The 43,210-nt window shown below is 45.0% G+C and carries 44 protein-coding genes; 43 read left to right on the forward strand and 1 reads right to left on the reverse strand.

The annotated features are described in order from the left end of the window. The first annotated feature begins 16 nt into the window (after positions 1-16). The 10 genes from fliW to ACE1TF_RS17560 all read left to right on the forward strand — a co-directional run bounded on the left by fliW (position 17) and on the right by ACE1TF_RS17560 (position 6,264). The gene (gene fliW / locus ACE1TF_RS17515) at positions 17-460 is read left to right on the forward strand and encodes a flagellar assembly protein FliW (protein ID WP_042397981.1); all 444 of its coding nucleotides are present in this window, start codon (positions 17-19) and stop codon (positions 458-460) included. A 4-nt stretch (positions 461-464) separates the two neighbouring features. Next, a complete protein-coding gene (csrA, locus tag ACE1TF_RS17520; protein ID WP_042397984.1) occupies positions 465-689 on the forward strand; it encodes a carbon storage regulator CsrA in 225 nt (74 codons plus the stop codon). Between the two features lie 333 nt (positions 690-1,022). Further along, positions 1,023-1,760, forward strand: coding sequence for a helix-turn-helix transcriptional regulator (locus ACE1TF_RS17525; RefSeq protein WP_375018710.1), 738 nt, complete (start codon positions 1,023-1,025; stop codon positions 1,758-1,760). A 110-nt stretch (positions 1,761-1,870) separates the two neighbouring features. Continuing rightward, positions 1,871-2,242 (forward strand): hypothetical protein, encoded by a 372-nt coding sequence (locus ACE1TF_RS17530; RefSeq protein WP_042397987.1) that lies wholly within the window; start codon positions 1,871-1,873, stop codon positions 2,240-2,242. Positions 2,243-2,256: 14 nt separating this feature from the next. Continuing rightward, on the forward strand, positions 2,257-2,451 hold the full coding sequence (locus tag ACE1TF_RS17535; RefSeq protein WP_375018712.1) for a putative motility protein: 195 nt from the start codon (positions 2,257-2,259) through the stop codon (positions 2,449-2,451). A 145-nt stretch (positions 2,452-2,596) separates the two neighbouring features. Continuing rightward, positions 2,597-2,929, forward strand: coding sequence for a flagellar protein FlaG (locus ACE1TF_RS17540; protein WP_375018714.1), 333 nt, complete (start codon positions 2,597-2,599; stop codon positions 2,927-2,929). A gap of 128 nt (positions 2,930-3,057) precedes the next feature. Further along, positions 3,058-4,836: a flagellar filament capping protein FliD gene (gene fliD, locus ACE1TF_RS17545; RefSeq protein WP_375018716.1), complete on the forward strand. Its 1,779-nt coding sequence runs from the start codon at positions 3,058-3,060 to the stop codon at positions 4,834-4,836. Between the two features lie 12 nt (positions 4,837-4,848). Further along, positions 4,849-5,259 carry a flagellar export chaperone FliS gene (gene fliS, locus ACE1TF_RS17550; protein ID WP_375018718.1) on the forward strand — a complete coding sequence of 137 codons (411 nt, stop codon included), beginning with the start codon at positions 4,849-4,851 and terminating at the stop codon, positions 5,257-5,259. Beyond that, positions 5,256-5,615, forward strand: a complete 360-nt coding sequence (fliT, locus tag ACE1TF_RS17555) for a flagellar protein FliT (RefSeq protein WP_375018720.1) — start codon at positions 5,256-5,258, stop codon at positions 5,613-5,615. Before fliS ends, fliT begins: the two co-directional genes overlap by 4 nt. 265 nt (positions 5,616-5,880) lie before the next feature. After that, entirely contained in the window at positions 5,881-6,264 is a 384-nt protein-coding gene (locus ACE1TF_RS17560; protein WP_042398002.1) for a DUF8042 domain-containing protein, read from the forward strand. A 9-nt stretch (positions 6,265-6,273) separates the two neighbouring features. Here the strand turns inward: ACE1TF_RS17560 and ACE1TF_RS17565 are convergent, their stop codons facing one another. Then, positions 6,274-7,170, reverse strand: coding sequence for a DUF6612 family protein (locus ACE1TF_RS17565; protein ID WP_152548930.1), 897 nt, complete (start codon positions 7,168-7,170; stop codon positions 6,274-6,276). Between the two features lie 332 nt (positions 7,171-7,502). Between ACE1TF_RS17565 and hpf the strand changes: the two genes are divergently transcribed. From hpf to nagE, 33 genes are all read left to right on the forward strand, one after another. Then, positions 7,503-8,069, forward strand: coding sequence for a ribosome hibernation-promoting factor, HPF/YfiA family (gene hpf / locus ACE1TF_RS17570; protein ID WP_042398118.1), 567 nt, complete (start codon positions 7,503-7,505; stop codon positions 8,067-8,069). Positions 8,070-8,334: 265 nt separating this feature from the next. Then, the gene (gene secA, locus ACE1TF_RS17575; RefSeq protein WP_375018723.1) at positions 8,335-10,848 is read left to right on the forward strand and encodes a preprotein translocase subunit SecA; all 2,514 of its coding nucleotides are present in this window, start codon (positions 8,335-8,337) and stop codon (positions 10,846-10,848) included. Between the two features lie 18 nt (positions 10,849-10,866). Continuing rightward, positions 10,867-11,974, forward strand: a protein-coding gene (prfB, locus tag ACE1TF_RS17580) for a peptide chain release factor 2 (protein WP_375018725.1) whose coding sequence is annotated in 2 segments (ribosomal slippage) — positions 10,867-10,938 and positions 10,940-11,974 — 1,107 coding nt in all. Because the reading frame shifts where the segments join, the coding sequence is not laid out codon by codon here. 75 nt (positions 11,975-12,049) lie between these two features. Then, positions 12,050-12,928 carry a YitT family protein gene (locus ACE1TF_RS17585; protein ID WP_375018727.1) on the forward strand — a complete coding sequence of 293 codons (879 nt, stop codon included), beginning with the start codon at positions 12,050-12,052 and terminating at the stop codon, positions 12,926-12,928. An 89-nt stretch (positions 12,929-13,017) separates the two neighbouring features. Then, positions 13,018-13,341: a c-type cytochrome gene (locus tag ACE1TF_RS17590; protein ID WP_375018729.1), complete on the forward strand. Its 324-nt coding sequence runs from the start codon at positions 13,018-13,020 to the stop codon at positions 13,339-13,341. A gap of 59 nt (positions 13,342-13,400) precedes the next feature. Further along, entirely contained in the window at positions 13,401-13,751 is a 351-nt protein-coding gene (locus ACE1TF_RS17595; protein ID WP_375018731.1) for a c-type cytochrome, read from the forward strand. Positions 13,752-15,144: 1,393 nt separating this feature from the next. Next, a complete protein-coding gene (ftsE, locus tag ACE1TF_RS17600) occupies positions 15,145-15,831 on the forward strand; it encodes a cell division ATP-binding protein FtsE (RefSeq protein ID WP_375018733.1) in 687 nt (228 codons plus the stop codon). After that, the gene (ftsX, locus tag ACE1TF_RS17605; protein WP_375018735.1) at positions 15,821-16,708 is read left to right on the forward strand and encodes a permease-like cell division protein FtsX; all 888 of its coding nucleotides are present in this window, start codon (positions 15,821-15,823) and stop codon (positions 16,706-16,708) included. Before ftsE ends, ftsX begins: the two co-directional genes overlap by 11 nt. Before the next feature lie 30 nt (positions 16,709-16,738). Beyond that, a complete protein-coding gene (locus ACE1TF_RS17610; protein WP_375018737.1) occupies positions 16,739-18,100 on the forward strand; it encodes a murein hydrolase activator EnvC family protein in 1,362 nt (453 codons plus the stop codon). Positions 18,101-18,852: 752 nt separating this feature from the next. Then, entirely contained in the window at positions 18,853-20,304 is a 1,452-nt protein-coding gene (locus ACE1TF_RS17615; RefSeq protein ID WP_375018739.1) for a S41 family peptidase, read from the forward strand. 118 nt (positions 20,305-20,422) lie between these two features. Then, positions 20,423-21,607, forward strand: a complete 1,185-nt coding sequence (locus ACE1TF_RS17620) for a PDZ domain-containing protein (RefSeq protein WP_375018741.1) — start codon at positions 20,423-20,425, stop codon at positions 21,605-21,607. Between the two features lie 182 nt (positions 21,608-21,789). Continuing rightward, positions 21,790-23,763 carry an excinuclease ABC subunit UvrB gene (gene uvrB, locus ACE1TF_RS17625; RefSeq protein ID WP_042398018.1) on the forward strand — a complete coding sequence of 658 codons (1,974 nt, stop codon included), beginning with the start codon at positions 21,790-21,792 and terminating at the stop codon, positions 23,761-23,763. Between the two features lie 31 nt (positions 23,764-23,794). Then, positions 23,795-26,656 carry an excinuclease ABC subunit UvrA gene (gene uvrA, locus ACE1TF_RS17630; protein ID WP_375018744.1) on the forward strand — a complete coding sequence of 954 codons (2,862 nt, stop codon included), beginning with the start codon at positions 23,795-23,797 and terminating at the stop codon, positions 26,654-26,656. 78 nt (positions 26,657-26,734) lie between these two features. Further along, positions 26,735-27,883, forward strand: coding sequence for a DUF4097 family beta strand repeat-containing protein (locus ACE1TF_RS17635; protein ID WP_042398021.1), 1,149 nt, complete (start codon positions 26,735-26,737; stop codon positions 27,881-27,883). A gap of 12 nt (positions 27,884-27,895) precedes the next feature. After that, a complete protein-coding gene (locus tag ACE1TF_RS17640) occupies positions 27,896-28,093 on the forward strand; it encodes a PspC domain-containing protein (protein ID WP_375018746.1) in 198 nt (65 codons plus the stop codon). Continuing rightward, positions 28,090-28,443: a phage holin family protein gene (locus ACE1TF_RS17645; protein WP_238544523.1), complete on the forward strand. Its 354-nt coding sequence runs from the start codon at positions 28,090-28,092 to the stop codon at positions 28,441-28,443. Before ACE1TF_RS17640 ends, ACE1TF_RS17645 begins: the two co-directional genes overlap by 4 nt. Positions 28,444-28,561: 118 nt before the next feature. Then, positions 28,562-29,494 carry an HPr(Ser) kinase/phosphatase gene (hprK, locus tag ACE1TF_RS17650; RefSeq protein WP_042425020.1) on the forward strand — a complete coding sequence of 311 codons (933 nt, stop codon included), beginning with the start codon at positions 28,562-28,564 and terminating at the stop codon, positions 29,492-29,494. 21 nt (positions 29,495-29,515) lie between these two features. Then, the gene (gene lgt / locus ACE1TF_RS17655) at positions 29,516-30,370 is read left to right on the forward strand and encodes a prolipoprotein diacylglyceryl transferase (protein ID WP_042398024.1); all 855 of its coding nucleotides are present in this window, start codon (positions 29,516-29,518) and stop codon (positions 30,368-30,370) included. A gap of 17 nt (positions 30,371-30,387) precedes the next feature. Then, positions 30,388-31,356: a nucleoside recognition domain-containing protein gene (locus ACE1TF_RS17660; RefSeq protein ID WP_375018749.1), complete on the forward strand. Its 969-nt coding sequence runs from the start codon at positions 30,388-30,390 to the stop codon at positions 31,354-31,356. Then, positions 31,328-31,972 carry a pyrophosphatase PpaX gene (ppaX, locus tag ACE1TF_RS17665; RefSeq protein ID WP_375018751.1) on the forward strand — a complete coding sequence of 215 codons (645 nt, stop codon included), beginning with the start codon at positions 31,328-31,330 and terminating at the stop codon, positions 31,970-31,972. Before ACE1TF_RS17660 ends, ppaX begins: the two co-directional genes overlap by 29 nt. Position 31,973: 1 nt before the next feature. Continuing rightward, on the forward strand, positions 31,974-32,459 hold the full coding sequence (locus ACE1TF_RS17670) for an acyltransferase (protein ID WP_375018753.1): 486 nt from the start codon (positions 31,974-31,976) through the stop codon (positions 32,457-32,459). A gap of 22 nt (positions 32,460-32,481) precedes the next feature. Beyond that, positions 32,482-32,982, forward strand: coding sequence for a hypothetical protein (locus tag ACE1TF_RS17675; protein ID WP_375018755.1), 501 nt, complete (start codon positions 32,482-32,484; stop codon positions 32,980-32,982). Positions 32,983-33,133: 151 nt separating this feature from the next. Then, on the forward strand, positions 33,134-34,312 hold the full coding sequence (locus tag ACE1TF_RS17680) for an ATP phosphoribosyltransferase regulatory subunit (protein ID WP_375018757.1): 1,179 nt from the start codon (positions 33,134-33,136) through the stop codon (positions 34,310-34,312). A 23-nt stretch (positions 34,313-34,335) separates the two neighbouring features. Next, positions 34,336-34,950, forward strand: coding sequence for an ATP phosphoribosyltransferase (hisG, locus tag ACE1TF_RS17685; protein WP_375018779.1), 615 nt, complete (start codon positions 34,336-34,338; stop codon positions 34,948-34,950). Continuing rightward, positions 34,947-36,242, forward strand: a complete 1,296-nt coding sequence (gene hisD / locus ACE1TF_RS17690) for a histidinol dehydrogenase (RefSeq protein WP_375018759.1) — start codon at positions 34,947-34,949, stop codon at positions 36,240-36,242. The genes hisG and hisD overlap by 4 nt, the downstream gene beginning before the upstream one ends. Beyond that, the gene (gene hisB / locus ACE1TF_RS17695; protein ID WP_375018761.1) at positions 36,235-36,825 is read left to right on the forward strand and encodes an imidazoleglycerol-phosphate dehydratase HisB; all 591 of its coding nucleotides are present in this window, start codon (positions 36,235-36,237) and stop codon (positions 36,823-36,825) included. Before hisD ends, hisB begins: the two co-directional genes overlap by 8 nt. Then, a complete protein-coding gene (gene hisH / locus ACE1TF_RS17700; RefSeq protein WP_375018763.1) occupies positions 36,826-37,470 on the forward strand; it encodes an imidazole glycerol phosphate synthase subunit HisH in 645 nt (214 codons plus the stop codon). Further along, a complete protein-coding gene (hisA, locus tag ACE1TF_RS17705; protein ID WP_375018765.1) occupies positions 37,467-38,216 on the forward strand; it encodes a 1-(5-phosphoribosyl)-5-[(5-phosphoribosylamino)methylideneamino]imidazole-4-carboxamide isomerase in 750 nt (249 codons plus the stop codon). Before hisH ends, hisA begins: the two co-directional genes overlap by 4 nt. Next, a complete protein-coding gene (gene hisF, locus ACE1TF_RS17710; protein ID WP_375018767.1) occupies positions 38,198-38,956 on the forward strand; it encodes an imidazole glycerol phosphate synthase subunit HisF in 759 nt (252 codons plus the stop codon). The genes hisA and hisF overlap by 19 nt, the downstream gene beginning before the upstream one ends. Beyond that, positions 38,953-39,573, forward strand: a complete 621-nt coding sequence (gene hisIE, locus ACE1TF_RS17715) for a bifunctional phosphoribosyl-AMP cyclohydrolase/phosphoribosyl-ATP diphosphatase HisIE (protein WP_375018769.1) — start codon at positions 38,953-38,955, stop codon at positions 39,571-39,573. The genes hisF and hisIE overlap by 4 nt, the downstream gene beginning before the upstream one ends. Positions 39,574-39,744: 171 nt before the next feature. Then, a complete protein-coding gene (locus ACE1TF_RS17720; protein WP_375018771.1) occupies positions 39,745-40,230 on the forward strand; it encodes a PTS sugar transporter subunit IIA in 486 nt (161 codons plus the stop codon). A 35-nt stretch (positions 40,231-40,265) separates the two neighbouring features. Continuing rightward, positions 40,266-41,090 carry a PRD domain-containing protein gene (locus tag ACE1TF_RS17725; protein WP_375018773.1) on the forward strand — a complete coding sequence of 275 codons (825 nt, stop codon included), beginning with the start codon at positions 40,266-40,268 and terminating at the stop codon, positions 41,088-41,090. A gap of 52 nt (positions 41,091-41,142) precedes the next feature. Continuing rightward, complete coding sequence (nagE, locus tag ACE1TF_RS17730; RefSeq protein ID WP_375018775.1) at positions 41,143-42,594, forward strand: N-acetylglucosamine-specific PTS transporter subunit IIBC; 1,452 nt, start codon at positions 41,143-41,145, stop codon at positions 42,592-42,594. The last annotated feature ends 616 nt before the right edge of the window (positions 42,595-43,210 follow it).

Genomic DNA, 43,210 nt, shown 5'->3' on the forward strand with positions numbered 1-43,210 from the left:
TGAAGGTGATGTTGCGTTGAAAGTAAGTACAAAATATTTTGGAGAAGTGGAAAGCGATCTTACAGAAGTTATACAATTTCCATATGGATTGCCTGGATTTGAACGAGAGAAGCAGTTTATCCTCCTGCCATTTGGGGCAGACACCGACTCTCCTTTTCACGTGTTGCAGTCAATCACCCGAGCGGAAGTCGCGTTTATCGTTGCGGATGTGTTTCAATTTTTCCCGGAATACGAAGTGGAAATTTCAGAAAGCGACGTGCTCGCACTAGAATTGGAAAATGAATACCGGACAGCGCTTTGGGGATTGATCACCATTAAAGAGCCTTTTGCTGATTCAACAATGAATTTGGTTGCTCCTGTTGTCATAAATGTGGAAAAAAAGCTAGCAAAGCAGTCATTTAAAGATCATACTACGTATACACGCAAGGAACGTCTTTTCCGACAGGTGAAGGAGGGGTAACCATATGCTCGTTTTAACGCGTAAAGCCGATGAAGCCATCAAAATCGGAGATCAAATCGAAATTAAGATTATTGGCATCGAGAATGATCAAGTAAAAATTGGCATTGAAGCTCCTAAGCATATTGATATTCACAGAAAAGAAATTTATATAGAAATTCAAGAAGAAAATAAAGAAGCTGCAATGATTTCTGAGGAACTTTTTTCCCAGATTCGTAATCTGAAAAACTAGCATAAATAATAGATATATAGATTAAATAATGAAATATAAGTCCAAACACATATATTTGTGAAATTTTCTGTGTGAAACCTGTGTGTGGAATATGATATTTTGTCTTAAAAATAATTCTAAAACACTAGTTCTATTCTCCGTCCCAGCCCGTTCCCTAATTTTGTCATGATTATTGCACCTTGCCCAGGTTGATGAACATTGTTAATCTTTCAACGAGAAGGTGTTAACTATCTGTTTGTTCTCTTGGTTTTATCACGAATTATGGTTCTTAAGTCTTAATTATAAAATAAGCAAACGTTTGATTAAGGATCGATGATGAAGGAGGGATCATTCATGCAAATCTCTGCCCGACCCCGCCATGGGAAGAAGGCGGAACCCTCTCGTCCTTTTCTTTGGCTACAACTAGGTGGAAAAAGGAATGATGAATACTTACTCACAGCATTAAAAGCAATTGGATTTGATGCTGAATATTTCGAACATACACCAGTTCGAGCCGATGAACTCCGAACACGAGTTACTTTGCTCGCAAAGGAAGAGAGTTTTCGCATATTAGAAGGTAGTGAGTTGCGAAAATTAATGAGAGACTACCGGATCCTTGCGGCAATTCCCGCTGATACCCCGGACCTATTGAGAAAAGCCGTTCATTCGGATATTTCAACACTCATTTGTATTAATCAAACCTCTAGACAAATAGCGCAACATTTTGCCGTTGCCAATGATTATTCGTCATACGTTGATCCGCTCCTGCAGATGGAACTCGTCGAAGTTCTACGTCTAAATCGTGGATCACTGCGAGATGAGAAACCGTTTAAAATTACGAAAAACGACGAAGACAATGACGCGCTGAAGCTTGACCACGCGAAGGCGTCAATGAGACTGACGGCTTCAGAGTGCAGAGTATTAGACTCGATTTTAAAAGGCAAAAGTAACCGAAAGATTGCTGAAGATGACTTTTTGAGCGTTTCAACAGTAAATAATCATGTAAGTCAATTAACGAAAAAGATCAATGCAAACGATCGTACCCATGCCATTAAGCGCGTGATCCAGCTCGGTTGGCTTCGGTCAGGCTGACTCCGTCCGCTAAACAAATCTAGAAAAGCTCCGATACTATAAGTAACACGACGAGCGGAGTCAGGAGCTAGCTCGCTCGTTGCAGACTTTCGAACACGCGGAGATGGTCAATGGTGTATGAACGGGAATTAGTGAAACAGCTAGAAATTGTAAGCGGTCGAATTGTTTTTACAATGGAACATAGTTTATACTTAATTGAGAACCAGTCTAGGAAAGCAACAATTATTAGTGAACTCAAGCACGTTCTAGATTTTTATAAAGAGCTTGATTCTTACATTCCAAGGACTGGAGACAACAGTGAAATTGGGAACGTTAAAGCGAGATTAACCCGCGCGCGACGTGGAATTGAAGAAGCGATTAGTATTGTTGAACTTGGTTATTACAGTCGTGCGCAAGACGTGCTGGCCAATCATCTGCTCCCTGCCAGCAAAAGGTTTCTTGAACATTTGCCGATGGCATTTTCTTTAGAACCGAATGCATAAAGGAGGACAATGGTTTGGATATTGCCGGACTATCAATGCTACAATCTCAACATATCGCTGGTGTAGAGTTGAACACTGCACTACTAAAGAAAGTAAAAGAAACGGCTGATGAGCATGGGCAGAGAATGAATCAAATGCTAGAAGGAATTCATCAAGCCGAAAGAATTGCTGAACCATATAAAGGAACGGCAATTAATATTCGTGCGTAATGTGGGAGTAGCTCGTTAGCTACTCTTTTTTAATTTCTAAAATTTGTCATTTGAACGTATCCTTAGCCTTATCTTCAGTAGAGGAGCTGTACTTTTCGGTGATTCAGCCGATATTAGAAAAAACTGAATAAGGGCAGGGATGAATATGGAAACGAATGACATTACTGTGCGCCCTTCAACGATCGCACAAGCTTCGCTGCCGCGAGCGCAAAAGAACGAAGGAGTTGAACTGCAAAACAAGGCAAAAACGATGGAATTGGCGCAAGTAAAAATTCATGTGGATGAAGCGAATGAAAGGCTGCAGTCGGTGCATACAAATTTACGATTTAAGATTCATGAAGATTTATCAAGGGTGTATGTACAAGTCGTTGATCGCTTCTCTGATGAAGTCGTAAGAGAAGTTCCTCCAGAGAAGTTGCTAGATATGAGTGCAGCTTTACTTAGGCAAGTCGGTTTGATTGTTGATGAAAGAAGTTAGAGCGGCTATTGTAGCCGCTTTTTTCGTTGAAGCAGACCGACCTTCGACCTATCTTTTTGATGACCGGTAAATGATTGATTATATTGGTCGATAAAAGGAATAACAAGGAAACTGAGCGGGGTGAAGGAATGAGAATTTCAGGGTTTGCGTCAGGAATGGATATCGATCAGATGGTGCGGGATCTTATGCGGGCGGAGCGGGCACCGATGGACAAGTTCATGCAACAACAAACTTTTAAGAACTGGCAAGTTGAAGCATATCGAGAATTGAACACGAAGATTCGGTCCTTCGAACAATCTGTGTTTGATCGTTTGCTAACACCGAGTAAATTTCTCGGACGCACGGGCACGTCAACGAATGACAGTCTCGTGAGCGTCACTTCATCGTCAGGTACGGGGAATGCCCAGTATACGATTAATTCTGTATCCCAACTTGCAACGGCTGCATCTGCGTTTAGTACAGAGCGGGTCGGGGGAGAGGATTTTGATGTGCGTTCGCCGCTGAATGAGCAAGGAGTTAGTTGGAGCACGGGTAAAGTCGTCACGGATACGGCAGTGCACGAAGGAGATGGGCAGTTTTCATTCGGCAGTGAGCATGACAACATCAAAGCCGATTCCGAAACGATCGTTCGTGTAAATGGGCGCACTTATGAAGTAGTGAATGATGAGCCAAAGGCAGGGCAAGTCCGAATTGAAGGAAATACGCTTCAGTTCAAGGACGGGGCTGTAGGCGAGAATGACCGGGTGGAAGTCGAGTTTATTACTGAAGCTGACGAGAAGTACAAGAAGGCGAGCATCTCGACGTTTAATGAGCGCGGAGAAGAAGTGATGCATAGCATCTTCATAAAGCCGGGAGACTCGCTCCAGACGGTGATGAACAAGTTTAACAATAGCGGTGTAGGCGTGAACATGTTCTATGATGACCATATGGGGCAAGTCGTCGTCTCACGAACTGAGACGGGCGTTTTCAATCAAGACGGTCCTGAAATTCGATTTGATTCACATCTTGGTTCAGAGAATTCGGGGGCTAACACTTTCTTTGGAGGATTTCTTAATTTCGAAGAAACGAACGATCAAGGAGCAAAAAATGCCAAGTTTGAAATTAACGGTTTATCAACAGAGCGCAGATCGAACACGTTTTCGGTTGGAAATCTGACGATGACGCTTGGAGGAATATTTGATTCGCCAGTAACGGTCTCTTCTTCTGTAGATACCGATAAAATTGTAGATAACATTACGGCATTTGTTGATGAATACAACGCCCTAATCGATGAAATCCATGGAAACGTAAACGAACGACAAAACCGCGATTTTCCACCGCTTACGGATGAACAACGTCGTGAGATGAGCGAATATGAAGTGGAAATGTGGGAAGAGAAAGCACGCAGTGGCTTAATGAGTCGGGATCGGCAATTGAGTGCATTTTTAAGCGACATGAGAATGACGATGTATCAAACCGTTGAAAACGGACAGTCGGACATCCGTCACTTGAGTGACCTTGGTATTACGACATCGAATGACTATCTTGAAAACGGGAAGCTTGAAATTGATCAAGCAAAACTGAGAGCAGCGGTTCAGGATGATCCTGAAGGGGCTTACAATTTCTTTGCACAAACGGGTGAAAACCCGGGATTAGCTAGGCAATTGCGGAGCGATATAAACGGTGCGAGCGATTTGGTTTCAAGAAAAGCAGGAGGGTCGAGCGGGCGTCACCAAAATCATCAATTCTCATTAGGAAGAGAATTAAATAATCTTGATACGAGAATTAGCAATTTTGAACGTCGCCTTGAACAGAAAGAACAACGGTATTGGCGGCAGTTTACAGCGATGGAACAAGCCATTGCTCGTGCAAACTCTCAAGGGGATATGTTGTACAACTTTATGTTCGGGAACGGAAATATGATGTAGGAGGTCAAGGCAATGACATTTACCGGTGCAAATGCTCAACATGCGTATCAACAGAATCAATTTCAAACAGCATCTCCTGGGGAGCTGACACTCATGCTCTTTAATGGTTGTTTGAAATTTATTAAACTAGCGGAGAAGGCAATGGATGAAAATGATCACGAAAATAAAAATGTCAACATTTCTAAAGCCCAAAACATTATTCGTGAACTGATGGTTACGCTTAGAGTGAGTGACGAAACGACCGAACAGATGATGAAAATGTATGACTTCATTTATGATCAGCTTGTACAAGCAAATGTTCAAAGTGATCGTGAAGCGTTAAAAACAGCCAATACGTTCGTAGCGGAATTTCGTGATACGTGGAAACAAGTCGTGCAGCTCGATCGCAAAGAGCGGCATGCCAGTGGAGCGAGACTACAATGACAATGATTACGATTCTCCATGAGTTAACGGAGAAGCTGTACAACCATATTCAAAAGCCTTTGCCGCCGGATGATGATGAGCGCGAACGGTACTTAGCAATGATCGATGTATATTTGGAAAAACGGGAGAAAAGAATGAACGCTGCTGATCATCCTGGCGAGGCGGTGACGCGCGATCCAAAAGCGTTAGAGATTGTCCGTATGAACGAAGTGATTCAAGAACGGATGACCGAAATCAAAAACCTTATTGGTCAAGACCTCCATCAAACCCGAACAAAGAAATCAATTCAAACCCGTTATGAACGTGCTGACCAAGGAGCGGTTGGAGAAGGGTATTACTTTGATCGTAAAAATTAACACTTGTGAGTGTAAGACCTTTCGATCAACGCCCTTTCCGCTCGCTTAGGAAAGGGTTTTTTTCATTTACTTGGATAAATTCGTCGCAATGGTGCAACAAATACTTTCGTTAATTTTGTTGAATGTAGCACTTCTTGACATGCCTTAATAGAAGGTGGTGCCCTGACTTTAATAAAAAGTATATTATGGTTTCCTTTTTCACTCTGGCTATGCCACCCCTCTCGTTTGCCAATGTTTTTTGATATAGTGTGAGTGAGGTGATTTCATGAATGCAGGTTTAAATCAACAAATTCAATTCTTGAACAATTATAGAGAGTACGTTGACACGGTCGTGGATGGGTTGCAGTTGGCTGTGCAATTTTTTCGTGAGGAACAGTATCCGTCAGGAGAACGACTGTTACAAGACTTTATGGTCGGTTTTGAACGGTTTGGTGAGGACAATATGACAATGTATGCGCTGTTTGGAGCGGATGAGCGACTCGCGGGAGAATGGCGCACATTTCAGGAAGAATGCGAAAATGTTCGACAGATGTTAGCTACGGATAATAAGAAAAAGTGGTCAGAAGTGATTACTCAACAGACGATCCCCGTTTTTCAACGTTGGAAGTTAACGGTTGACCAACTAATTCAAGAAAAGCAAGGCAAGTAAAGGGAGCGCTTATTCGACTTCGTCGGTAGCGCTCCCTTCCAGTTCTTGAAAAGCTTCAATGTCAATTTGGACTTGTTCCGCATTTTCAACGACATCGTCAGGGATGTCAATCGATTCTATGTCGTTGTAGTCACTATAAGTGAGTTGCAACGACTGTTGTGCACTAATTTGTGCGCTCTGTCCACTGCTGATCATCATATCAATGGTCGTCGTAAAACCGCGCATATGCATTGTATCCTTATCAATAATAATCTCAAACGTATACGATTCGACGTTGAGCAAACGGTCGAGGTCTTCCATCATTAAACGGAACCCTCCTTGCAAGGCAGGAAACAACTCTTCTTCTGCCTCTTCTAACCCTTCTAAGTCGCCATCTGCTGTAATTGTATAGCGACCGTCTTCTTCTACGAGCGTGATCGAAGTTGGGTCAAGCTGTTGCTCAAATAAGTGGAATTGATTTTCTTGATTAAATTGTTGGAGTGCATACAATGAATCGGCAGTTTCTTCTGGTAACTGAATCCACGTATTTAATGAACTCTCATGAACAAAAAATCCAATATCCTCATGAAAATAGGTTTCAATGACCGATTGCTCATGGGACGAATCATTATCTTCTTCGAGTGTTGCGGTTTCGTGGTAAGCGAACGGATCTTGGGTGAGTTGTTGAGTCGTCTCGGTAATGACACGTGCTGTCGTTAAGTTTCTGCGGTTTGATTGTTCCGCTCTCATATTGACTTCGTAACTGTCCAGAGCTGCCATCGTCATCATGGATTGTTCAAGTAAGGCCAGAGCTTCCTCCTCGGCACTTTCTTCTTCCACTTCCACTTCTTCATCTTCAGGAGCAGGACGCTCATCGGGCGGTTCGGGTTCTGTGCTGTCTGAGCATGCGCTGAGCAGTATCAGCAAACATGCAAACGATAACCAGTGCGGTTTGATCGGGATCCCCCCCTAAATAAGCTTCATACACCTTATTTTACCATATCTCTAGTCGTTGCATGTATGGAATTGAAGTCCCGCAGATCTTGGATTGTTGACTAAAGATGTATACGAATAACGATTTGGAAGAAGATTGATAAAAGAAGACGTTTTTCGACACAGGGCAGTTCTTCTATTTGGCTTGCTCCCACATAGGATAAAACATTACAGCTGTCACACACCTGTAAATATTTTGTCGTTTCGGCAGGAATTTAATAAGGGTATAGAGAAACTGTATACATCCTGAAAGGAGGAGTCTGATGATGAATTACAATATCCGTGGAGAAAACATGGAAGTAACACCATCATTAAGAGACTATGTAGAAAAGAAAGTAGGGAAAGTAGAGAGGTATTTTGATTCACCTCCAGTTGCCGATGTGCACGTCAAAATGCAGGTGCAAAATACCAATGAAAACGATATAGAAGTGACCATCCCTATGTCTCAACTTCTTCTGCGAGCTGAAGAAACACATCCAGATATGTATGCCGCTATCGACCTTGTGGTTGAGAAACTTGAGCGACAAATACGCAAATACAAAACGAAAGTCAATCGCAAATTCAGGCAAAGTGGAACGAAAGACATTTTTAAAAATGAGATTGGTGTCACCGAGTTATCGAACGGCTATACTCCAGAAGACGATGAGGAAGGTTTTGACCTCGTTCGGACGAAAAGGTTTAATTTGAAACCGATGGATGCTGAAGAAGCCGTGTTACAAATGGATATGCTGGGTCACTCATTCTTTGTATTCTCAAATGCAGAGAATGGCGATACGAATGTCGTATACAGACGTAAAGACGGCAGGTACGGGCTTATTGAGCCTGAGGCTTGATCGTCGTAATAAGGCCGCTCCGATAAGGGGGCGGCTTTTCATTTTGGGTCAGAACACGTTACATACGAGGGATATTTCTTCTTTTGCATGTCATTATTAACGTTTCTGATAAGTTCTTCAAAACAGGTTGAGAACCCCGCATTGTAACAGATCAAACAAATTGTTAAAATAGTGAATGGAGACTATTTGAAGATAGGGAACGAAGGAAGTTCCTCATGAGTATAGAATACATCAACAACATGACGTTTGAGAGGAAGTTGATTACATGATCGGATTACTGAAGAAAGTAATTGGCGATACGGATGAGAAGAAGTTAAAAAAGCTAGAGAAACTTGTAAACGAAGTGAACAGCTTAAGTGATGAAATGTCAGGGTTGTCAGACCACGACTTGGCTGGGAAAACGGAGAATTTTAAATCACGTTACCAAGCAGGCGAATCGCTAGATGATCTCTTGCCAGAAGCATTTGCTGTTGTTCGTGAAGGCGCGGAGCGCGTGCTAGGTCTTCGCCCGTATGATGTTCAGGTCGTGGGTGGTATTGTGTTGCACCGCGGCGATACTGCGGAAATGAAAACGGGTGAAGGTAAGACGTTGGTGGCGACGATGCCCGTGTATTTGAATGCGATCAGCGGTGACGGCGTGCACGTTGTTACGGTGAACGATTACCTCGCTCGACGAGATAGTGAGCAAATGGGTGAATTGTACCGTTTTCTCGGTCTGACTGTTGGTCTTAATGAAAAGGGAATGACGAAAGACGAGAAGCGTGAAGCGTATGCAAATGACGTGATTTACGGGACGAATAATGAGTTTGGCTTTGATTATTTGCGCGACAATATGGTGCTTTACAAAGAGCAGATGGTACAGCGCTCGCTAAACTTTGCGGTTGTCGATGAGGTTGACTCGATTTTGATTGACGAGGCGAGAACACCACTCATTATTTCTGGTTCTGTTGAACAGTCCACTGATCTGTACGTAAAAGCAGATGGGTTTGTTCGGATGCTGCGTGAAGAAGAGGACTACAATTACGAGGAAAAGTCGAAGAATGTGCGTCTGACAGAGGAAGGTGTCAACAAAGCTGAGAATTATTTTGGTTTGGACAATTTGTTTGATGCGGGCAACGTGCAATTGACTCACCATATTAACCAGTCGATGAAAGCGCACCGAGCGATGTTTAGAGACGATGACTATGTGGTTGAAGACGGAGAAGTTGTCATCGTTGACTCCTTTACAGGACGTCTTATGAAAGGGCGTCGCTACGGAGATGGACTTCATCAGGCGATTGAAGCGAAAGAAAGCCTCGCCATCCAGAAGGAGAGCATGACGCTTGCTTCCATTACGTTCCAAAACTATTTCCGAATGTACAAGAAATTATCTGGGATGACGGGTACGGCGAAAACCGAAGAAGAAGAATTCCAAAACATCTACAATATGAACGTCATTTCTGTGCCGACAAATGTGCCGATTCAACGTACGGACAAGTCGGATTTGATCTACCGAAAAATGGACTTCAAATTCCAAGCTGTCGCTGACCGAATTGAAGAGATTCATGGCACTGGACAGCCGATTCTTGTGGGTACGGCTAATGTGGACACGTCTGAGCTCGTTTCCAAGATGTTAAAAAAGAAACGGATTGAACACAACGTTCTAAACGCGAAGAACCATGCGAACGAAGCGAAAATCATCGAAAAAGCCGGTCAAAAAAATGCGGTCACGATTGCGACGAACATGGCGGGTCGTGGAACAGACATTAAGTTAGGCGAAGGCGTACCTGAGCTTGGTGGATTGTTTGTTTTAGGTACGGAGAGAAATGAAAGCCGTCGGATCGATAACCAGCTGCGCGGACGTTCAGGTCGTCAAGGGGACCCGGGCATGTCACAGTTCTTCTTATCGATGGAAGACACGCTCATGCGCCGATTTGCAAAGGAACAGATGCAAAATACATTGCAAAAAATGGGCATGGAAGATGATGAGCCACTGGAAAGTAAAGTCGTAACGCGTATTGTTGAGTACTCGCAAAAGCGTGTTGAAGGTCATAACTTTGACGCCCGTAAGCAGATATTGCAGTACGATGATGTAATGCGTGAGCAACGTGACATCATTTACAAGCAGCGGATGGACGTGCTCGAGTCGGACAACCTTTCAGAAGTCGTTGAGGGCATGATGAAGAGTGTGTTGGACCGTACCGTCGCTCAATACACCCCAGAAGCAGAAGTGCCTGAAGACTGGGATATTGAAGGGCTGATCGCCGAATTGAACAACACCGTATTGTATCGCGGTGATGTGACAGTGAACGACTTGTACGGAAAAGAACCAGAAGAAATTATTGAGTTCTTAGACGGTAAAGTAAAGGCGAATTACAAGGCGAAAGAAGCGGAAATTGGCGAAGAGAAAATGCGTGAATTTGAGAAAGTAATCATGCTTCGCGCGGTTGACCGTAAATGGATGAATCACATTGACCAGATGGAGCAACTGCGTCAAGGCATTCACTTACGTGCGTATGCTCAAAATGATCCGCTTCGTGAATACCGTCAAGAAGGCTACACGATGTTTGAAATTATGGTTTCCGATATTGAAGAGGAAGTCACTCGCTACGTCATGAAAGCGCGAATTCGCAACAACATGGAACGAGAGCAAGTAGCGGAACAAAAAGAAGCGACTCATGGCGAGAAGAAGCAAGAAGAAAAAAAGAAACAACCAATTAAAAAAGGCACGGAAGTGGGCCGTAACGAACCATGCCCATGCGGAAGCGGGAAGAAATATAAGCATTGCCACGGTGCTTAAGATAAAGGATGATGAATGATGGACAGTGTAGAAATTCGGAATGAAATCTCAGCGATGCAAAAGCGCCTCGCGGACTTTAGGGGGTCTCTTTGACTTAGAGACCAAAGAGGCACGGATTGCTGAGCTGGAATTGAAGATGACGGAGCCTGGATTTTGGGATGATCAAAACGAGTCAAAAAAAGTCATTGATGAATCCAACGGATTAAAAGATATTACAGTGACGTTTAGCGAGCTTGCCGAAGAGCTCGAGAATCAAGAAGTGAGCTATGAATTGTTGCAAGAAGAAGAGGACGCCGATCTGCAGCAAGACTTGGAGAAAAGCTTAAAACAACTCGGTGAACGCATCAATCAATTCGAGCTGCAAATGTTGCTCAGTGAGCCCCATGACCGCAAAAATGCGATATTGGAGCTGCATCCTGGCGCAGGCGGGACAGAGTCACAAGACTGGGCGGAGATGCTATTGCGGATGTACACCCGTTGGGCGGAAAAACGGAAGTTTTCTGTAGAGACGATGGACTACTTGCCTGGTGATGAAGCGGGTGTTAAGAGCGTTACGTTGCTCATTAAAGGACTTAACGCTTATGGCTATCTGAAGGCGGAAAAAGGCGTTCATCGACTCGTGAGAATTTCGCCATTTGATTCATCGGGGAGAAGACATACATCATTTGTTTCGTGCGATGTGATGCCAGAGATGGATGATGACGTCGCCGTTGACATTAATACGGAAGACTTGAAGGTTGATACGTATCGTGCGAGTGGTGCCGGTGGGCAACACGTCAATACGACCGACTCGGCGGTTCGCATTACTCATTTGCCAACAAACACGGTCGTGCAATGTCAAAACGAACGGTCTCAGATTAAAAACCGCGATCAAGCAATGAAGATGCTAAAAGCGCGGCTTTATCAGTTGGAAATTGAAAAACAACAAAAAGAAATTGATGAGCTTCGTGGCGACCAAGGAGACATCGGTTGGGGAAACCAAATTCGTTCTTACGTATTCCACCCATATAACATGGTGAAAGACCACCGGACGAATTTTGAGGTTGGTAATACAGGTGGAGTGATGGATGGTGGCATTGATCCATTTATTGATGAATATTTACGATCCACTTTAGAGAATAAATAAGCAAAAGGAATGTAAGCTGCCTCGATTTTGGCAGCTTCATTTTTTGCGTGCAACAGATGAGGAGACGGTTTTTTCATGCTTTCTATTCAGAAAAGACGGGGCAGACAACCGGTGGAAGGGAAACTTAGAATTATTACCAATTTGTTTCTCGTGCTCGGCGGTTCTGCTTTAGTTGCGATATCATACAACTTATTTTTATTGCCGAACCAGATTGCATCTGGTGGAGTAAGTGGTTTTGCGACGATTATTTATGAAACGGTTGGCATTGCTCCCCACCTCACTTTATGGGCGCTGAACATACCCTTATTTATTTTGGGGATGCTACTTCTAGGTGGTTGGAATTACGGCGCAAAAACGATCGTCGGGACGTTATTTTTGCCATTTGTCGTATTTTTAACACAAGATTGGGCGCCGCTTACGAATGACCCGCTGTTAGCTTCGTTGTTTGGTGGGATTGGTGTTGGCGCCGGACTTGGTCTGGTGTTCCGTTCCGGAGCGTCAACAGGCGGAACGGACCTTGCTGCGCAAATCATTAATAAGTACACGGGGCTCTCCCTCGGTGCATGTGTATTTTTTATGGATGGATTAATCGTGACCATCTCTGCATTTGCTTTTAGTATTGAACTGGCATTATTCGCCCTCATCGGTTTATTTGTCACCGGGAAAACGATTGATATTGTTCAGACCGGTCTAGGGTACGACAAAATGGCCTTTATCATTACAGCGAATGAAGAGCGTGTAAAAGAAGCGATTTTGACAGATGTAGATCGAGGCGTTACGAAATTACAAGCATCTGGCGGCTTTACAGACGATGAGCGTCCCGTTTTAATGGTTGTCGTTAACCGAAATGAAGTTTCGAAATTAAAATATACTGTACAAAAGATTGACCATCATGCCTTTGTTGTCGTCACTAATGCAACAGAAGTTTTAGGTCAAGGTTTTAAAATGGACTAAATTAGGAACACTAATGCTCACGAGCATGACCTCATGCTCAGACTCTACTACGAGAATGAACATCGCTGATGAGGAAGGAGGGTATGAGGTTGAAAAAGTTCCTAATGACGTGTAGCGTTGCAATGCTTATTTTAGGCGGCTGTGGTGGTGGTGACGATGCCCCAGCTGATGACAATGGGAATGGCGAGCAAGCCGATGGTGTTAGTGTTGAAGAGGGTATGGCGCTTTACGAAGAAAACTGTATGTCTTGCCACGGTGGCGACCTAGAAGGTGCATCTGCGCCTGCATTGGAAGGATATAGTGAAGAAGAAGTATATGATGCGATTGAACAAGGACCTGGTTCAATGCCAGCAGGACTTGTCTCTGGTGAAGATGCAGAAGCCGTATCAAAGTATGTTGCACAAGAAGGGTAGTGGAGGAAGCTTCGAGCGTCTGCTCGAAGCTTTTTCAAATTGAAATGAGGTAAATCATAGTGAAACCATTCAAGCATGTACTTGCCGTTTCGCTCTTACTAGTCAGTGCTGGCTGTGGAGATGACCGCGAACCGGTCAGTGATGATGACGGAGGAACGACCGACCAAGAAGCGGAAGTTGGTGACGGTTACGACGGTGCAGAAGCATTTCATTTGTATGAGCAGAATTGCATGAGTTGCCACGGTGACATTGAAGGTGGAGAGGGCGGTTCCGCCGGTCCTGCCTTGCAAGGGTATGATGCAGAACAAGTGTTAGATGCCATTTTTGAAGGACCAGGAAGTATGCCTGCCAACTTACTTGAGGGGCAAGAAGCCGAATCGGTCGCGAATTATATCGCTGAGCATGGGTAATGAAACACTTCGAATCATCGTGGTGTTTTAGCCCCCTGCGGTGCAGGCTGTTGTATAGACTACCTATATGAGTTGAACTAAAGAATTTCTTCCAAAACCACGGTAAACACACCGTTAACGCCAAAAGCTCGACGTCACCGAAGATCGATGTTAATCGTTCACAGTAGACGTAGCAATGAATCGTTTCTGTTACCACCGTTCAGTGTCACAATTAAGTACCTCTAGCATACCAACATCGCCTATTCAGTACTGTTTATTGGAACGAAAGGCGGTGACGCCTGCGGGAGAATGGCTGAGGCGAGATCCCGCAGGTTGTAAGAGGTTCATTTCATTGAAAAAGAGAAATTCAAAAATGTATAACAATGTTTCGTTTGCAATAAATAGAAAATCCCACGTAGACCCTGTCTATGATGGAATTTAATTCAATGAGGAACCCTTTTTAGCAGGAATCCCCACATAGAAAGGCGATAACCCCACATAGACGGTTCTATGATGGGATAATGTATGATCGCAAAGCTCTATGTAGTTGAAATCCCCACATAGTTAGGACCCGGTGGTTCGCGTTAACGAGTAAATTAGAGAGTGAGACGCTATTTTTTCAGTGACCTCGTCGCAAGACTGAGTCTAGGCTGGTCCTCCGCTGCATAGAAGAAAACTCGGTTGCCATCTTTTGGCAACCGATGTTGTACTTATAGTCTGGACTGCATAATAGACACATCGAGCACAAGCGGAGCGAAGTGAGAGGTGATGTTGCACTTGTGCTTTGGAGTGCAAGCATTAGCCTGTAGTTGAAAGCAATAATCCACAGCACAAATCAGGAAAATCTAAAGTCCACACTATATTGATGCTCAAGTATGGAAATGAGCGTTCAAGACGTTTCTCGAAGCCCGAGTTGTTCGAGGTTTGCTAACCTGATTGCTCATCCTCATTCCAATCCGATCTTAGTGGAAATAGATTCGAAAGGGAAATGATCGTTTGGCGTAGTTTTGTTTCTAAGCGGTGTTCTTCTAATTCCAAATCAATAATTATGAAAGCAGATTGTCTGCAGTTAACGACACGCTCTATTGGTAATGAGAGTCGCAGCTCTACAACGAGGTCATCACAAGGATTCCTATTAGATAGGAAAATACTGAGCGATATACGTTTGTGCCTTCTGTTATATACAGAAGGCTTTTTTTGGATGCAAAATTGTCACAGTCAAATTGTTACATGTCGAATGGGCACAGAAGAACGCTTCTGCTGTTTGTTGGAATGTTTGTTATTGAGATGAAATCAAACTGTAACACAAAAAGTTGGGGGGAATTGATATAATGATTTTCGTAGATTATGACAAGAGGTTTCAAACGTCTACATATTTCGTCAAGAGTTTTTAATTTTGGGTGTGATCAGTAAGATGATAACAATGAAACGAGTGCGCAAACAGTATCCTAATGGGGTTCAGGCGCTAAATGGGATGGATATACACATCGATAAAGGTGAATTTGTTTATGTCGTCGGACCGAGTGGTGCCGGTAAAACAACCTTTATTAAGCTAATGATTCGGGAATTAAAACCGACTGAAGGAACCATCCATATTAACGGGAAGAACCTTGGAGATTTGTCAAACAAGCAAATTCCTTTCTTACGAAGAAAGATTGGCGTTGTTTTTCAAGACTTCAAGCTTTTTAATAAGCTATCGGTATATGAGAACATTGCTTTCGCTCTTGAAGTGATTGAAGAATCACCAGAGAAGATCAAGTCACAAGTGATGGACGTACTAGAAATTGTTGGTTTGAAGTCGAAGGCCCGGTTTAATCCAACGGAATTATCAGGTGGAGAGAAGCAACGGATTGCGATTGCACGAGCAATGGTTAACCAGCCTGCAATTCTTATTGCGGATGAGCCGACAGGAAACCTTGATCCCGAGACGGCGTGGAGCATTATGGGCACGCTTGAAGAGATTAATAGCCGAGGGACAACCATTGTTATGGCCACACACAACAGTCACATCGTTAACACGTTGAAAAAACGAGTCATCGCCATTGAAAGCGGCAAAGTCGTTCGGGATGAAGCGGGAGGAGCATACGGCTATGAAGCGTAGAACACTCACACGCCACGGACGAGAAGGTTTAAAGAACATTCGACGCAACGGCTGGATGAGCTTCGCTTCGATCAGTGCAGTTGCAATCATGCTATTTGTTGTTGGTGTGTTCGGTTTCCTCATTATTAATACGAACAGTCTTATCGATACGATCGAAAATGATGTGGAGATTCGTGCATTTTTTGAACAAGATGTTGAATCTAGTCAGCAAGAAAATTTGATGGAAGATATTGAGCAAAATGCCTCGGTTGAATCCGTCATCTATCGAGACCGGGATGAGGGCTTGGATTATTTTCTTGATAGCTTAGGCTCTGAAGGAGCGGTGTTTGAAAACTTGCGGGATGAGAACCCGTTAAACGATGCGCTAATTATACAGGCAACCGATCCGCAAATGACAGAACCGTTGGCCGAAGAGATTCGCTCGCAACCTGAAGTTGAGACGGTTGAATACGGAGAAACAATTCTCTCTGAACTGTTCACCGTTACGAACTACATTCGGGTCATTGGCGGGGCGCTCGTCATAGGGTTAATCTTTACATCTATATTCCTCATTTCGAACACAATTAAACTTACAATTATCTCACGTAAAGATGAGATTCAAATTATGAAACTTGTCGGAGCAACGAACAGTTTCGTTCGTTATCCGTTCTTCATAGAAGGTATGCTCATTGGAATCTTTGGAGCAATCATACCAATTGCGGGTCTCACCGCAGGATATTACTACTTGCATAGTTTTATGTATGATCAAATTCCATTCTTCACACTTGTTGATCCGAATCCGATGATTTGGCAAGTGTCAGCCATACTGCTTTTCATTAGTGTTATTGTTGGGGCCTTTGGTAGTCAGATGTCTGTGCGGAAGTTTTTACGAGTATAGAAAAACAGAACTTTGGGAGGAACGCTAAGCATGCAGGGGAAAAAGCTATTCATGTTCGGGGCATCGCTCTTAGTAGCTGTAGCGGGCTGGACGGGTTACACCAGCTCAGCTTCAGCATCAGAGCTTGAGCAAGAGTTAAGTGAACTTCAGAGTGATCGTCAAGAGGTAGAGAATCGTACAGAAGATAAAATGAGCGAGCTTGATGGCGTCGAAAACGATTTGAACGCCATTAGCGAAGAAATTCGTGAACTCGACGAAGAAATTAGCGAAACATCTTCTGAAATGAACCGTTTAGAAACGGAAATTACGGAAATTGAAGAGGAAATTGAAGCGTTAGAAGCAGAAATTGAAGAAATTGAAGCAAGAATTGCAGAGCGTGATGAACTCATTAAAGACCGGGCAGCGTCGATGTATAAAAACGGTGGCGGTACGGTTGAATATCTAGAAGTTCTGCTTGGCGCGCAAAGCTTCGGTGATTTTATTGAGCGTGTACATACTCTTTCCACAATCGCTGAGCAAGATCGCGACATTTTAGAAGAGCATCAAGCTGACCATGAATTGTTGGAAGAGAAGAAAGCCCAAGTTGAAGATAATCTATCAACCTTGGAAAACCACTTAGAACAATTAGAAGAGTTACGTGCAGAGCTTGAAGATATGATGGCGGTGAAAAACGACGTCATGTCAGGGCTTGAAGATGATGAAATGCAACTTTTAGATGAGATAGACGCACTTGCCAATGAGCAGCAGCTACTTGAAGATCAAGAAGATGCGAAAAGAGATCAAATCGCAAAAGCGGAAGCCGCGGCTGAAGCTGAGCGTCAAGCACAAGAAGAAGCACGCGTAGCAGCGGCGGCTGAAGCAGAGACTGCAGCAGAGACAGCGGCGGCGACAACGTCATCTCCTTCATCGACTTCAAACAGCTCAGGAGGCGGCGGCAGCTCTAGCGACTCAGGCTCCAGTGTAGGCGGAGGATCTTCCTCTGTGAGTGACACCGGTGGTACGCTAGCACGCCCAGCAACAGGGAACATTAACTCTCATTACGGGATGAGAAATGGTAGAATGCACCACGGTGTTGACATTCCACAAGCAGGTCGTTCTAACGTTCCAATCGTTGCTTCTGAATCAGGTACTGTGCAAGCCGCAAGATATATGGACGGGTATGGAAACACTGTAATTATCCGTCATAACATCGGCGGAAGAACAGTCGAGACGCTATATGCGCATCTTGATTCCATTCACGTTTCGGTCGGCCAATCCGTAAGCCGTACACAACAGATCGGCATTATGGGCAACACCGGACGTTCTACAGGACCTCACCTTCACTTTGAAGTGCATGAAGGCACATGGAACGGAGCAAAGAGTAATTCAGTCAACCCAGTGAATTACTTATAAATGTCATAGACGAAAAGCCATGAGCGGCCTGGTCGCTTGTGGCTTTTTTGCGAGTTTGTCTGCGGCTCATTGAAAGCGGGGAATTGCAAAGCGTATAACCGTGTTTCACTTTAGGTAAATAGAAAACCCCACGTAGATCACGTTTATGATGGGATTTTATTGAATGAGGAACCATTTTCTGCAGGAATTCCCACATAGACGTTTCTATGATTGGATTGTTAACAATTGCAATGCGTCATCCTTTTTGAAATCTCCACATCAGTCGGACCCATTAGATCTCGCTAAAGCATAATGAGGTAAGGGAGCCGATATTTATCATCACACGCTGTTGTCTGCCGGCTAGGGGTTTATAGAAAGGATCGAATCGTCAGAGAAAAGACAGCGTTGCTCACCTGAATGGCCATACAAATTTCGCCAACGGGCATTTGTTTCACCTTTTTATCTCTGGCAAAAACGACCTGTTTGCCAGGAAATTGCAACGGAGTTTTCTACGCCGAGTGTAACAATGGAAACGCACTGAACCCCGACGCTATTCTCAATCGGAACTTCTTTGTTTCAACTTATTTAAAAGGCTGTTATGGGGGTGGATTTTCATTCTATCGTTAAAAAACTTCCGCCTATATTCCTTTGTCTTGATACAGAAAATGTGTTTAAATGGTGGGAAGAGAGGTTCACATCATAAGCAATACAAGCGTTTCATATGCTCTTAAAAGGCAAGTCATGTCGTTTTAATAAATAGAGGTGGAGCAATGATGAGTGGAAGTGGCAAATGGATTGCGGCTCTCGTAGCTGCTGTTCTTGTCGCAGGTGCCGGAGGAATGTATGCAGGTGCAAGTTTGGACCAAGGTGGTTATGATGCACCGCTGAGTCAAGGTGACTCAAATTCTGATGGTGAAGGTAGCGGCTGGGATAAGGTGCACAGAGCTTTTGACGTTATTTCAGAAGGATACGTAGAAGAAGTAAATGAAGATGAGCTCTATGAAGGGGCCATTCGCGGCATGCTAGAAGAGTTGGAAGATCCATACTCGGTCTATATGGATCGTGACACCGCAGAGCAGTTTACACAGTCACTCGGCAATGAATTTGAAGGTATTGGCGCCGAAGTAAATATGGTAAATGGCAACGTGACAATTGTTTCTCCTATTCAAGGATCACCTGCAGAAGAGGCAGGTCTAATGCCTGATGATCGAATACTTGAGGTTGACGGCAATCCGACGGAAGGTCAGACCTTAAATGAAGCGCTCATGCAAATTCGTGGTGAAAAAGGCACGAATGTGGTGCTTACAATCGGTAGAGCATCAGCTTCTGAACCATTTGAAGTAGAGATTGAGCGAGATTCAATTCCGGTAGAAACGGTGCATGCGCACCATTATGAAAGAGATGGTCAAGATATTGGTGTTCTTGAAATCACATCGTTTTCTATTGATACAGCCGATGAGTTTAGAGAAGGCCTCGATGAGCTTGAGAATGGAGGCATTGATGGGTTAATTGTAGATGTGCGAGCGAACCCTGGTGGGTATTTGAACAGTGTTCAAGAAATTGGTAGCTTGCTGTTACCTAAAGGTGAAACGATTGTTCAAGTAGAGGAACCAGACGGTACGGTGACTGAGACGCCTTCCACGTTAGAAGAGAATAAGTCTTATCCGATTGTTGGACTTATTAACGGGGGTAGCGCTTCTGCATCGGAAATTCTCGCCGCTGCATTGAATGAGGCAGGAGGATACGAGCTTGTTGGTGAGACGACGTTTGGAAAAGGCACGGTGCAACAGTCGTATGATTTTGGTGATGGAAGTGAGATGAATTTGTCGATGTTCCGCTGGCTTACTTCGGCTGGAAATGACATTCATGAGGAAGGTGTGGAGCCGACCATTGAACAGACACAACCTGACTATTTCTATGCGACGGCATTGGCGATTGATGAACCGTTAGAGCCAAACGATAACAACGATCAAGTACGCAGTGCTCAAGAGATCTTACTCGGTCTTGGTTATGAGCCAGGAAGAACAGACGGGTATTTCGACGAACAAACAGAGAACGCAGTTATTGCATTTCAAGAGATGGCGGACGACCTCGATGTGAACGGTACGATCAACGAAGAGACCGCTCAAGCGCTTCATACAAGCATTGTTGAACAAATCAGAGAGCCAAGTAATGATCGGCAATTGAACCGAGCCATTGAAGTGATTTTAGAACAAGCATCTTAAATGAAGCAGGCCATGCATTCGTCTCTTTGGATACGCGAATGCATGGTTCTTTTTTAGGAAGCTATTTTCTGATGACTCAGTTATAATAAAGGAAAGATCTAGAAATGAGGGATGCGCGATGCCAACGTGGCTGAACGAGTTGCTTACAGGAATTGGTTTGTTTTTTGTGCACCCACTTACATATATCGCACTACTTTTTATGGCTTGGTTAGGGTACCGCCGCGTTAAAAGAGAACGTAAGATGTTTCATACAGGAATCGGGGCTTGGACGAATGAATTGTTTTACCCGCTTATTCCCGGTGTGTTAGCAGGGATCGTGCTTTCATCTGTCGTTTTGCTACTCGGTTTGGTGTTCGCACCTGCATACATTTTAATGGCTGCAATGCTGTATGCATTGCTTCTCATCGTATTCGGTGCGCGTTTCTTATCAGCTGCATATGCACTGTTAATTGCGTACTTATTGGATGTTGGTTTCGCCTTTTTCAATGTGGAACTGCCATTTGTGCAAGTAGGACAAGCTGAGGCGTTTCCTGTACTCGTTCTCGTTGGGCTGCTCCTCATAGTGGAAGCCATCCTTCTAATTCGGTTAAAGAAACCGACACACTTTTCGCCGCTTCGGACAAAGAGTAAGCGAGGAAAGTGGATTGGTGGACAAATGGTGGAACGAGCTTGGCTCATTCCCATTTTCATATTCATTCCTGGAAGTGGATTTTCTGACATCGGTTGGTGGCCAGTATTTTCGTTCGGAAATGAAGTTTCGCTCGTACTACTACCCATACTCATTGGACACCGAGCGCGTTCACAAACTGAACTACTGTACAAGCAAATACAACGTACGGCGATCCGTACGCTTTGGTTGGCTGTACTGGCAAGTGTCGGTGCAACTATTGTGTACTTTGATGTTTTCTCATCACTCGTAACGGTCTCAGTGTTGTTCGCCTTCGTAGTGTTCGTTCATATATTGCGGGCATCAAGGGAAGGTCGTCAAATTCCATACTTCACGCCACGGTCTGATGGAGTGATGATTCTTGCAGTAATTACTGATTCTCCTGCAGACAAGATGGGCTTAAAACCAGGGGAAATCATTACAAAAGTACACCAAGAACCGGTCAATAGCGAGTGGAGTTTCTACCAAAAGCTGCAAATTAACCCTGCGTATGGACGGGTCGAAGTTGTTGATGCTCAAGGTGAAAAGCGGATCGAACAAGCCGCTCTTTACGATAATCAGCATCACGAATTAGGCATTATCTTTTTGAAGCCCGAAAGCCGTGAAGAGTGGCATAGTTACGACTCACACGGATAATTAAAACAAAGTTGTTATAAGACATTCCCGATTGAGGCATTCTATGAATAATCATGCCAAAAACGGGAATGTCTTTTTATGGACATTGTAAAAGAAAAAGCGAAAATATGTTCGCTTTTTCTTTCGCTATGGTATACTTACACAAAGAAGATGATCGTTGTTGACAGAAGGAGGAACGTGTTTTGAGCCGAGATTTTGAGTTAGTATCGGAATACGAACCGCAAGGGGATCAACCGAATGCAATCAAAGAGATTGTGAAAGGGGTTCGTGATGGGAAACGTCACCAAGTGTTGCTTGGAGCGACGGGAACAGGCAAGACATTTACGATGTCGAACGTCATTCAAGAAGTAAAGAAACCGACGTTAATTATTGCACACAATAAGACACTTGCTGGTCAGCTATATAATGAGTTCAAAGCATTTTTCCCTAACAATGCTGTGGAATACTTTGTTAGTTACTACGATTATTATCAACCGGAGGCGTATGTGCCTCAGTCGGACACCTTTATAGAGAAAGATGCAAGCATTAATGATGAGATTGATAAGTTACGGCACTCGGCAACGAGCGCGCTTTTTGAACGTGATGATGTCATCATCATCGCAAGTGTAAGTTGCATCTATGGCTTAGGATCACCGGAAGAATACCGTGATCTTGTCGTTTCCTTACGCACGGATATGGAAAAAGGACGCGATGAGCTACTCAATGACTTGGTAGACATTCAATATACACGCAATGATATTAACTTTATTCGTGGTACGTTTCGCGTACGTGGAGATGTTGTAGAAATCTTTCCAGCATCTCGTGATGAGCAATGTTTTCGTGTAGAGTTTTTTGGTGACGAGATTGACCGGATCACTGAGGTAGATGCGTTAACCGGTGAAGTCATCGGGGATCGTAATCACGTCGCTATTTTCCCAGCCTCGCACTTTGTGACTCGTGAAGAAAAGATGAAGAAAGCGATTGTGAATATCGAGAAAGAATTAGAGGAACAGCTTGACGTGTTGCACGGTCGCAACAAATTGCTTGAAGCGCAGCGACTAGAACAGCGGACGCGTTATGATATTGAAATGATGCATGAAATGGGCTTTTGTTCAGGTATCGAGAACTATTCAAGACACCTTACGTTCCGGAACCCTGGCGAATCCCCGTACACGTTAATTGATTTCTTTCCAGAAGATTTTCTTTTAATTGTAGATGAATCGCACGTTACGTTACCGCAAGTACGGGGAATGTATAACGGAGACCAAGCGAGAAAGCAAGTGCTTGTTGATCACGGCTTCCGTCTGCCATCAGCAATGGACAACCGCCCATTAAAGTTCGATGAATTTGAGGGTAGGGTATCGCAAGCGGTATATGTCTCCGCAACACCTGGATCTTATGAAGAGGAACAGTCTCCGGAAATGGTTGAACAAATTATCCGGCCGACGGGGCTGCTTGATCCACTTGTTGATGTGCGTCCGATTGAAGGTCAAATTGATGACCTCATCGGTGAGATTAATGAACGTGCAGAAAAAGGTGAACGAGTACTCATTACGACGCTTACGAAGAAGATGTCGGAAGACTTAAGCACATATTTGACGGAAATTGGTATTAAAGTAAAATACCTTCATTCTGATATTAAGACGCTAGAAAGGCTGGAGATTATCCGGCAGTTACGCCTCGGTGAGTTTGATTGTCTCGTCGGCATTAACTTGTTGCGTGAAGGGTTGGATATTCCTGAGGTTTCCCTTGTTGCAATTTTAGACGCTGACAAGGAAGGGTTTCTACGAGCGGAGCGCTCGCTCATTCAGACGATGGGTCGTGCGGCACGAAACGCAGCAGGTCAAGTCATCATGTATGCGGACAAGATTACAGGCTCGATGCGGGTCGCTATTGATGAAACTGAGCGCCGGCGCGCCATCCAGAAGAAGCATAATGAAGAGCACGGCATCGAACCGAAGACGATTCAAAAAGCTGTACCACAGACGGTGCAAGCGACGGTCTCTTCTGACGAAACAGACAGCGCGGTCGTAAAGAAACCAAAACAGATGTCCAAAGAAGAACGAGAGAAAACGATCGAGAAGATCGAAACAGATATGAAAGAAGCTGCGCGCTTATTGGATTTCGAACGGGCAGCTGAGTTACGAGATGTGCTCATCGAACTAAAGGGTAGCTAATCGACTATGGATGGAAGGGAAGACCCGACTTATGGCATTAGAGAATATTCAAGTTAAAGGTGCAAGATCACACAATCTAAAGAATGTAGATCTGACCATTCCTCGCGATCAACTTATTGTATTTACAGGGTTGTCGGGCTCAGGTAAGTCATCCCTTGCGTTTGACACGATTTATGCTGAGGGGCAGCGCCGGTATGTGGAATCACTATCTTCGTATGCAAGGCAGTTTTTGGGACAGATGGATAAGCCAGATGTAGACAGTATTGAAGGCTTATCGCCTGCGATTTCCATCGACCAGAAGACGACGAGCCAAAACCCGCGATCAACCGTTGGCACCGTTACTGAAATATATGATTATTTACGATTGTTATTTGCCCGTATTGGTATGCCTTATTGCCCGCGACACCACATTCCCATTACGTCCCAAAGTGTTCAGCAAATGATTGACCAGCTGCTCACATATCCAGAACGAACGAAAATGCAAATTCTTGCGCCTGTCGTTTCTGGGAGAAAAGGTACGCACGTTAAAGTATTTGAGGACTTAAAGAAACAAGGGTTTGTCCGTGTTCGTGTTGACGATACGATTGTTGACTTGTCTGAAGAGATTACGCTGGAGAAGAATAAAAAGCATAATATTGAAGTGGTGGTAGACCGCATCGTGATTAAAGAGGGTATTGAGGCCCGACTTTCAGGTTCTTTAGAAACCGGTCTTGAACTATCAGGTGGACGCATTCTTATTGATGTTGTCGGCGAGGAAGAAGTATTGTTTAATCAACATCATTCTTGCCCTCATTGTGGATTCTCCATCGGTGAGCTAGAACCGCGTCTTTTCTCTTTTAACAATCCTTTTGGGGCATGCCCTACGTGTGATGGTATCGGTGCGAAACTGGAAACCGATGAAGAATTGGTTGTTCCTGACGCTGATCTTTCGTTGAATGAACATGCGATTTTGCCGTGGAAACCAACGAATTCTAACTATTATCCGCATCTCTTGCAAGCTGTGTGTTCTCACTTTGGTATTGATATGGATGTCCCATTCAAGCATCTTCCGAAAGAACACGTGAATATCTTGTTTTATGGCGGTGGCAAAGAGAAAGTGCTGTTTCGCCATGAGAATGAGTTTGGTGGCGTCCGGGAACGACTCATTCAATTTGAAGGGGTGCTAAACAATATCTCCCGTCGTTACCACGAGACGTCGTCAGACTATGTGCGTGAGCAGATGGAGCAATACATGATTAGCAAGGCATGTAAAACGTGTAATGGGCATCGCTTAAAAGACGAAAGTCTCGCTGTCTGGATTGATGGAAAGCATATCGGTCAAGTGACGGACTTGCCTATTTTACAAACGAAGTCGTGGATTGAGCAGCTCGACTTGTCTGAGAAAGATCGCCAAATTGCCCGGCTCATTTTGAATGAAATCTCTGAGCGTCTAGGGTTTTTAGGGAATGTCGGTCTCGGATACTTAACACTTAGCCGTACAGCTGGCACGTTGTCTGGTGGGGAAGCCCAACGTATTCGTCTTGCCACCCAAATTGGCTCGGCATTGATGGGTGTTCTATACATTTTGGATGAGCCGAGCATCGGCTTGCACCAACGAGATAACATGCGCCTCATCCGAACGTTGGAAAGGATGCGTGACCTTGGCAATACGCTAATTGTCGTTGAACATGATGAAGACACGATGCTTGCTGCCGACTATATCGTTGATATTGGTCCCGGTGCCGGGTTAAACGGTGGGTATATTACGTCCGAAGGAACACCAGATCAAGTAATGGAAGATCCAGAGTCATTAACTGGTCAATACTTGTCAGGGAAGCGGTATATCCCATTGCCAAAAGAAAGAAGAAATCGTACAGATCGAAAGATCTCAATAAAAGGGGCAAGCGCTAATAACTTAAAAAACGTGTCCGTTGATATTCCCCTCGGGGTGTTCAATGCGGTTACTGGAGTATCAGGATCTGGGAAGAGTACACTCATCAATGACATTCTCCGAAAAGCACTTTCCCAAAAGCTGCACCGTGCTCGTGAAAAGCCAGCAAAACACCGAGAGATTAAAGGGATTGAAGAGCTGGATTACGTCGTGAACATTGACCAGTCTCCGATCGGGCGAACGCCAAGATCGAATCCAGCAACGTACACAGGTGTATTTGATTATATTCGCGAAGTGTTTGCGATGACGAACGAAGCGAAAGTACGAGGGTATCAGAAGGGCCGGTTCAGTTTTAATGTGAAAGGCGGTCGTTGCGAGACATGCCGAGGAGACGGTATCATTAAGATTGAGATGCATTTTCTTCCTGATGTCTACGTGCCTTGTGAAGAATGTGACGGGAAACGATATAATCGCGAGACGCTCGACATTAAATACAAAAATAAGAACATTGCAGATGTGCTTGAGATGACGGTTGATGAAGCGATTGTCTTTTATGAGAACATCCCAAGAATCTACCGCAAAATTAAAACGTTACAAGATGTCGGATTAGGGTATATAAAATTAGGGCAATCTGCCACCACGCTGTCAGGTGGGGAGGCTCAGCGTGTGAAGCTTGCATCGCAACTTCACAGGCGGAGCAGTGGTCGTTCTTTATATATCTTGGATGAGCCAACAACGGGATTACACGTCGATGACATCAAGCGGCTGTTGCAAGTGTTGCAGCGCCTCGTTGACCATGGTGACACCGTACTTGTTATTGAACACAATCTAGATGTTATCAAAACCGTCGACTATATGATTGATCTCGGACCAGAAGGTGGAGATGGCGGTGGTGAAATTGTCGCTACTGGTACACCAGAGCAAATCGCTGCTAACAATCAGTCACACACAGGTGCGTTCTTAAAGCCGATTCTTGAACGAGAGAACAAACGCATGGACGAAGAAGCATCAGTAAATTCGTAGTTCATCTGAAACCGGTTTTTCCTATTAAACGTATATGTATCAATCGCAAATCATTAATCTGAAAGTGGGGGATATATTGTGGAAGAACGCAAAATGATTCTAAAGATGATTGATGAAGGCAAGATTAGTGCAGAAGATGGCGAGAAGCTCATGAAGGCGATTGGCAACCAAGAGAAAAAGCAATCGACGGTGAGCAGTTCGACGACACGTGAAACGTCAGAGTTAAGTACACAAGTGAATTGGGACGAAGGAAATAAGCGATTTGATGAACGAGAGAACGAGCGTCAAAACGGATCGGATGAAAGCAGTCGCTGGAGCGAAGGTGCCCGTTGGTTCTCAGATTTTGTTGAGTCAGCAGTGACGAAAATCAAAGAACTTGATCTTGATTTCAACTTCGGCAATGCAGTTGAAGTAAACCATATCTTTCAACATACGAATATGACCGAAGAGCTGTTTGAAGTGTCTTTAGAGAACGGCACGATTGATGTCGTTGTTTGGGATGAAGAAGACGTGAAAGTCGACTGCAAAGCGAAGGTGTATAAGGCGGATGGTGAAGAGGAAGCGCGCGATGCATTTCTAGAAAACACCGTGTTAGAATCCGTCGGTGGAGAACTACACTTGTACACGAAATCCAAACGTTTGAAAGTTAATACGACAATCTACGTCCCGAAGAAGAAGCTAGATAAGTTGAAGTTGTACACGTTTAACGGCAAGATTTCGTTGCGAGATGTGGACAGCACGTACGTGACGGTCAAATCGGTGAATGGGAGCTTGGAACTTGAAGATCTTAAAGCCGATGTTTTGGAAGCCGAAGCGATGAATGGAACGATTCATATTAAAGGCGGTCAAAGCGAAAGAATTGACTTGCGCACAGCGAACGGTACGATCGATATAGAAGGAAGTTTCGACGACATTGACGCTGAATCACTGAATGGCACGATTAATTGTCGTCTGCGTGATGTAAAGGAAGGCAGAGCGTCATTGAATGCAACAACAGGTTCAATTTATGTCGTTGTACCTGAGGAGATTGGCACGAAGGCGAAACTCAAAACAAACGTTGGCAATTATCATTGGAAGTTGCCGAATGTCGATGTACTTGAGGAGAAACGAGACTTTATTCAAAAGACGCTTTCGTTAGTCTCTAACCCAAGCTACGAACAGCAGCTTCGCATTGAAGCGAGTACGAAAACAGGCTCAGTATCATTGAAATCAGAAGGAAGAGAATAGGAGGTAGCGAATATGGGATCTTTGCGCCGTTCAGATACGGACCGTTGGTTCACAGGTGTTTGTGGTGGTTTGGCGAACGTTTTATCGATTGACGTGAAACTGATTCGGATCATTGCTGTCATTAGTCTCATATTCGCTTTTCCTTTCACTTCTCTCGTATATTTGGCAATGACGATACTCGTGCCTTCAGAAGGAGACAGACAAACGTGATCGGTTGTTTTTTCTATATTGCGGTGAATGCAGCAGTGCTTTTAATTACAGGTTTACTATTTGATGGGTTTGAACTAAGCGGTTGGGGAGCAGCGATCCTTGCTGCCGTTTTGCTCGGCTTGGCGAACACACTCGTAAAGCCAATCATTGTCGTCTTGACCTTACCTGTCACCATCGTAACGCTTGGTATCTTTATTTTCGTCATAAATGCTCTGCTCTTGTACGTGATTTCTTGGGTAATGGGCGATCTATTCATGATTGAGAATTTCGGTACCGCGATTCTAGCTGCTGTTGTTATGGCAGTGATTAACGCATTGCTTAACTTGCTGTCAAAACCGTTCACATCATAATTTAAGAGCGCCCGGAATCCATCACGGGCGCTCTTTGTCGTTCATTTGCGCTTTCAAACATGCTACAATAGTAAAGATCTGCGAACGGCTTGATCGTGGAATGCATGGAGGTGTAACGATGTCAAAAGTAACGGCGAAAGACTTGATCGATCGCTTCTCGTTAGAACTTCTCGGTGGAGAGGATGGAATTTACCGTCCGATTACAACGAGTGATATTTCTAGGCCGGGTATGGAAATGGCTGGTTTCTTTACATATTATCCTCGTCGGCGATTGCAATTGTTAGGTAGAACGGAGCTAACGTTTTTAGAACGACTCACTGCCGACCAGAAAGCTGAAAGAATGGACAAGCTGTGCACAGCCAACACACCTGGGGTCATTATTTCCAGAGGTCTCGAAGCGCCGGAAGAATTAAAAAAAGCATCTGAACGCTCAGGTGTACCGATTATGCGAGCAGATATGACAACGACTCGACTCATCAGTATGGTGACGAACTTCCTCGAAGCACAACTAGCGGACACAACGGCTGTTCATGGTGTGTTAGTCGACATATACGGAATCGGCGTTCTTATTACTGGTGCAAGTGGTGTTGGTAAAAGTGAGACGGCTCTTGATCTCGTGCGTAGAGGGCATCGACTCGTTGCCGATGATTCGGTAGAAATTAGTCAACAGCATGCGGATACACTCATGGGGAGAGCGCCTGACCTTATTCGCCATCTGTTGGAAATCCGTGGACTTGGCATCATTGACGTCATGACACTATTTGGCGCCGGCGCCGTCCGACCGTTTAAACGAATTACGTTAAATGTACACTTAGAAATTTGGGATGAGACAAAAGCTTATGATCGTCTTGGCATCGATGAAGATAAGTTACAAATTCTAGAAAGTGAAATACCTAAATATACAATTCCTGTTCGCCCTGGGCGAAACTTAGCGGTTATCGTTGAAGTAGCTGCCATGAACTTCCGGCTGAAACGGATGGGCATTAATGCAGCACAGGAATTCTCGAACAAGTTGATGGATGTTATTGAAGACTACGATAAAGATGAATAAAAATAATTAAGAGGTGAGCGTATGCTGTTTTATTCGGTTCAGCCACTAAATCCGGTAGCCATTGAAATATTTGGATGGCCCATTTATTGGTATGGGTTGATCATTATGCTCGGTGGACTTCTCGCATTTTTACTCGCGAATCATGAAGCGAAACGAAGAGGACTACATTCAGAGCTACTTTTAGACTTGTTAATTTGGGCAGTCCCTATTTCCATTGTGAGTGCCCGCTTGTACTACGTACTTTTTCGACTGGATTATTACTTGGAAAACCCTGGGCAAATTATTGCCATTTGGGAAGGCGGCCTTGCCATTCACGGTGCTCTCATCGGTGCCGTTATTACAGCCATCGTCTTTGCGAAGAAACGAGGAGTATCGTTTTGGAAACTTGCCGATATTACCGCGCCAAGTATCCTTTTAGGCCAAGCAATTGGACGTTGGGGTAACTTTATGAATCAAGAAGCACATGGTGGGGAAGTGTCACGCCAGTTTCTTGAGAACCTCATGTTGCCTGAGTTCATCATTAACCAGATGTACATCGATGGCACGTATTACCACCCGACGTTCTTATACGAATCACTTTGGAGTTTGATCGGTGTTGCCATACTCTTGTACTTACGCCGTGTGAACTTACGTCGTGGTGAGCTGTTCCTCACTTATGTGATCTGGTATTCCTTTGGGCGACTATTTATAGAAGGTTTGCGGACCGACAGTCTGATGATCTTTGATTTGTTGCGCACAGCCCAAGTGTTATCGATTGTGCTCATTATTGGTGCTGTTGCTGTCTTAATCTATCGAAGAAAAGCAGGTCTTTCGGATGTTCGCTACAAAGATGATGACGAGAAAACGAACAAGAAGAATAACCATAAAAAGAAATAAATGAATTGAGGAAGCGGATGAAAACGTTAAAACAAGGTCTGATGTCTGGACTGAAGACAACTTGGATGCTCGCAAAAATCATCTTTCCGATCACGTTTCTCATCACGGTTCTATCACATACACCGGTTTTGGACTGGATTGCCCGGCAAATCGCTCCAGTGATGGGGTGGCTTGGATTGCCTGGAGAGGCCGCCATCCCTCTCGTACTTGGGAACTTTCTTAATTTGTACGCAGGGATCGGTGCGATCCTTTCACTGGAGCTCACTGTAAAAGAAGTCTTCATTCTTGCTGTTATGTTGTCATTTAGTCATAACCTCATCGTTGAATCGGCAGTAGCAACGAAACTCGGAGTAAGAATTTCTGTCATTTTGCTCGTTCGTATTGGGTTGGCGTTGTTTGCTGCGGTCATGATCAACTGGCTTTGGCAAGGTGGGCAAGAAATTGCACAATATGGCATGTTGCAATCACCTGAAACGGTTGAGCCTACAAGTGTGGCAGGAATAGCGTTTGAGGGTTTAACAGCAGCTACGATGGGAATTTTACAGCTCGCTGTTTTCGTCTTTCCAATCATGCTTCTTATTCAAGTAATGCGAGACCTTAAGTTACTCGAGTGGTTCTCTCATAAGATGCTTCCTTTCACTCGCTTACTCGGAATCGCTCCGAATACATCGACAACGCTTGCTTCTGGATTGTTTTTCGGACTTGCCCTTGGAGCAGGGGTGATGATTGAGGAAGTGAAGAAAAACGGCGTAAAAAAGAAAGATGTTTATCTCGTCGTCATCTTTCTTGTCGCTTGTCACGCCATTGTAGAGGATACGCTCATATTCATACCACTCGGCATTCCAGTCCTTCCGTTACTAGCTATTCGTTTAGTAACCGCCATCCTTCTGACGATGGTCGTTGCCTATTTCTGGAATCGCTCAGAAAAGAAAAATGAACAAAAGGAGGCTGTTGTTCATGAGAACAGTCGATACGGTGCTTTTTGATTTGGATGGAACACTCGTAGACAGCAATGAATTAATTATTTCTTCGTTCGAACATACGTTAGGGCATTATTATCCAGGGGAGTACTCAAGAACTGAAATCCTTCCGTTTATCGGGCCTTCGCTCAATGATACGTTCCAACGCCTTGATGTCGAACGTGCAGAAGAAATGATTGCGATGTACATTGAACATAACCACCGACATCATGACGAACTATTAAAAGAATACGAAGGGGTTCGCGAAGCCATATCAAGGCTGTTTGAGGCGGGGTTTAAGTTAGGCGTTGTGACGACAAAAAGGAAAACAACGACGGAGCGAGGTTTGGAGATTACCGGTTTGAAGCCGTATTTTTCGACGATTGTAACTTTTGATGATGTTGAGCATGTAAAACCGCATCCAGAACCATTAAAGAAAGCGATGCAAGCGCTCGGCAGTCAGCCTGCACAAACGCTTATGGTTGGCGACAATACGCATGATATTGATGGAGGGAAGCGAGCGGGAACAGCGACAGCTGCTGTAAGCTGGGCGGTCCGCGGGTTAGATGAAGTGAAGGCACTGCACCCTGACTATGTACTGAATGATATGCGGGATCTATTGAACATTTTAGGAGTCGAATAACATGGGAAGAAACACACAACGTTACCCAGTGGAAAAAGACAACTCACTTTGGCATATGTATAAAACGGTGTCTTTTTGGAAAGTAGTCAAAAACTTCATCGTCATTGAAGTGAGTCGGGTAACGCCATTTTTACGTGTGAAAAATTGGATGTACCGTCGCCTTCTAAAGATGAACGTCGGTGAGCGTACATCGTTCGCGCTAAAAGTAACTCCTGATGTGATGTACCCGGAGCGAATTACGGTCGGGAGCAATACGATTATCGGTTTTTCGACGACAATTTTAGCGCACGAATATTTGATTGATGAATACCGGATAGGAGACGTCGTCATTGGCAGCAATGTGATGATTGGTGCAAACTCTCTCATCTTACCTGGCGTAACGATTGGGGATGGAGCGATTGTGTCGGCAGCGACACTCGTTCATAAAGATGTCGCACCCGGAGCATTTGTTGGTGGTAATCCGATGCAAGTCATTACTCCTAAATAACGAATAGAAAGGAGGTGTTCGTATGACGGCTGAAGAAAGCTTTATTCTCGGGATTCTCGCGTTTTTAGGTGTGTTTATTGTTGTAATATTTATAATGGCGATCGTCCTGTATTTATTCCTTGCTTTTGGTCTATTTAAAATGGGGCAACGGGAAGGCATCGATTACGCATGGCTCGCATTTATTCCTTACGCACAATACTACTTACTTGCAGTGTTAGTTAAAGATCGTCTAGGTTCAGGGATGCGCGAAGCGCTACCGTGGATATTAATTGGGCTCATGGCTGCAAACTTCATGTTTGGATTCATTAGTTCTTTCATTCCATTCGCATTCATTATTACGATTCCGTTAGGGTTAGCATTAACTGGTTTCACACTGTTTGCATTTTTCCACCTGTTTAAAAAATACAGCGATAGCTACGTCGTTATGTTCGTATTTACTATCTTAACGTTGGGCGCACTCGGCTCCATCTTTACGTTTGTTATTCGCAATAACGAAAAAAGATTAGACGGAGCGGCGGTCTAAAAAAAGCTTGCTGTTGTACATAAACAACAGCAAGCTTTTTGTATATGTTCATTGACGAAATTCACGAATAAGTGTAAACTCTACAATATCTTTAATGTGTTATCGCTCTAACAAACTAAAGTAAAAAATCCTGTAACTGGGGGATATCTCCATGTCGAATCCATTTATGTTTGAGAAACCGCTCGGAATGAATGATACGCTACCTCCACTTTTTAATCGGACGAAAGACATCGAGGAAGCGATTGATGCAGAAGTGCGCCTTTGGGGGTACAACATGCTACATACGCCTGCTCTTGAATACTATGAAACCGTTGGTGCTGCGTCTGCCATCCATGATGCAAAGTTGTTTAAGCTATTGGATAAAGAGGGCCGTACGTTAGTGCTGCGCCCAGATATGACCGCACCGATCGCGCGCGTGGCAAGTTCTGGTCTGCAAGAAATGCCATTTCCACTACGACTTTCCTACAATACGTACTTGTATCGGGCTCAAGTGAATGAAGGAGGGCGTCCTGCTGAGTTCCAACAGTACGGGGTCGAGCTCATTGGAGACCGGACGATGAATGCCGACGGAGAAGCGATGGCGCTCATGGCCTTCTCTTTAAAGCGAACCGGACTTGATGGTTTTCGTATTGCATTTGGTCATATCGGCTTTATGAATGCACTATTTAAAGAAATTGTCGGTCAAGGCCAAGGTGTAGCAGAATTAAAGCAATACTTATATGAAAAAAATTATGTAGGGTTCAAACAGCGTGTAGAGCAATTGTCTGTCTCCTCCTTAGAGAAAAATCGTTTGTTGCAATTGTTATCATTACGCGGTGGGTTAGAAGTATTGGATACGGCGAAAACGCTCGTCACGAGTCCAGAAGCGTTGCGTTCATTGGAAGAAATTAAAGACGTTTGGCATGTGTTAGAAAGCTACGGCGTCTCGGAGTATATGAATATTGACTTGAACCTCGTCATGCACATTGATTATTACACAGGTGTTGTGTTTGAAAGCTATGCGTTTGATCTCGGGTTTCCGCTTGGGAGTGGGGGTCGTTATGATGAATTGCTACCAAAATTCGGAAGAGAGGCAAGCGCAACCGGCTTTGGCTTGCGCCTGGACCGTCTCGTCGAAGCACTCGATCATGTTGAACCGCCAACTAGCGAAAAAACGACGCTTATTTTGTTTAGCAAAGAAAGACAACAAGAAGCTTTCCAGCAAGCACAATCATTGCGTAAAACCGGTCAGAGCGTCGTTCTACAAAACGTGGCTGGGGTCATGGACCTCGATCAGTTTACGTCGCAATATACCGATACGCTGCAGTTGATTGGAGGCCGTTCCTCGTGAATAAAGACTGGATTACAATTGCAATGCCGAAAGGAAGAATTTTTGAAGAAGCTGCCGATCTATTAAGAAAAGCAGGTTATTCATTGCCCGATGAATTGTCAGCTGGCCGCAAGCTCATCGTTGAAGCAAAAGAAGCAGGCATGAAGTTTTTTCTCGCAAAACCGATGGATGTACCGACCTATGTAGAACACGGCGTCGCCGACATTGGCGTTGCCGGAAAAGATGTGTTGCTCGAAGAGCAAAGAGACGTTTATGAAGTTCTAGATTTGAAAATTAGCAGTTGCTATCTCGCGGTTGCAGGTTTACCGGGAACGAAGCGGGGGGAAGTGGCCCCGAAAGTAGCGACAAAGTATCCGAACGTTGCAACACAATATTTTAAAGAGCAAGGAGAACAAGTCGAAGTGATTCGGTTGAACGGATCGATCGAACTGGCTCCGCTCGTCGGACTCGCTGAACGAATTGTTGATATTGTATCAACGGGAAGAACACTGAAAGAAAACGGGCTGTTAGAATTAGAAACAATGGAGGCAGTCACTTCGCGCCTCATTGTAAACCCTGTCAGCTACCGCATGAAAGATCAGCAGATTGATGACATTATCCATCGGTTGCAACAGATCATCGAGGAGGGGCAGCAATGAAGATTGAATACGTAGACACGAGTCGTCCGTTAACATTAAAACGATACGGTGAAGACGGGAACCAAGCGTTGGTAACGGAGTCTGTGAGAACGATTATTCAGGACGTACGCCAGCGAGGAGACGAGGCGGTGTTCGCGTATACGAAAACGTTTGATGGTGCTGATTTGACTGATCTTTTTGTATCAGCGGACGAAGTTCGGTCTGCTTATGAACGTGTTGACTGTGATGTGGTCACGGCCATTCAAAAAGCAGCAAAAAACATTCGTGAATACCATGGACACCAACAACAAAAGTCATGGATGATGACGCGAGAAGACGGTACGATGCTCGGCCAAAAAGTGACACCTCTCGACTCCGCAGGAATTTATGTTCCAGGTGGAACGGCGGCGTACCCGTCAACAATCCTCATGGATACGATCCCAGCACTCGTCGCCGGGGTAGAGCGAATTGTGATGGCGTCACCTCCAGACGAAAACGGCCAGCTCCACCCCGCTGTTCTCGTCGCAGCAGCTGAACTCGGCATTCAAACGATTGTCAAAGCCGGTGGGGCGCAAGCCATTGCAGTTTTAGCATACGGGACTGAAAGCCTCGAACCGGTGGATAAGATTGTTGGGCCTGGGAATCAATTCGTCGCTGCCGCTAAGCGAGAAGTATACGGTCACGTCGATATTGACATGATTGCTGGGCCGAGTGAGATTGTCGTGCTTGCTGATGAATCGGCACGCGCCGATTATATTGCCGCTGACTTGTTATCTCAAGCCGAGCATGATGTTCAGGCAAGTGCTATTCTTGTGACGAATTCCGAATCGCTCGCTACACAAGTGAGAGAGCAAGTAGAAAGACAACTTCAAGGTTTGCCTCGCGAAACGATTGCAAGACAAGCGATTGCCGATTATGGTGCCATTTACGTGACCGACTCAATAAAACAAGCAGTAGACGTCGTGAACACGCTTGCGCCTGAACATTTGGAGGTGCTCACTGAGCAACCGTTCGAATGGTTAGGAAGTATCAAACATGCAGGCGCCATTTTCCTCGGTGAATACAGTGCAGAAGCGGTCGGGGATTATTTTGCCGGGACGAACCATGTGTTGCCAACGAACGGCACAGCGCGGTTTTCGAGTCCGCTATCGGTCGATGATTTTATGAAAAAATCAAGTGTGATTCACTATAGCAAAAAGGCGCTCGTAGATAACAGTCAGCACATTACTGCACTGGCGCGAGTTGAAGGGTTTGAAGCCCATGCCCGAGCGGTAGAGATTCGAAAACGTAAGGAGCGGGATGACGATGAGTGAACGAAAAGCCGAAGTCACACGGAAAACCGGTGAGACAAACATTGCCCTTCACCTTCAGCTTGATGGGCAAGGGGGAGGGAACATTCAGACACCCGTCCCCTTTCTTAGCCATATGCTCGATCTTTTTCAAAAGCATGGTCATGTGAACCTTACGGTCGAAGCGACTGGAGATACGGAAGTGGACGATCATCATACGACCGAAGACATCGGCATCTGTTTAGGAATCGCTCTTAAAGACGCCCTTGGAGATAAACAAGGCATTCGCCGTTATGGCAGTGCGTTCGTCCCGATGGATGACGCCCTTGCCCACGTTGTCGTTGACTTAAGCAACCGGCCTCACTTGGAGCTTCGAGGAGAAATTGGTGCGGCAAAGGTTGGAACGTTTGATACCGAACTTGTGCGAGAGTTTCTATGGAAGTTGGCGATCGAAGCGCGCATGAATGTGCATGTGAATGTTCATTACGGTTGGAACACACACCACATTATTGAAGCAATCTTTAAAGCACTCGCGCGTGCGCTTGCAGAAGCGACAAGCTATGACGAGCGGGTAAAAGGCATTCCGTCAACGAAAGGGATGTTGTAAATGATCGGAATTGTCGACTACGGGATGGGCAATTTGCACAGTGTGTCCAAAGCGCTTGAGCGGCTCAACGTGCCGTACGTAGTAAGTGGAGACCGTGAAGAACTCGCCGATTGTGCAGGTCTTATTTTGCCTGGTGTCGGAGCGTTTGCAGATGCGATGAAAATATTGGATGAGCGACGCTTAACCCCGTGGTTAAAGACGTGGGTTGCCGATGAAAAACCACTGCTCGGCATTTGTCTAGGAATGCAGCTGCTCTTTGAGGAAAGTGAAGAGCACGGACGTACAGCTGGACTTAGCCTCTTGCCAGGTCAAGCGGTTCGATTTCGTGGCAAAACACGTGCAGGCAGGCGGTACAAAGTTCCGCACATGGGTTGGAACAAGCTCAACTACACTCAACCCGAGCATCCGCTCGTGCGAGACACAGAACCGGGACACGTGTATTTCGTCCACTCTTATGTCGTTGAAGCGACGACGAGTGAAGTCGTCATCGCCACTGCCGAGTACGATGGCGATGTGCCAGCGATCGTCGGTAGAAATCACGTATTTGGCACCCAATTCCACCCTGAGAAAAGCAGTGATCTCGGCATGCAACTGTTACGCAACTACGTGACGTATGTACAAGAAAGGCAGGCGAGCAACCAATGAGCTTTGACATCTATCCCGCCATCGACGTCCGCGGCGGCAACTGCGTACGCTTGAAACAAGGAAACTATGACGACGAAACCATCTATCATGACTCCCCGCTAACCGTCGCTCGAGAATTCGAGCAAGCAGGTGCAAAGTGGGTGCATATCGTCGATCTCGATGGTGCGCGTGAAAAGAAACCAGTAAATCATGAGAAGATTATTGAAGTGATCCGCCATACAAACCTTTCTGTACAAATTGGCGGCGGCATTCGAACGGCTTCGGATATCGAAGATTATTTACAAGCGGGCGCTGCCCGCGTGATTCTCGGATCGGTCGCCATCTCAAATCCAACGTTTGCGAAAGAGATGCTTTCCAAGTACCCCGGTCAAATTGTTATTGGTCTTGACGCCCGAAATGGGCATGTCGCCGTCAATGGTTGGCTGGAATCGTCAGAGGCGATGGTTGAAGATGTCGCACGCGAGATGCACGAGGCAGGAGCTCTCACCTTTATTTTTACAGATATACAAAAAGACGGCATGATGGAAGGGCCGAACATTGAAGCGAATGAGCAGCTTGCCCGGGCGAGTGGGGCGGGTGTGATTACTTCTGGAGGTGTGTCCACGCTCAGTGATGTAAGGAAGCTGTTGACGTTGCAAGGTGCAGGTGTTGTGGGTGCAATTATCGGAAAGGCGCTGTATACTGGGGCCATTGATCTTGAGGAAGCGTTGAAAGAGGTGGCCGAGTCGTGCTCACAAAGCGATTGATTCCGTGTTTGGATGTGAAGGATGGCCGCGTCGTGAAAGGGGTACAGTTTGTTGATTTGCGTGACGCGGGTGACCCGGTTGAGCTTGCTGCGTTCTACGATGAGCAAAGTGCGGATGAGCTCGTGTTTCTAGACATTTCAGCGTCTCACGAAGGTCGGAAAACGATGGTGGATGTCGTGCGTGAAGTTGCCGGCACACTCGCTATTCCGTTCACCGTCGGCGGCGGGATCAATAGCGTCGACGATATGCGGGTCATTTTACGCGCAGGTGCTGATAAAGTGTCGTTAAACACAGCAGCGGTTCTTCGACCGGCGTTGATTCGTGAAGGCGCTAATTTCTTTGGGTCGCAATGTATCGTCGTCGCGATCGATGCCAAGTGGGATGAAGGATTGTCCTCTTGGCGTGTGTATACGCACGGCGGAAGGAAGCCGACCGAATGGGAAGTGACTGATTGGGTGAAAGAAGCGGTCCGGCAAGGGGCTGGAGAAATTCTTTTAACGAGCATGGACCAAGACGGGGCGAAAACCGGCTTTGACATTGCGCTCACGCGAGCGGTGAACAGTGTCGTGACAGTTCCTGTCATTGCTTCCGGTGGCGCTGGGAAGCGAGAAGACTTTGCTGACGTTTTTTTACAGGCAGATGCTGACGCAGCGCTTGCCGCTTCGGTGTTTCATTATAAAGAGACGTCGGTTGCTGAAGTGAAAGAAACGTTGCGGGAAAAAGGGGTGAATGTGCGATGAACATTGCCGATCTTCGCTGGGGAGAAGATGGATTAATTCCAGCGATTGTGCAAGATGAATTGACGAAAGACGTGCTCACACTTGCCTATATGAGCGAGGAATCGTTGAAGAAGACACTGGACACGAAAGAGACGTGGTTTTGGAGTCGTAGCCGCCAAGAACTTTGGCATAAGGGGGCGACGTCAGGCAACGTGCAATCTGTCCGAGACGTGCGCTATGATTGTGACGCAGATAGTCTCGTCGTTCTCGTAAGTCCGTCAGGCCCTGCTTGTCATACGGGTTCATACAGTTGTTTTAACGACTCGTTGGTATTTGATGAACCGTCCACAATGAATGATTTTTCCATATTGAGAGAACTCCAGCAAACGATCAAAGAGCGTCAAGAAACACGACCAGAAGGGTCATACACAACGTATCTGTTCGATGAAGGCGTGGATAAGATTTTAAAGAAAGTCGGCGAAGAAGCGGCTGAGATCATTATCGCTGCCAAAAATCGGGATGCAAAAGAGCTCCGATGGGAAAGTGCCGACTTCTTATTCCATTGGCTCGTCTTATTAGAGGAACAAGGAGTAAAAGTAGAAGAAATCTTGGAAACGTTGAAAGAACGTCATAAATAAACGTTTGATTAATGCCAATTGACAACATAAAGAACGAATGATAAGATTTTGGCAATCAAATAAATACGGAACGCATGTGACTAATTCGATTAGGCATGGTGGAACATTTGCTCGGGCTTTTTCGGTCTGGCTAATTCCACCATGCCTTTTTTCGTAGGAGGAGAGTTGAAAATGTTCAAGAAGCTATTCAAAAAATCGAATGACTTCGCCGTTTTGTCGCCGATGAATGGTCGTATCGTACCGATCGAAGACGTTCCCGACCCTGTGTTTAGTGAAAAGATGATGGGCGATGGCGTCGCGATTTGGCCAAAGGACGGTCGGGTCGTCGCACCGGTCACAGGGGTTGTGTTACACGTGCCTGACTCCAAACATGCCATTGGCTTAAAAACAGAAGATGGCACAGAAGTACTCATTCATGTAGGTCTTGAAACGGTGGCACTAGCAGGAAAAGGATTTACTGTGCATGCGAGTGTCGGCGATCAGGTAGAGGTGGGAGAGCTATTACTAGAGTGTGACTTAGCGTACATTGAGGAACATGCAAGCAGTATGATTACCCCCGTCGTCATCACGGAAAAAGCAAATGAGAAGGATGAGTTTGTCATGAGTGAGCATGCAGAGGCTAAAGGTGGGGAAACGACAATTATGACGCGGGCGTAATGGCTAAACAAAGAAGTGAGGAGGTGATGCCGACAATGAAAATCATAAAAGTGTTGAATAACAACGCTGTTATTATTGTTGACGAAGACGAGCAGGAGCAGATCGCCATTGGCAACGGTGTTGGTTTTAATAAACGAAAACACGATCCCATCTCTGAAGAGAAGATCGAGAAACTCTTTGTGCTAAAAGAACATGAAAAATTACAAGAATTGCTCGTTCATATTCCACAAGAACATTTTCATATTTCCAAAGAAATTATTGCTCATGCAGAGAAGCAGTTGAAAACAACATTACACGATCAAATCTTGCTCGCATTGACGGATCACATCTCTTTTGCCATTGAACGTGAAGCCCAAGGCATTCACCTAAAAAATAAACTGTTAAATGAGATAAAAATCTTGTACAAAGCCGAGTATCAAATTGGTTTGTGGGCGATTGGGTTTATAAAAGATGAGATTAACGTCCAGATGCCAATTGATGAAGCGGCATTTATCGCGTTACACATCCACACGATGAAGTTCAAAGCGGGGAATGTGCAAGAAACCGTTCGGCAAACGTCAATGCTAAGAGATATGGTTGAAATTATCAAATCCAATTTACACCTCTCTTTTGCTGAGGACGCCATATCCTATGAACGGCTGATTACACACTTACGGTTTGCGCTCGCGAGAACGTATGACCAGACAGCACACGCGATGGATAAAGAAATGCAACAAATGATTAAACGAAAATTTAAAGTTTCGCACCAATGTGCCGAAGAGGTCGCGAAAACGTTAGCAAGCAAATACGATATCACGTTGCCTGAAGACGAGTTGTGCTATATTGCGTTGCATATCGAGCGACTCAGAAATACAGAGTAGAACCATTTGGTAGTTTTCTGAATTTTACTCATATTAGTAAGGGGGATTTACGATGATGAAAAAGGTTCAGAGCCTCGGTCGGTCGTTAATGCTGCCGGTAGCTGTTCTTCCGGCAGCGGCAATACTCGCCGGGGTGGGGAACTGGATTGACCGAATTTGGGAAGGAAATGCTGCTGGTGCTTTTTTATTATCTGCAGGTACGGCCATTTTGGATCACTTAGGTATATTGTTTGCGGTAGGGATTGCCATCGGCCTTTCAAAAGATAAGCACGGGGCTGCTGCACTGAGCGGGCTCGTCGGATACTTAGTCATTACACAACTACTATCGACCGACGTCGTGGCAGACTTACAAGGAACAGGTATAGAGAACGTCAATGCCGCTTTTGAAAATAGCGATAACGTATTTATTGGGATTATTACCGGCATCGTTACCGCAGCGATGTACAACCGATTCAGTGAAGTGAAGCTCCACTCCGCGCTTTCCTTTTTCAGTGGAAAAAGGTTGGCACCAATCATGTCAGCTGCCGCAATGGTCGCCGTGGCCGGTGTCATGTTCTTCGTTTGGCCGGTCGTTTATACGTGGCTCGTTGCATTAGGCACAGGAATCAGTAATCTTGGGGCAACAGGGGCAGGCTTGTACGGATTCTTTAACCGTTTGCTTATCCCAACAGGGTTGCATCACGCATTAAATTCTGTTTTCTGGTTTGATGTCGCAGGCATTAACGATATAGGTAGATTTTTAGCAAGTGAAGGTATTCAAGGCATTACCGGTCGATACCAAGCTGGGTTCTTTCCGATCATGATGTTCGGTTTACCAGCAGCGGCGCTTGCGATGTATCATACCGCTGATACTGCACGAAAGAAGCAAGCCGCTTCACTTTTAATGGCATTGGCGTTCACCTCTTTCTTTACAGGAGTGACCGAGCCACTAGAATTTTCATTTATGTTTTTAGCGCCGTTGTTATATGTCGTTCACGCCGCATTAACAGGCTTTTCCTTATTCATTGCCGCCTCGTTTGAGTGGACGTCAGGGTTTGGCTTTAGCGCTGGATTCTTGGATTATGTGCTTTCCTTTACGAACCCAATTGCCAGTCAGCCGTATATGCTGCTTCTTCAAGGGTTGTTCTTCGCTGTATTGTATTATGTCATCTTCCGCTTCTTAATCGTCAAGTTGAACTTAAAAACACCAGGTCGTGACGAAGCTGCTTTGGAAGGGCAAGAGGAATCTGTTCAAGACACAACGACCGAAGATGATCATCATGCCACGATGGCAGCTAGCATTTATAGTGGACTCGGTGGGGTGGAGAACGTTGATAGCATTGACTATTGCACCACTCGCCTGAGAGTCGAAGTGAAAGATATGGACAACGTCAATCAAGACCGCATCAAAGCAACAGGTGTACCAGGCGTCAATGTTGTCGGCAAGCATAGCATTCAAGTCATTGTCGGAACCGATGTCCAATTCGTCGCCGATGAAGTAAATCGCCTGAGAGAAAAGGAATAAGTGCATTTTACAAAAACCTAACCTGCCCAGGTTAGGTTTTTGTAGTTACTCGGAGAGTGCGTCTGGATTCTATATAGGATGATCTTAAGATCTTCCTAATTTGGGCTGTGGTTTGTGGTTTTCTATTATAGGCAGATACCTATGATCCAGAGTACAAGGGCGACATCGCCTCACACTGCGCTCCACTTGTGCTCGTTGTATCTGCTACGCGGTTCAGACCATAAGTTCAACATCGGTTCGCCTATTTTGTCTGCTCGCTAACGTGTATAGAAAGAAGTTCAAGTTCCTCATACATTCATTTATGAGGAACTTAGGAAGGAAAAGTCACCATTTTAAAGATGGATCTGCACATAAACGGGGTCAACTGTCACATAGCGCGATATACGTGACAGTTGTGCGCCTGAATTGCTCGTTTTGACGGCTGTATTAGAGTTAGTATAAAAAGTGGACACGCAATAATGAGCGTCTTGTATAATGAAAGGAATACAGGAGGAGCGTGGAAGAACTTATGGGAAAAAAACATGTATCTCAACAATATCGAGAGCATCTTTCAAAGCTAGTCGTTGAAGAAGGACGTACGCCTCGCCAAGTATCTGAGGAAATGGACGTACCGGTT

The sequence above is a fragment of the Geomicrobium sp. JSM 1781026 genome, assembly GCF_041949955.1.
In the GTDB taxonomy this organism is placed as follows: Bacteria; Bacillota; Bacilli; order Bacillales; family Marinococcaceae; genus Geomicrobium_A.

What these genes read in the sequence shown, in the direction of transcription:
- uvrA (WP_375018744.1), top strand. Translation starts at nt 23,795, where the DNA reads ATGGCATTAGAGAATATTCAAGTTAAAGGTGCAAGATCACACAATCTA.
- hprK (WP_042425020.1), top strand. Translation starts at nt 28,562, where the DNA reads ATGTCAAAAGTAACGGCGAAAGACTTGATCGATCGCTTCTCGTTAGAA.
- fliT (WP_375018720.1), top strand. Translation starts at nt 5,256, where the DNA reads ATGACAATGATTACGATTCTCCATGAGTTAACGGAGAAGCTGTACAAC.
- ACE1TF_RS17560 (WP_042398002.1), top strand. Translation starts at nt 5,881, where the DNA reads ATGAATGCAGGTTTAAATCAACAAATTCAATTCTTGAACAATTATAGA.
- ACE1TF_RS17660 (WP_375018749.1), top strand. Translation starts at nt 30,388, where the DNA reads ATGAAAACGTTAAAACAAGGTCTGATGTCTGGACTGAAGACAACTTGG.
- lgt (WP_042398024.1), top strand. Translation starts at nt 29,516, where the DNA reads ATGCTGTTTTATTCGGTTCAGCCACTAAATCCGGTAGCCATTGAAATA.
- ACE1TF_RS17675 (WP_375018755.1), top strand. Translation starts at nt 32,482, where the DNA reads ATGACGGCTGAAGAAAGCTTTATTCTCGGGATTCTCGCGTTTTTAGGT.
- ACE1TF_RS17680 (WP_375018757.1), top strand. Translation starts at nt 33,134, where the DNA reads ATGTCGAATCCATTTATGTTTGAGAAACCGCTCGGAATGAATGATACG.
- ACE1TF_RS17540 (WP_375018714.1), top strand. Translation starts at nt 2,597, where the DNA reads ATGGAAACGAATGACATTACTGTGCGCCCTTCAACGATCGCACAAGCT.
- hisH (WP_375018763.1), top strand. Translation starts at nt 36,826, where the DNA reads ATGATCGGAATTGTCGACTACGGGATGGGCAATTTGCACAGTGTGTCC.
- ftsE (WP_375018733.1), top strand. Translation starts at nt 15,145, where the DNA reads ATGATAACAATGAAACGAGTGCGCAAACAGTATCCTAATGGGGTTCAG.
- hisD (WP_375018759.1), top strand. Translation starts at nt 34,947, where the DNA reads ATGAAGATTGAATACGTAGACACGAGTCGTCCGTTAACATTAAAACGA.
- ftsX (WP_375018735.1), top strand. Translation starts at nt 15,821, where the DNA reads ATGAAGCGTAGAACACTCACACGCCACGGACGAGAAGGTTTAAAGAAC.
- nagE (WP_375018775.1), top strand. Translation starts at nt 41,143, where the DNA reads ATGATGAAAAAGGTTCAGAGCCTCGGTCGGTCGTTAATGCTGCCGGTA.
- ACE1TF_RS17670 (WP_375018753.1), top strand. Translation starts at nt 31,974, where the DNA reads ATGGGAAGAAACACACAACGTTACCCAGTGGAAAAAGACAACTCACTT.
- ACE1TF_RS17725 (WP_375018773.1), top strand. Translation starts at nt 40,266, where the DNA reads ATGAAAATCATAAAAGTGTTGAATAACAACGCTGTTATTATTGTTGAC.
- ACE1TF_RS17585 (WP_375018727.1), top strand. Translation starts at nt 12,050, where the DNA reads ATGCTTTCTATTCAGAAAAGACGGGGCAGACAACCGGTGGAAGGGAAA.
- ACE1TF_RS17720 (WP_375018771.1), top strand. Translation starts at nt 39,745, where the DNA reads ATGTTCAAGAAGCTATTCAAAAAATCGAATGACTTCGCCGTTTTGTCG.
- ACE1TF_RS17530 (WP_042397987.1), top strand. Translation starts at nt 1,871, where the DNA reads ATGGTGTATGAACGGGAATTAGTGAAACAGCTAGAAATTGTAAGCGGT.
- csrA (WP_042397984.1), top strand. Translation starts at nt 465, where the DNA reads ATGCTCGTTTTAACGCGTAAAGCCGATGAAGCCATCAAAATCGGAGAT.
- ppaX (WP_375018751.1), top strand. Translation starts at nt 31,328, where the DNA reads ATGAGAACAGTCGATACGGTGCTTTTTGATTTGGATGGAACACTCGTA.
- fliS (WP_375018718.1), top strand. Translation starts at nt 4,849, where the DNA reads ATGACATTTACCGGTGCAAATGCTCAACATGCGTATCAACAGAATCAA.
- hisIE (WP_375018769.1), top strand. Translation starts at nt 38,953, where the DNA reads ATGAACATTGCCGATCTTCGCTGGGGAGAAGATGGATTAATTCCAGCG.
- hisB (WP_375018761.1), top strand. Translation starts at nt 36,235, where the DNA reads ATGAGTGAACGAAAAGCCGAAGTCACACGGAAAACCGGTGAGACAAAC.
- ACE1TF_RS17640 (WP_375018746.1), top strand. Translation starts at nt 27,896, where the DNA reads ATGGGATCTTTGCGCCGTTCAGATACGGACCGTTGGTTCACAGGTGTT.
- ACE1TF_RS17610 (WP_375018737.1), top strand. Translation starts at nt 16,739, where the DNA reads ATGCAGGGGAAAAAGCTATTCATGTTCGGGGCATCGCTCTTAGTAGCT.
- secA (WP_375018723.1), top strand. Translation starts at nt 8,335, where the DNA reads ATGATCGGATTACTGAAGAAAGTAATTGGCGATACGGATGAGAAGAAG.
- hpf (WP_042398118.1), top strand. Translation starts at nt 7,503, where the DNA reads ATGAATTACAATATCCGTGGAGAAAACATGGAAGTAACACCATCATTA.
- hisG (WP_375018779.1), top strand. Translation starts at nt 34,336, where the DNA reads ATGCCGAAAGGAAGAATTTTTGAAGAAGCTGCCGATCTATTAAGAAAA.
- fliD (WP_375018716.1), top strand. Translation starts at nt 3,058, where the DNA reads ATGAGAATTTCAGGGTTTGCGTCAGGAATGGATATCGATCAGATGGTG.
- ACE1TF_RS17620 (WP_375018741.1), top strand. Translation starts at nt 20,423, where the DNA reads ATGCCAACGTGGCTGAACGAGTTGCTTACAGGAATTGGTTTGTTTTTT.
- hisA (WP_375018765.1), top strand. Translation starts at nt 37,467, where the DNA reads ATGAGCTTTGACATCTATCCCGCCATCGACGTCCGCGGCGGCAACTGC.
- ACE1TF_RS17615 (WP_375018739.1), top strand. Translation starts at nt 18,853, where the DNA reads ATGAGTGGAAGTGGCAAATGGATTGCGGCTCTCGTAGCTGCTGTTCTT.
- ACE1TF_RS17525 (WP_375018710.1), top strand. Translation starts at nt 1,023, where the DNA reads ATGCAAATCTCTGCCCGACCCCGCCATGGGAAGAAGGCGGAACCCTCT.